This window comes from Stenotrophomonas mexicanensis (assembly GCF_032911605.1).
GTDB classification, from domain to species: Bacteria; Pseudomonadota; Gammaproteobacteria; order Xanthomonadales; family Xanthomonadaceae; genus Stenotrophomonas; species Stenotrophomonas maltophilia_A.
In genome coordinates, this window is the sequence record NZ_JAWJTG010000016.1 from 1 (window position 1) to 55065 (window position 55065).

The following is a 55065-nucleotide window of genomic DNA, read 5'->3' on the forward strand; positions in this document are numbered from 1 at the left end:
GAGGGGATTAAGTCGTTTGTGGCACAAACGACTTAATCCCCTCCGTCCCCTTTTTTTGTCATGAGGTTGCCGGCCAGCGGCCGGCACTACCGTGCAGAAGGCCGGTCACATTCGGCGCGCGGCTCCGTCTTGGGACACAATCCCAGCAGGAGAGCCGCCGCCATGACGACGTTCGCCGCATCGATCGACCAGACACTGGAACGCGAACTGCCTGCCGCCGCCAGCGGTTGCCAGCACGCCTATGGCCGCATCGTGCTGGCCTGCCAGAACACGGTTACCGCCATCGCGCTGGCCATCACCCGCGATCGTCAGGCCAGCGAGGACATCGCCCAGGAGGCATTCGTCAAGGGCTGGCAGCAGCTGCACCAGCTGCGCAGTTCGACCAGCTTCCTGCCGTGGCTGCGGCAGATCACCCGCAACCTGGCCCGCGACTGGCTGCGCGCGCAGCGCGGCCGGCCGCTGACCGGCGAGGCCGCCGAGGTGGCGATGGGCATGGCCGCCGACCCGGCCCCGGACGCGGCCGACCGCCTGCAACGGGTGGAAGAAGAGATCGCCGCCGAGGACATCATTTCCGCGTTGCCGGCCGACAGCCGCGAAGTGCTGCTGCTGTACTACCGCGAAGGGCAGCGCTCGCAGCAGGTGGCCGACCTGCTCGGGCTCAGTGACGCCGCCGTGCGCAAGCGCCTGTCGCGTGCCCGCGCTCTGGTGCGCGACGGCCTGCTGCAACGCTTCGGCGAGTTCGCGCGCAGCAGCGCACCCAGTGCCGCGTTCGCTACGGCGGTGGTTTCGATGGTACTGGTGGCTGCGCCCGGCACGGCCAGTGCTGCGGTGCTGCTCGGCACCGGTGTCGGCATCGGCGGCAGCAAGCTTGGCCTCGGCGGCGCCAGCGTTGCGGGCGGCACCGCGATGGGCTCGCTGACTGCCACGCTGGGCCAGCTGCACGTGCTGCCGGCCGAAAGCTGGGGGGCGGTGATCGGCGGCGTGGTCGGTGGTGCGATCGGCAGCTATCTCGGCGGCCGCTTCCTGATGTCGTACACCGAAACGGCGTCTGAGCGCGCCGACGTGCGCCGCTTCCTCTACCTCAACATCATCACCGGCATGTTCTGGTGCCTGGCGATCCTGCTGGCTGTGATGCTGCAGGCGCCGGTCTGGGCGCAGCTGACGGTGCTGGCGGTAGGCCTGGGCGTGGTCAACTACCAGTGCCTGGTGCCGCTGCAGCGGGTGATGGCGCCGATGATCGCGCGCGATTCGGCGCGGCGCGGACGAACCGGCATCAACTGGAAGTTCGAATCGATGTACGGCCGCACCGGCATCATCGCCATGAACCTGATGGTCATCGCGCTGGTGGTGTACTCACTGATGCGCAGCGGCCGCCTGTAACGGACAACGCCGGCAGTGCGCCGGCGTTGTCGTCATTCACTGCGTTGAACCTCAGCGCTGCGGCTTCGGCGCCGCGCCATCGCGCGGACCGCCGTGGCGCGGGCCACCGTGCATCGGGCCCTTGGCCGCGTCGAACTCGGCCTTGCTCAGCTGGCCATCCTTGTTGGTGTCGGCTGCGGCGAACCAGGCATCACGACGCTGCTTCATGCGCAGCTCGCGGTCGGCCTTGTCCAGGTAACCGTCCTTGTTGAGGTCGAGCTCGTCGAAGCGCGCGGCCAGGCGCGGATCGGCCTTGGCTTCCTCGCGGCTGATGCGGCCGTCCTTGTTGACGTCCAGCCTGGCCCAGCGCTCACCGCCGTGGCCACCACGGCGACCATGCTGCCAGCGCGGCAGCTCATCGCGCGAGAGCTTGCCGTCCTTGTTCTTGTCCAGCTCGTCGAACTTCGCGGCCAGGCGCGGGTTGGCAGCGGCCTCGCTGCGGTCGATGACGCCGTCGCCGTTGGTGTCCAGCTTGGCCGGGCGCTGCGCCGGCGCGGTCGGGGCATCGGCGGCCAGCGCGATACCGGTAGCGGAAGTGCCGAGCAGCAGGGCCAGCAGCAGGGGGGTACGGATCATGGGGTCACTCCTGGGGATGGGGATTGCGTCGGGGTGATCACTTCACCCTCGGGAGACAACAACGCCCGGGTGCGACATCGGTTGACGCCGCTGCCGGTTCCATTCATCCGGCGGACAGTCGCCGCCAATGCGACAGGCTGGGGCTATGCTGTGCCCATGGCGATTCACGGCGACAGAGACGACGAACTGCGGCTTTTCCAGACCGGCGAGCACCCCTGCGGGTACTGGTCGGACCGGGTGGCACGCGACCTGGTGCTGGATCCGCACGACCGTCGTCTCGGCGGCCTGTACCCGCTGGCATTGAGCTGGGGCTTCCGCCGCAGCGGCGACCTGGTCTACCGCCCGCACTGCGCACACTGCCAGGCCTGCGTGGCGGTGCGTATTCCGGTGGCCCGCTTCGCCCCGGACCGCAGCCAGCGCCGCTGTGCCGCCCGCAATGAAGACCTGGAAGTACGCATCACCGCGGCCACCGCCCGCGACGACCTGTTCGCGCTGTATCACCGCTACCTCACCCATCGCCACGCCAATGGCGGCATGGATGACCACGGCCCGCACGAGTTTGAGCAGTTCCTGATCGGCAGCTGGTCACACACCCGCTTCATGGAGATGCGCCTGCCCGGCCACGATGGCCAGCCCAGCCAGCTGCTGGGGGTGGCGGTGACCGACGTCACCGAGCATGGCCTGTCGGCGGTCTACACCTTCTTCGACCCGGACCATGCCGCGCGTGGGCTGGGCACCTTCGCGATCCTGCAGCAGATTGAATGGGCCCGCCGCGAGGGCCTGCCGCACGTATACCTGGGCTACTGGATCCGCGGGCATCAGAAGATGGACTACAAACGGCGCTATCGACCGCTGGAAGCCTACGACGGCCGCCGCTGGCACGATTTCGACGACGAACTGGACGGACGCTGACAAACCACTGACACCGGGCCGGGTGCACAATACGGCGCATGAACCTCCGACCCCAGATCCTCGCCCTGGCCCTGCTCTGCGGCGCCACCGCCCCCGCCTTCGCCACTTCCCCTGCGATGACCGAAAAGCCGTCCGCTGCGCTGCGCCTGGCCACCTACAACACGTCGCTGTACTCCGATGAGACCGGTGGCCTGATCAAGGAACTGGAAGGCGACAGCGAGCACGCGCGCAAGATCGCCGCGGTGCTGCAGCAGGCGCGCCCGGACCTGGTGCTGCTGAACGAATTCGATTTCGACGACGCCCACCGCGCCGCCGACCTGTTCCAGAAACGCTACCTGGAAGTGGCCCAGCCCGGCGGCGGCAAGCCGCTGCACTTCGCCTACCGCTACCTGGCCCCGGTCAACACCGGCGTGCCCAGCGGCCTGGACCTGGACAACAACGACGTGGTCGGCGGCGAAGGCCGCAGCCGCGGCAACGATGCGTGGGGCTACGGCCTGCACCCAGGCCAGTACGGCATGCTGGTGCTGTCGCGCTACCCGATCGATGAAGCCAAGGTGCGCAGCTTCCAGCTGCTGAAGTGGAGCGCGATGCCGGGCGCGATCCGTCCGGTCGACCCGCGCACCGGCAAGAGCTTCTACAACGACCATGTGTGGTCGCAGCTGCGGCTGTCGTCGAAGTCACATTGGGACGTGCCGGTGAAGACCCCGGCCGGCGTGGTCCACGCGCTGGTCTCGCACCCGACCCCGCCAGTGTTCGATGGCCCGGAAAAGCGCAACGCCGCGCGCAACCACGACGAACTGCGCCTGTGGCAGGAATACCTGTCCAAGGGAGACAAGCCGTGGCTGTGCGACGACAAGGGCCAGTGCGGCGGCCTGGCGCAGGACGCGCGCTTCGTGATCCTCGGCGACCTCAACAACGACCCGGTCGACGGCGATGGCCGCCATGAGGCGATCGTCGAACTGATCGAGAACGCCCGCGTGTTGCGCTACCCCACCCCGCGCAGCGTTGGTGGCGAGCAGACCAGCCTGGCCTATGCGGCCAAGGGCATCGAGCGCAAGGGCGCACCGTTCCATGCCACCGGCGATTTCGGCCCGAAGTCCGGCACCATGCGCCTGGACTACGTGCTGCCCTCGACCGGTTTCGAGTACATCGGCAGCGGCGTGTTCTGGCCGGCCAATGAAAGCCCGAAAGCGAAGATCGCCGACGGCAGCGACCACCACCTGGTGTGGGTGGATGTGAAATAACAAAAAGGGGACGGAGGGGATTAAGTCGTCTGTGCCACAAACGACTTAATCCCCTCCGTCCCCTTTTTGCTTTACGGGCGCAGTTCGACGCCGATGGCGTCGGCGGCATCACGCGCGATGACGCGCGCTTCGTCGATGGTTTCCGCGCGCGCCAGGGTCACGCCGACGCGGCGATGGCCATGCACGCTGGGCTTGCCGAACAGGCGCACGGCGGTGTCCGGCACCTGCAGGGCGGCGGCGACGTTGTTGAAGTACGGCACGCCCTCGCCATGCGCCAGCAGCGCGCACGAGGCCGACGGGCCACTCTGGCGGATCACCGGGATCGGCAGGCCGAGGATGGCGCGCGCATGCAGCGCGAACTCGCTCAGTTCCTGCGAAACAAGCGTCACCAGGCCGGTGTCGTGCGGGCGCGGCGACACTTCGCTGAACCACACCTCGTCGCCCTTCACGAACAGCTCGACACCGAACAGGCCCCAGCCACCGAGGTCATCGGTGATCGCGCGCGAAATCTCTTCGGCACGCGCCAGTGCCGCGCTCGACATCGGCTGCGGCTGCCAGCTTTCGCGGTAATCGCCATCCTTCTGCAGATGGCCGATCGGCGCACAGAACGAGGTGCCACCGGCATGGCGCACGGTCAGCAGGGTGATCTCGTAATCGAAATCGATGAAACCTTCGACGATGCAGCGGCCGGCACCGGCACGGCCACCGGTCTGCGCGTAGTCCCAGGCTGGGGCGATGTCCGCCTCGCTGCGCAGCGTGCTCTGGCCCTTGCCCGAGGACGACATCACCGGCTTGACCACGCACGGCAGGCCGATGGCGGCCACAGCGGCGCGGTACTCGGCTTCGGTATCGACGAAGCGGTAGGGCGAGGTCGGCAGGCCCAGGGTTTCGGCTGCCAGGCGGCGGATGCCTTCACGGTCCATGGTCAGGCGGGCGGCGCGCGCGGTCGGGATCACCCGCAGGCCCTGCTCCTGTTCCAGCTGGACCAGGGTTTCGGTGTGGATGGCCTCGATCTCCGGCACCACCAGGTGCGGCTGCTCCTGGGCGATCAGCGCGCGCAGGGCCATCGCATCGAGCATGTCGATCACATGCGAGCGGTGCGCGACCTGCATGGCCGGGGCATCGGCATAGCGGTCGGCGGCGATCACTTCCACGCCCAGCCGCTGCAGCTCGATGGCCACCTCCTTGCCGAGTTCGCCCGAGCCGAGCAGCAGCACGCGGGTGGCGGAGGGGGACAACGGAGTTCCAAGCTTGGCCATGGCGGTTCCAGCAGCGATGTGAAGGCGGGTGGGCATTCTAGCTGGCCGGGCACCCCGGCCATGGCATCCGACGAACGGTAGTCGACAAGTGATATCACTTTGATATCTTCATTCCGAACCCTCAAGGACGTACCGCCATGAAAGAGAAGTCGCTGTCTTCGCTCAACGGCCTCGGCACGCTGGCCGGCGCCCTGCTTGTCGCCCTCGCCGGCGGCGCCCTGTTCGTACTGGGGGTAGCAGCCAAGGCCAGCACCGGCTCGCCCAACCTGCTGCTGATGTTGGCAGGCATCCTGGTGGCGGCGCTGGCGGTCTTCGCCCTGGCCGGCCTGTACACGGTCCAGCCCAACCAGGCGGCGGTGCTGAGCCTGTTCGGCAAATACGTGGGCACCGTGAAGGACAACGGCCTGCGCTGGAACAACCCCTTCTATGCCAAGCGCCGGGTCAGCCAGCGCGTGCGCAACTTCGAGAGCGGCAAGCTGAAGGTCAACGAGCTGGACGGCAGCCCGATCGAGATCGCCGCGGTCATCGTCTGGCAGGTGGTCGATGCCTCCGAGGCGGTCTACAACGTGGACGACTACGAGAGCTTCGTGCACATCCAGTCCGAATCGGCACTGCGCGCGATGGCCACCAGCTACCCCTACGACCAGCATGAGGATGGCCAGCTGGCCCTGCGCAGTCATGCCAGCGAGATTTCCCAGCACCTGAAGAACGAACTGGCCGAGCGCCTGGCCGACGCCGGCGTGCAGGTCATCGACGCACGCATCAGCCACCTCGCCTACGCCGCCGAAATCGCCCAGGCGATGCTGCAGCGGCAGCAGGCCAACGCGGTGATCGCCGCACGCACGCGCATCGTTGCCGGTGCGGTCGGCATGGTCGAGATGGCCCTGGCCGAACTGCAGAAGAACGGCGTGGTGCAGCTGGACGAGGAACGCAAGGCGCACATGGTCAGCAACCTGCTGACCGTGCTGTGCTCGGACCGCGGCACCCAGCCGATCGTCAATGCAGGCTCGCTGTATTGAGCCACACTCGCAACGGGGCGCCCCACTGCCCCGCCAGGAGCCCCCATGAGTGAGAAGAAAGCCTACCCGCTGCGCATCAACGCCGACGTCCTGGCTGCGGCGCAGCGCTGGGCTGATGACGAACTGCGCAGCCTCAACGCTCAGATCGAATACGTGCTGCGCGACGCGCTGCGCAAGGCAGGACGCCTGCCCAAACCCAAGGCATCGCCGGAGGACAAGGAATGAGCAAGCGCTGGAGCTACCAGACGATCGAGGTCAAGACCTCCATGATGGGCGTACTCAAGGCCGAGGATGTCCAGGCCGAGCTGAGCCGGCAGGGCCAGCTGGGCTGGGAACTGGTCAACATCATCATCCCCGCACCGATGCGCCCGGCGATGCTGGTGTTCAAGAAGGAGGCCTGAGCCATGGGCGCCAGCGATCCGAAACAGTACGAGGTGGCCGAGAGCTCGCCGTTGCGCGTGCTGTGGATCGTGCTGCCCCTGCTCGCCGCGTTCGTGGCCTGTCTCTATGCGCAGCTGTACAAGGCACCGGCGACCGCGCCCTGGATCCAAGTAACGCTGTCGCCGCCCTGGTTCCGGATGGGTGGCAGTGCCGCCTGGAGCCTGCTGGTGATCGCAGCGCTCGGCATCGGGCTGGGGGCCGCCTTCTTCCGCCGCCGGGTGGAGTTGGCCGACGACGTACTGGACGTGCGCTCGACGATGTACCGCCGTCGCGTGCCGGTGGCACAGCTGCGGCTGGACCAGGCCGAGGTGGTCGACCTGCAGCGTGACTCCCGCTATGGCATCCGCTTCAAGACCAACGGCTATGCGATGCCGGGTTTCTATTCCGGCCACTTCCGCCTGCAGGGCGGCGGCAAGGGGTTCGTGCTGGTCACCGACCGCACGCGCGTTCTCGCCTTGCCGGTCAGCGATGGCAGCACGCTGCTGCTCAGCCTGGACCTTGCGCAGGTGCTGCTGGACGCACTGCGCAAGGTGGCCGCGCCGGCGCCACGGCAGTAAGCTGAGGCGATGCAACGACGCCCGCCCCTGCTGATCAATACCGAGGCCATCGAGCTGTGGCCCGCCCACCTGTTGCGCGCACGCAGCAACCTGGATGCACGCCTGCTGTCGCAGGCGCAGTGGGTGCTGCAGCGCAAGCGTGATGGCCGCTATCTGGCGGCGGTACTGCCGCACGGCGTGCATTCGATGGTGCCGCGCCTGCCGCGCGAGCCCGGGGTCGAGGAAGCACTGGCGCTGCTGGATGCAGCGGCGTCGCGCCCGTTTGGCGCTGCGCTGGAAGAACACTGGCTTCCGCTGGCCGGGCTGCAGCAGCGGCTACAGCAGCTTGGCCTGGATGTGCAGCGCTATGCCGATGACAGCGGCCTGCCCCTGGAACCCGAACCGTGCCTGCTGCACTTCGCTGGCCGCGACCGCTTCGCCCGCCCGCTATGGCTGCGCCGTGGTGCCGCACAGGGCTGGCGACGGATGCGCCTGCACGCCGCGCGGGATGGCATCGCACTGGATGCAATCTCCGGTTTCCGCAGCCATGCCTACCAGTTGGGCATCTTCGAACGGAAGCTTGCACGCGGGCTGAGCGTGACGGAGATCCTGAAGGTCAATGCCGCGCCGGGTTTCAGCGAACACCACAGCGGCCATGCACTGGACATCGGCACACCGGGCGATGCCCCGGCCGAAGAATCGTTCGAAGCCACAGACGCCTTCGCGTGGCTGCAGACCCATGCCAGCACGCACGGCTTCCATCTGAGCTACCCACGCGACAACCCGCACGGGATCGTCTACGAGCCGTGGCACTGGTGCTGGAGACCGGCCAACGGCTGAGCCCCTCGTGGCGGCTGCACGGGGAAATTCATGGAGCTGTCCGGGCGGATTCCGCGTGCGTCCGCCACGAAATGGGACAAGAAGGCAAAGGCAAAGCTCGAAGCCTCTACAACGGATCAGCGTGCAGCTGTTGGGTCCGCCTTCAAGCGAGCCAAGCACCGCAGGTCCGGCGAGGGCGAAGAGGTGCGGGTGTCTGAGCGCAGCGAGTTCCCGCACCGTCCCTCGACGGGCCGAGGAGCGCAGGGGACCGGTGCGCAGCACCGGCTCGCGGTCGGCGGCGCGTTTCTTTTGGTTACTTTTCTTTTCGCGCGAAAAGAAAAGTAACGCCCATGAACCATCACGATCGCATCGGTATGGATCGGAGCGACAGCCCTGCGACCCTCACCGCCTCAACGCATTGATCGCCAGCAACACCCAGCCGGCCATCATGCTGGTGCCACCGATCGGCGCCATCCGCGTCGGCCACTGCCACAGCGCCCCACCCACCAGGCTGCCGGAAAACAACAACACGCCCAGCAGCAGCACATACAGCGCCAGGTGTGCGATTGCCCCCTGCGCACGCGGGCCAAGCGCCACCAGCACCGCGCCATGCGCGAACGCATACAGCGCCGCCATGTTCAGGTGCTGCTGCGCCAACGGATCGGCCACGCCATGCGATGCATAGGCCGACAGGCCGATAGAGGCGGCGGCCAGCAGCGCCCCCAGGCAGGCCAGCAGTGATGGCTTACGTGCGCGACGTTCGAGATTGAACATGTGGGCTCCTTGCGCAGCGCCCTTGCCGGGCGCCAGATGAAAAAAAACGCGCCGCAATGAGCGGCGCGTTTTCGTGTCCAACACTACATGGGTCAGCCGAGGCTTACTTGACGGCCCAGTAGATGTCGTAGGTCGCTTCCGGGGTGAACGACTTGTCCAGACCGTCCTTCCAGGTTTCGTACGGGCGATCGACCACTTCCGAACCGTTGGTCACAGCCCAGGCACGCAGGCCGTTGCGGGCCACGTCCAGACCCGCCATGTGGCCGGTGTAGGCGGCATGCGCCGAACGGTGCGGGGCCACGTGCACGTACTTGACCGGAGCGCCGCCGTCGATCTTGACGGTCAGCTCTTCAGCGGTGGCACCTTCAGCACCCTTCTTCTTCACCGGCTGGGCGATGTCGAAGGCGTACTTCTCCTGACCGAAATCGGTGGTGATGATGCGGAACGGACCGGCGGCTTCAAGGCCGTTGGCCTCCATCACGCGCTTGATCCACTCCTGGTTGTCCTTGATGGACTTGGTGATCGTGTCCTGACCGCGGTCCACGTTACCGGCGTTGACGACCAGCAGGTCTTCAGCCGGCACATTGACGATGGCCAGATCGGTCAGCGGGGCTTCCGGGGTGCGGTAGTCCACGTTCGGGACGCTGGCCAGCATGTTGGCCATACGCGACAGGCCCATCTTGATGTCGTCGCCGATCTGGCGGCTGACATACAGGCCGGCATAACGACCGAACAGGTCGAAGCCGTACTTCACCGAGTAGTCCTGGGTGATCTTGACGTTGCGGCCACCCTTGCCGGTCGGCTCCAGCGTGAAGGTGGTGATCTTGTCGTGACCCTTGGTGGCGTCATCGATGGCGATCGCAACACGCTTGTTCTCTTCGGCTTCGGTGATCTTCCAGGAACCGGTGCCCAGGTCCTTGGAGGTGAAGTCGAGGGTGGCACCGACGCCGGAGGCCGGGCCGGACAGCTTCAGTTCAACGGCGGGATCGCGCAGTACCAGCGGGTTCCAGTCCTTGAAGCGGCGCAGGCTGCTGACCGTGTCGTACACGATCGTCATCTTGCGGTTGGTCTCGATGCTTTCGGTGATGTGACGCTCGCCCGGCAGACATACGCCAATGATGACGAACAGGCCAGCCACGATCCCCAAGGCGATCAGGAACTCGATAATACGGGTCATTCAGAGAGTCTCCGGGGCCGATCCCACGGCCGGGTTGATTGAAGCGAAGCGCCAATCCTAGCAGGCTTCGCGGGCATTGTTTATCGGGATTGGCGCACCGGTTTCCCTGCCGGCTGCGTATTTGTATGGACAAAGAATTCGAAGGGTACCGCATACCGATACCCGTGAAGTAGGGGGCAACCCCACCCGAGGGCCATGACTGGACCTCAAGTCATTGTCCTGAAAAGGTTTTCCTCAGACCAGCTGGAGTTCGAACGCCTTCAGTACGGCGCGCGTACGGTCGCGCACGCCCAGCTTGGACAGGATGTTGGACACATGGTTCTTGATGGTGCCTTCGGCCACACCCAGCGAGTTGGCGATCTCCTTGTTGGAGAAGCCACTGGCCATCAGGCGCAGGATCTCGGTTTCGCGGTCGGTCAACGGGTCCGGGCGGTCCAGGCTGACGAACTCGTTGCGCATGTGCTCCAGGCCGGACAGCAGGCGCTGGGTCACGGCCGGCTGCACCAGCGAACCGCCGTCGGCCACGGTGCGGATGGCACCGACCAGCTGCGCCAGAGTCACGTCCTTGAGCAGGTAGCCCTTGGCTCCGGCCTTGAGCCCGGCCAGCACCAGCTGGTCGTCGTCGAAGGTGGTGAGGATGATGGTCGGTGGCAGCTGCTCCTGGCGCGACAGCACCTGCAGCGCCTCCAGCCCGGACATCACCGGCATGCGCATGTCCATCAGCACCACGTCGGGGCGCACCTGCGGTATCAGCTCGACCGCCTGCCGGCCATCGCCGGCCTCGGCCACCACCTCGATACCGTCGTCGAGCGCCAGCAGGGAGCGGATTCCCTGCCGCACCAGGGTTTGGTCGTCGACCAGGCAGACGCGAATCATCAACGCACTCCTTCAGGAACCTTGGTAAGGGCGGCCACCAGCACCGTTGCCGGCACCGTCGCCCGCAGCCGGAAGCCTTCACCGGGACGGGTCTCGACCTGCAGCTGGCCACCACATTGTTGCAGGCGCTCGCGCATGCCGCGCAAGCCATTGCCCACATTGACCATATCCGCGCCGACGCCGTCGTCGCGGGCCTCCACCACCACCCGGTCGGGGGCTTCACGGTACACCTTGATCCACAGGTGGCGGGCGCCGGCATGGCGCACCGCGTTGGTGATGATCTCCTGGGTACAGCGCAGCAGCACGTGGGCCCGCTGCGGGTCCTCCACGTTCAGCGGATCCTCGATCTCCAGCTGGATGTCCAGCGAGGGCACGTTCTCGGTCAGCGGGCGCAGCGCCGCCGCCAGATCGATGGCGCCGGTCTCGCGCAGCTGGCTGACCACCTCACGCACATTGCCCAGCAGCAGCTTGGCCAAGGCATGCGAGCGCTTCACATGGTCCAGCGCCTGGCCCTCGGCCAGGTGACCGGCCACTTCGAGGTTCAGGGTCAGTGCGGTCAGCTGATGCCCCAGAAGATCGTGCAGCTCACGCGAAATGCGGGTTCGCTCGTTGACGCGGGCGCTTTCGGCCAGCAGGGCACGAGTGGCACGCAGTTCCGAATTGAGCCTGCGCTGCTCGTCGCGGGCCTGGGTCTGCTGTCTCGCGACAAGGCTGGTCACGAAGATGAACATGGAAAAGCCGCCATACAGCAGCGATTGCATCACGGCTTCGAACAGCGGGAAGTTCAGCAGTATGTAATAGACCGGGGCCACCGCCAGCTGGCTGACCAGCAGCCACAGCACGCACAGACGCGCCGACAGCATCCACGGAATGACGCCGGCAGCCACCATCATCAGGATGCTGCCCAGGCCCGAACCACTGAGGAAACTGACGCCCAGCGCCGAAACCGTCAGCAGCAGCAGCAGGCCGCGGTCCAGCCAGGTGGTGTGACTGTCGCTGTCACTGCGCAGGAGGCGGGTCAGCCAGTAGTACGCGGCGCCGAAGGACAGGTAGGCGACGAACAACAGGATCGCCCAGCTGCCCATATCGCTGCGGCTGTGCAGGTTCTCGAATTGCGAGTACGCCAGTGGCAGGCCGACCATGACCCAGGTAAACAGGCCGGCCAGACGGAGGACGCGGGTATGGCTGAGGACTCCCAACATGCCAGCACTCTACGGGCCCGGCCCGCGTCGCGCACTCCCACGGAAGTCATGCATCCGAGGTCCCCTGTTCATGCCGCAGCCCACCCCGGGCATGCAATAATCGTGCGCAGGGTCCAATTTGACGGACCAACCGCGTTACCCCACGGAGTCACAATGTCGATTGTCATCCGCGACGTGCGCGAGCACGAGCTCGATTCCGTCCTGGCTTTGAACAACAACGCTGGCCTGGCCATCCTTCCCCTGGATGCGGCCCGCCTGCGCCTGTTCTACGAAACCGCTGAGTATTTCCGCGTCGCCGAGCGCGACGGCAACCTGGCCGGCTTCCTGATCGGCTTCGGCAGCGACAGCCAGCACGACAGCAGCAACTTCGCCTGGTTCAAGCAGCAGCTGGACACCCCGTTCTTCTATATCGACCGCATCGTGGTCGCCAGCCGCCGTCGTGGCGGTGGCGTCGGCCGTGCGTTCTATGCCGACGCGCAGAGCTTTGCCGAGCTGCGCTACCCGCAGATGACCTGCGAAGTCTTCCTCGACCATGGCGCCGATGCCGCCCTGCTCTTCCACGGCAGCTTCGGCTTCCGCGAGCTGGGCCAGAACACCATGCCGCAGGTCGACGTGCGCGCCAGCATGCTGGCCAAGGAACTGTGCAGCTACCCGTGGGTCCAGGAGACCTACGGCGGCAAGCTGCCGGATGTGGCATGGACACGTGCCCGGCATCTGCCGGCGCAGGCACAGCGGCCGACGGGGACCTGAGCGTGGCGGTGAATTTCGATTACGAACAGGCCGGTGAACTGAAGATCGGCCAGGTGGGCATCGCCAACCTGCGCATCCGTACCCTTGATGTCGAACGCCTCGTGCAGGAAATGCGCGAACGCGTCACCCGTGCGCCGAAACTGTTCGGCCGCGCCGCGGTGATCCTCGACTTCGGCGGCCTGAGCCAGGTGCCGGACGTGGCCACCGCGCAGGCGCTGGTCGATGGCCTGCGCAGTGCCGGCGTGCTGCCGGTGGCGCTGGCCTATGGCACCAGCGCGGTCGACCTGCTCTCGCAGCAGCTCGGGCTGCCACTGCTGGCCAAGTTCCGCGCCCAGTACGAGCGTGCCGAGGCCGAGCCGGCCCCGCCGCCGCCGCCCGCGCCGGAACCGCGTCGCGCAGCCCGTGCCGAACCGAAGCCGGCACCGGCCACGCCGGTGGCCAAGGTTGCCGACGCCGCCGCACCGCAGCCGGGCCGCATGCAGCTGGGCAACGTGCGTTCGGGCCAGCAGCTGTACGCTGAAAACTGCGACCTGACCGTGATGGCCACCGTCGGCGCCGGCGCCGAGGTCATCGCCGATGGCAGCATCCACATCTACGGCACCCTGCGCGGCCGCGCGCTGGCAGGGGCACAGGGCAACACCGCGGCACGCATCTTCTGCCGTGATTTCCATGCGGAACTGGTCGCCATTGCAGGCCACTACAAGGTACTGGACGATGTCCCGGACTCCCTGCGCGGCAAGGCCGTGCAGGTGTGGCTGGAACAGGACCAGATCAAGATCGCTGCGCTGGACTGACGCAGCACCCAAACAGAATCATCAGGAGAAGTCCTTTGGCTGAAATCATCGTAGTCACCTCCGGCAAGGGCGGCGTCGGCAAGACCACTTCCAGCGCGAGCCTGGCCTGCGGCCTGGCACGGCGCGGCAAGAAGGTGGCGGTGATCGACTTCGACGTCGGCCTGCGCAACCTCGACCTGATCATGGGCTGCGAACGCCGCGTGGTGTACGACTTCGTCAACGTCGTGCACGGCGAAGCGACCCTCAAGCAGGCCCTGATCAAGGACAAGCGCTTCGAGAACCTGTACGTGCTGGCCGCCTCGCAGACCCGCGACAAGGACGCACTGACCCAGGAAGGCGTGGGCAAGGTCCTGAAGGACCTGGCCGCCGACGGCTTCGATTACATCATCTGCGACTCCCCGGCCGGCATCGAGAAGGGTGCCTTCCTGGCGATGTACTTCGCCGACCGTGCGGTGGTGGTGGTGAACCCGGAAGTGTCGTCGGTGCGCGACTCGGACCGCATCATCGGCCTGCTCGACTCGAAGACCCACAAGGCCGAGTCCGGCCAGGACGTGCCGGCCTTCCTGCTGCTGACCCGCTACACCCCGCTGCGCGTGGAAAGCGGCGAGATGCTCAGCATCGCCGACGTCGAGGAAGTGCTCGGCCTGAAGGCGATCGGCGTGATCCCCGAGTCGGGTGACGTGCTCAACGCCTCCAACAAGGGCGAGCCGGTCATCCTGGATGTCGAGTCCGCAGCCGGCCAGGCCTACGACGACGCCGTCGCGCGCATCCTCGGCGAAGAACGCCCGATGCGCTTCACCAACGTCGAGAAGAAGGGCTTCTTCAGCAAGCTGTTCGGAGGGTAAGCATGGGCCTGTTTGATTTCCTCAAAGCGAAGAAGACCACCGCCGAAACCGCCAAGAACCGCCTGCAGATCATCATCGCGCAGGAGCGCAGCAACCGCGGCGGCCCCGATTACCTGCCGCTGCTGCAGCGCGAGCTGCTGGAAGTGATCAAGAAGTACGTGAACATCGACGTCGATGCAGTGAAGGTCGACCTGGTGAAGGATGGCCAGCACGATGTGCTGGACATCTCCGTGGCGCTGCCTGAAGGCCCGGATAAACCCTGAAGCTCTGCCCCGCCCGTGCCTGCACGGGCGGGGCTGCCTGACCCGCATGACCGATACAACAACCGCCGTGGACATCACCTGCGTGGGCGACATCGCCTTCGCTGATGCGCAGTGCCTGCTCGCCGCGCATGGCCTGCAGCTGCACCACGTCGCGGCCGGTGAACCGATTCCCGGCAGCTACTGGGGCGAGCCCGAGGCCGGCATCATCGCCAGCAACGTGTACGTGCGCGATGACACGCCCGTGCACTCGATGCTGCACGAAGCCTGCCATCTGATCGTGCTGCCGCCGGAGCGGCGTGCGCAGGTGCATACCGACGCCACCGACTCGGTGGCCGAGGAAGATGCCACCTGCTACCTGCAGATCGTGCTGGCCGGGCAGCTGCCTGGCGTTGGCAGTGCGCGGTTGATGGCCGACATGGATGCCTGGGGGTATACGTATCGGCTGGGGTCGACACAGGCGTGGTTCGAGCAGGACGCCGAAGACGCGAAGGCGTGGTTGATCGAACGCGGATTGCCGGTGGCGTAACGCATCGGTAGTGCCGGCCGTTGGCCGGCAACCTCATAAACCCGTGCAGCATTACCTGGTTGCCGGCCAGCGGCCGGCACTACCCCATCAGCCCTGCCCTGCCAGCGCGCGCAGGGTAATGCCGACGATGTAGGCCAGGTAGGTGCCGGTGGCGTAGCCCATCGTGCCCAGCAACACGCCCACCGGCGCCACGGCCGGATGGAACGCTGCAGCCACCACCGGCGCCGAAGCCGGGCCACCGATGTTCGACTGCGAACCGATCGCGAAATAGAAGAACGGCACCTTCAGCAGCTTGCCCAGGCACCACAGCAGCGCGATGTGCACAGCAATCCAGATCAGGCCGAGCAGGAACAGCCACGGGCGGTCCAGCAGCGCCAGCAGATCCATCTGCATGCCGATGCAGGCAATCAGGAAGTACAGCAGCAACGAACCCAGCCGCGAGGCGCCCGCACCTTCCAGCGTGCGTGCACGGGTGAAGCTCAGGCTCAGGCCCAGCGTGGTCGACAGCACCACCACCCACACGAACGGCGCATCCAGGCTGAACTGCGAGGCCCAGCTGACATTGGCCTTGAACCATGCTGCCAGCGGCGCACCGATCGCGTGTGACAGACCCACGCCGCCGAAGGCCACTGCCACGATCAGCATCAAGTCGGTGAGGCTGGGAACGCGCTCATGCTCGGCCTGGAAGCGCGCGATGCGCTCCTTCAGCTCATCGATGGCCGACGTGTCGGCACCGCTGCGCGCGTCGATCTTCGCTGCGCGCCCGGCCAGGAAGATCAGCGCGGCCATCCACACGTAACCGACACCGACATCGACCACCGCGAACTGGCCGAACGTGGTGGCGTTGACGTCGAACACTTCGCGCATCGCCAGCATGTTGGCACCGCCACCGATCCAGCTGCCGGCCAGTGCGGCCATGCCGGCCCAGGTGTCACCGGCCACCGTTTCCGGATGCAGCGCGCGCATCACCAGGAAAGCCACCACCGCACCCAGCATGATGCTGGCGGACGCACCCAGGTACATCAGCACCAGCTTCGGGCCGAGCCGTAGGATGCCCTTGATGTCCACCGCCAGGGTCAGCAGGATCAGCGCTGCCGGCAGCAGGATGTCGCGTGCGATCGGGTTGTAGAGCTTGGTGTTCTGGCCGTCGATCAGGCCGACGGTGTTGTAGATGCCGGGAATCAGGTAGCACAGCAGCAGTGCCGGCACGAACGTGTAGAAGCGTTTCCACAGGCCCTGTTCACGCGAGGCGGTCCAGAACACGGCGCCCAGGGTGGCGGCGATCAAACCGAAGACGACAATGTCGTTCTGGATCAGGGCGGTCGAGGGCATGCAGGCGCTCTGGGTAGAGCCGGCCGCTGGCCGGCTGCTGTTGGCGGCAGATCAGGAAGGTGTGCCGACCAACGGTCGGCACCCACCGGTACAGCAGATGGCGAAACAAAAGCGCCGCCCCGAAGGGCGGCGCTGCAGTCATCAGTTGCCGATGTGCTGCTTCAGCCAGGCATTGACGGTGTCATGCCACAGGATGCTGTTGTTCGGCTTCAGCACCCAGTGGTTTTCATCCGGGAAGTACAGGAACTTCGATTCGATGCCCTGGCGCTGGGCGGCGGTGAACGCGGCCAGGCCCTGCTCGACCGGAATACGGAAGTCCTGCTGGCCGTGGATGACCAGGATCGGCTTCTTCCAGTCCGCCACGTGGTTGACCGGGTTGAACTTCTCGTAGTTCGCCGCCTTCTGGTACGGCGTACCGCCCTGCTCCCACTCGGTGAACCACAGTTCTTCGGTGGCGTAGCCCATCATGCGCTGGTCGAACACGCCGTCGTGGTTGACCAGGCACTTGAACGGGCCGTTCCAGTTGCCGGCGATCCAGTTCACCATGAAGCCGCCGTAGCTGGCGCCCAGCGCACAGGCCTTGTCACCGTTGAGGAAGGAATACTTCTTCAGCGCCGCATCCCAGCCCTTCTGCAGGTCTTCCAGCGGGCGGTCGCCCCAATGCTGGCTGATCGCATCGGTGAAGGCCTGGCCATAGCCGGTGGAGCCGTGGAAGTCGATCATCACCACCGCGTAGCCCTGGCCCGCATAGGTCTGCGGATTCCAGCGGTAGCTCCAGCCATTGCCGAAGCTGCCCTGCGGGCCGCCGTGGATCAGGAACGCGACCGGGTACGACTTGCCTTCCTGGTAGTTGTGCGGCTTGACCACATAGCCGTGCACGGTGTCGTTGTTCCAGCCCTTGAACTCGAACTGTTCGTAGTCACCGAAGCTGACGTCCTTGAGCACGTCGCCAGCGGCCGGGGTCAGCGCGCGCAGCTCGCCGATGGCTTCGCCGGCGGCCGGCAGCAGGCCGACCAGCACCTGGTCGTTGCTCTTCAGGCTGTTGCGGGTGATCGCCACGCTGGTGCCGGCCACGTCCACCGAGGTCACGCTGCCGTCGCCGATCAGCTTGGTGGCCTTGCCGCTGGCCACGTCGATCTGGAACAGCGGGTGCTCGCCGAGGTCATCGGCGGTGGTGTAGATGCTGGCGCCGTCGGCGGACAGGGTGATGCCGCCAGCCGAGCGATCCCATTGCGGCGCGATCTCACGGCTCTTGCCGCTGGCCAGGTCCATCGCCATCAGGCCGAAACGGTCGGCCTCGAAGCCCGGGCGCTTCATCGCACGGTAGAACAGGGTCTTGCCGTCGGCACTGAACACCGGGCCGGCATCCCAGGCCGGATTGGAGGCGGTCAGATTGACCGGCGCCTGCTTGCCCGCAGCGTCGAAGCGGTACAGGTCGAAGTTGGTCGACCACGGCTCCTGCTTGCCGGCCACGCGGATGCTGGCCACCACGCTGGCGCCATCCGGCGACCACGCGAAATCGTCATTGCCACCGAACGGCTTGGACGGTGCATCGCCGTCGATGGTCGCGCTCAGCGCCGAGGCGCCCTTGACCGCCCCGGCCTTGCCTGCCGGCAGCGGTGCCACGAACAGGGTGTTGCGGCGGCCGTCGTTCCAGGTATCCCAGTGGCGCACGAACAGCGAATCCCACACCTGGCCGCTGGCCTTGGCGTCCTTCTTTTCCTTCAGCTTCTTCTCGGTGCATGCCAGATCCGAGGCACAGGCCTGGAACACGCCGGCGCTGAACAGCACGCGGTCGTCCTGCGGTGACACGTGGTAGCTGTCCACGTCCACCGGGAAGTCGGTCAGCTGGCGCGGGGTGCCGCCGTTGATCGGCTGCGCGTACAGCTGCTGGCTGCCGTTCTTGGCACTGAGGAAATAAACGGTCTGGCCATCGGCCGACAGCGACGCGGAATTGACGCTCCAGCCAGCCGGGGTGATCTGCTTCGGCGGAGCGGCGTCACGCGTGCGCAGGTTGCGCGCGAACAGCGCGGTGGAGGCCTTCAGGTTGGCGTCCACGCTGCGCTTGGCGAACACCACAGTGCCACCGTCCGTGGTCAGTACCGGCGCGGAGACGCGGTCCATGGCCACCATGTCGCGGACTTCCAGGCCACGGGCAGCGGCAACGCTGGGCAGGGCAGCCAGCAGGCTCAGTGGCAGCAGGGCATGACGCAGTTTCATCGGGGTCTCCGCAGGACGGCAAAAAACCGATGGTAGGCCCGTGCGGCCGGGGCTGCCAAGGCCATCGGTCATGGCTGCGCGCGGGGTTGGCCCCGCCGCCAGAAAAAGCAAACCGCGCCGTAGCGCGGTTTGCGGTAGTGCCGGCCGCTGGCCGGCAACCAGGGGTATCACGGGATTCCGGGATTGCCGGCCAGCGGCCGGCACTACCCGTCCCTTACGCCTTGGTGTACTTGCCGGTGCGGTAAATCAGCCAGCCCACCAGGAACAGCACGGCCAGGCCGATCCACTGCGCGCCCGGCAGGTGGAACGGCACGGCCAGCACGTCGGCGCGGCTGCTGACCACGATCGGAATCGCGATGGCGATGCCCATCAGTGCCTCACCGGTGATCAGGCCCGCAGCGAACAGCACGCCCGGCTTGTGCACGCGGTCGCGGCCTTCTTCGTCATCGGCGCGCACCTTGTGGAAGCGCTCGACCAAGTGGGCGATCAGGCCGCCGAGGAAGATCGGCACCATCAGCTCCAGCGGCAGGTAGATGCCGATGGCGGCGGCCAGCACCGGCACGCGGAAGCGTGCGTTGCGCGACTTCAGCCAGCTGTCGAAGGCAATGATGGCGGCACCGACCACGGCACCGATGCCGATGAAGGTCCACGGCAGTTCGCCACCGAACAGGCCCTTGGCCACCGAGGCCATCAGGTTGGCCTGCGGCGCAGCCAGCGCGTTCGGGTGCAGCTCGGACTTCACGCCGATGCCGTAGGCGGTTGCCAGCAGGTTCAGCACCGGGGCCATGATCAGCGCGCACGAGAAGGCACCGATGCCCAGCATCAGCTGCTGCTTCCACGGGGTGGCACCTACGATATAGCCGGCCTTGAGGTCCTGCAGGTTGTCACCGCCGACCGCTGCGGCGCAGCACACCACCGCGCCGATCATGATCGCCGCCACCGCGCCCAGCGGCGCACCGCCGGCACCGACCGGCTTGAGGCCATCGGCGCCCAGCAGCACCACCAGCACGGCCGAGGCAAACAGGATGGTGGAGATGGTGATGCCCGACACCGGGTTGTTGGACGAACCGATCAAGCCGGCCAGGTAGGCCGAGACCGACACGAACAGGAAGCCGGCAACGATCATGATGATGGTCATCGGGATCGACACGTGCCACTGGCCGACGATGGCCTGGTACAGGGCCAGCAGCGGCAGCACGAAGACCACCAGGGCCACCAGCATCCACTTCATCGGCAGGTCGCGCTCGGTGTGCGCCAGCACCGGGCCACCGCTCTTGCGGGCGGCGGCAAAACCGCTCTTGACGCCGTTGAGCAGCGACTTGCGCAGCGAGATCAGGGTCCAGATGCCGCCAATCAGCATCGCGCCCACACCCAGGTAGCGCATCTTCGCGCCCCAGATGGCGAACGCCGCCTCGGTGGAGGATGCCGTGGCGACCGACGCGGCCAGTGCCGGATCGGTGTTCATGAAGAACGCCTGGTAGATCGGAATGGCGATGTGCCAGGTCAGGATCGAGCCGGACACGACCACGATGCCGACGTTGAGGCCGACGATGTAGCCCACGCCCAGCAGTGCCGGCGACAGGTTGGTACCGATGAAGGCGGTGACCTTGGAGCTGCCGACGTAGGCCGAGGTGGCCCAGGCGTCGGGAATCAGGCGCATGCCGCTTTCCGCGGCCAGCTTGACGAAGGCACCGATGACTGCCGACAGGCCGAGGATCTTCAGGCCCGGGCCCGGGTTCTCACCAGCCTTGAGCACTTCGGCCGCAGCCTTGCCTTCCGGGAACGGGAGCGGGTCTTCAACGATCATCGAGCGCCGCAGCGGCACCGAGAACAGCACGCCCAGCAGGCCGCCGAGGCCGGCGATGCCCAGCACCCACCAGTACTTGAAGTCCGGCCAGTAGCCCATGATCACCAGCGCCGGGATGGTGAAGATCACACCGGCGGCGATCGACGAACCGGCCGAGGCGCCGGTCTGCACGATGTTGTTTTCAAGGATGGAGCCACCGCCCAGCAGGCGCAGCACGCCCATGGAAATCACCGCGGCGGGAATGGCGGTGGCGATGGTCAGGCCTGCGAACAGACCGAGGTAGGCGTTTGCGGCCGACAGCACCACCGCCAGCACGATGGCCAGGGCCACTGCGCGGAAGGTGAGCTGCTTGGGCGCAGCGTCGTGGTTCATGGAAGCCCCTGCTGGCAAAAAATCCCTGCCACGCTAGCGTTCAGGGCAGATCAAGTCCAGCGTGCCAAAGGATGGGGGCGTGTGCTGCAGCGCAATGGGCCAGTACGTGGACCGGCAATCGACCGACCCGGCAAAGTCCGGCTGGGCGCAGAGCAAATGATATGTTATATCTTAATGCTACCTTGCTGTTACTGCATCGCATGCCCCCTTCCCCCTCCCCTCGCCTGGCCTCCATCGACCAGCTGCGCGGCACCGTGATGCTGTTGATGTTGCTGGACCACGTGCGCGAGACCTTCTTCCTGCAGCATCAGGTAAGCGACCCGATGGACGCAGCGACGGTCTCCCCTGCGCTGTTCGCCTGCCGTCTGCTGGCCCACCTGTGCGCACCCGTGTTCGTCCTGTTGACCGGGCTGTCGGCCTGGCTGTACGGCCAGCGCCAGGCGGATCCGCGCCGGGCCACGGCCGCGTTCCTGCTCAAGCGCGGGCTGTTCCTGGTCGTGCTGGAACTGACCCTGGTGAACTTCGCCTGGACCTTCCAGTTGCCGCCGGACACGTTGTACCTGCAGGTGATCTGGGCCATCGGCCTGAGCATGATCGCGCTGGCCGGCCTGCTGTGGCTGCCGCGCCCGGCCCTGCTGGTGCTGGCAGTCGCGGTGGTGGCCGGGCACAACCTGTTGGACGGCGTGCGAGTGGAAGGCCACGGCCTGCTGGCGATGCTGTGGAAAGTACTGCACCAGCGCGACTGGATCGAGGCCGGCGCGCTGCGCCTGCGCACTTCCTACCCGGTGCTGCCGTGGATCGGGGTGATCGCGCTGGGCTACCTGATGGGGCCGTGGTTCGCCCGCGACCGCGACCCGGCGCAACGCCAGCGCTGGCTGCTGTGCGCAGGCGTCGGCGCGCTGGCCCTGTTCGCCCTGCTGCGGTTCGCCAACCAGTACGGGGATGCACCGTGGCAGTACCAGACCAGCACGCTGCGCACCTGGATGAGCGTGTTCAACATCACCAAGTACCCGCCGTCGCTGCAGTTCCTGCTGTTGACGCTGGGCGTGGGACTGTTGCTGCTGCGCCTGTACGAATGGCCGCCACTGGCGCGTGCGCTGCGCCCGCTGGCCGATGTCGGCGCCGCGCCGATGTTCTTCTACCTGCTGCACCTGTATGTGCTGAAGGGGCTGTACCTGGCCGCGCTGGCGATCTGGGGGCCGACACACGGTGATCTGTACGCACTGGATTCGGTGGCCGGCCTGCTGCTGGTGGCCTGTGCGCTGGCGGTGGTGCTGTACCCGCCGACGCGGGCGTTCGCGCGGTTCAAGGCGCGACGGCGCGATCTGGCGTGGTTGCGGTACCTGTGATCGCCCAGGCCAGTCCGGCAATCCACGCATGGCGTGGATCTACTGAAAGCGGATCGGGCCACAGGCCTATAATTCCGCGATGAATTCCACCGCTATCGCTTCCGACGATTTCCTGGGCCATCCCAAGGGCGTCTACGTCTGCTTCTTCACCGAAATGTGGGAGCGCTTCTCCTTCTATGGCATGAAGGCGCTGCTGCTGCTGTACCTGACCAAGTACCACCTGTTCGGCGACAAGGCCGGCCTGGACCTGCTCGGTGCCTATGGCGGCCTGGTGTACTGCATCCCGGTGTTCGGCGGCATGCTGGCCGACCGCTGGCTGGGCATGCGCCGGGCGGTGCTGTTCGGCGGCATCCTGCTGGTGCTCGGCCACCTCGGCATGGCCTTCGAAGGCCACGCCGCGTATCGGGTGAACGGCGAAGTGGTGCGCGACACCTCGGCACTGGCGGTGACCTACCTGTCGCTGGCGCTGATCATCATGGGCGTCGGCTTCCTCAAGCCGAACATCTCCACCATCGTCGGCAAGCTGTACGCCAAGGACGACCCGCGCCGCGATTCGGGCTTCTCGCTGTTCTACGCCGGCATCAACCTCGGCGCGCTGTTCTCTTCGCTGGTGTGCGGCTTCCTCGGCGAGGCCTATGGCTGGAAGTACGGTTTCGGTGCGGCCGGCATCGGCATGCTGGCCGGCCTGGCGATGTTCCTGTGGGGCCAGAAGTACCTGCAGGGCCACGCCGAGCCGCCACAGCCGGCCGCGCTGAAGCAGAAGGTGCTGGGCCTGCCGCGCGAATGGCTCATCTATCTGTGCGCGATGCTCGGTGTATTGCCGGTGGCTTGGCTGATGTGGGCGGCCGGCAACGGCGCGTTCGCGCTGGGCGGTGAAATCAGCCTGGCACTGATGCTGATGCTGGTGGTGCTGGGCGGCGTGCTGGTCTGGTTCGCCTGGTTCACCGGCAGCAAGTGCACGCCGGTGCAGCGCCAGCAGATGGTCGCGCTGATGGTGTTGATCTTCATGGCACTGGTGTTCTTCACGATGTACGAGCAGTCGTATGGCTCCTGGGTGACCTTCACCGACCGCCTGCTGACCAAGGACATCGTGCCCTCGCTGGTGATCACCGGCGGTACCCCGCTGCCGTGGTCGATCATCTCGCTGCTGCTGGCACCGCTGGGCTTCGTGGTCAGCGCGCGGCTGTCCGAGCGCCGTCCGGGCTCATCTGCACCGCGAACGTTCTTCGCCGCCATCGTCGTGCTGATGCTGGTGCTGCTGGTGCGCGACTGCCTGGTGATTCCGCAGACCGCCGGCTCACTGACCTACCTCGGCGGCCTGTTCCTGGTGCTGCTGGCACCGGCCTTCGCCGCGCTGTGGACGTGGATGGACCGCCGCGGCTGGGAACCGGGCAAGCCGGTTAAATCAGCGTGGGGCCTGGTGATCGGCGCGCTGTCGTTCGTGCCGCTGGCATTGGCCGCACAGCAGGTCGGCGCCACCGGCGAGATGGCCAGCGTGTGGTGGCTGGTGCTGGCCTACTTCCTGCTGGCCAGCGGTGAGATGTGCCTGTCGCCGGTCGGCCTGTCGGCGGTGACCCAGCTGGCCGTGCCGCGGGTGATGAGCCTGATGATGGGCACCTGGTTCCTGGCCACCGCGTTCTCGGAAACGCTGGCGGCGCTGTTCGGCAAGCTGGCCGCGATCGAAGTGCCCGAAGGCGAATCGCTGGACATGGTGGCCGCGGCCGGTGCCTATGCGCACCTGTTCTGGCTGCTGATGTGGATCGGCCTGGGCTGTGCGCTGGCCGCCTTCATCGCCGCGCCGCTGCTGAAGAAGATGATGCACGGGGTCAAGTAAGCCCGATGCAGGCGAACTCCGGGGGCGGCGGATCGATCATCCGCCGCCCCCGGCTTGTTCAGGGCGCGCTGCTCTTCTCCGCAGGCGTGGCCTGCCCGGCCACCTGGCCGCCCAGGCTGCGCGAGAGGAAGGCCAGCAACCTGCTGTAGTACGCACGTTGGTTGGCAGGGGAATAGAAACCATGCCCTTCATTCTTGACGTACAGGGTTTCCACCGGCGTGCCGGCCTTCTTCAACGCAGCTTCCATGCGTTCGCTGTGCACGATCGGCGCACGTTGATCCTGGCCACCCGCGGCCAGGAATACCGGCACCCGCACCTGCGCGGCCAGATTCACCGGGGAACGCTCTGCAAGATCCTTGGGCGATCCCAGCCAGTTCCGCAGGTAGGCCAGGCCTGACTCGTCGCTCTGGATGTCTCCGCGGGCGTACATCAACGGCAGGTCGTAGATGCCGACGTAGCCGGCCGCGCACTGGTACAGGCCCGGTTCGCGCACCGCCCCCATCATCGCCGCATAGGCACCGTAACTGGCCCCATAGATGCAGATGCGGTTCTTGTCGGCCACGCCCTGTTCGATCGCCCAGCGCGTGGCATCGGTGACGTCATCCTGCATCGACAGCCCCCATTGCTTTCGCGCGGCCTGCATGTGGGCCCGGCCATAGCCGGAAGAGCCGCGGAAATTCACCTGCAGTACCGCGTAACCTGCCGCCGCCAGCATCTGTGTCTCGGTGTCATAGGCGCCCTGGTCGGCAACACCGATCGGACCTCCGTGCGGCACCACCACCATCGGCAGCGCACGGGCCTCGCGGCCATGCGGGACGGTAAGGAAGCCATGCAGCGGACGCCCATCACGCGCCGTCAGGCTGATCGGACGCACCTCCGCCGCCAGCGCGGGGTCGATCCAGTCGCTGCGGCTGATCAGGTGCCGTGCACTCTTGCCAACCGTGTCATAGAGATAGAAATCGCCCGGATTGCTGCCTGACCAGGTTTCCACCAGCACCGTCTTGCCATCGCGCGTGCTGGAGGTGATGTAGACCGCTCCGCCCAGGCCGGCTTCGAGGCTGCGGTACAGGCGAGCGTCGTCCGAGGCGTCATCGAAGAATGCCGTTCGCGGCGCACTGCCAAGGAACAGGGCCCCGACCGGCACGCGGCTGCCGGGGCGCCGGATGATGCGCGCCGGGTCGGCACTCCCATCGCGCAGCACGGTGCGTCGTTCATTGCTCTGGGGGTCCCAGCTGACAATGGCATCAGGTCCATCTGCCTGCTCGACCTGCAGGTACGCCAGGCGACCATCGGCCGAGAAGCCGAGCGGCGCCTCGATGCGCTTGCTCAGGGATTCATCATTGAGCAGGACCCAGTCGCTGTTGCTGCCCGTGCGGTAGTAGAGCTTCTGCGTGCCATCGGTAACGACAGCGCGTGCGAAACGCACCTCGCCCTGCTCATCGGTCGTGAAGTCCGCATCGGGAATGGGAGCGCGCGCCACGGCGTTGCGGCGACCGGTGATCACGTCCATGCGCTCGACCTGCGCATGCGAACTGCCGACCAGCGGGATCACCGTCACCAGCGCGTTGCGGTCATCGTCCTTGAGCTCATCACTGAGGTAGGCGGCCACCAGGCCTGCCGGCTTGACCTTGATGTTGGTGCCCAGGCTCTGGTCGGCAACCCGGTACCCCACCAGCAGCTCGCCGCCCTTGCCGTTGGCATTGATACCGAACAGTTCACCGGTCGGCGTCGGCCGGTCCAGCACGCCCAACTTCTGTGCCATGCCCACCAGCAGCCGCTCGTTGCTGACCCAGTCGAAGGTGTGGGCGTGATCGTTGCGGGGCGGGCGAAAGCTGCCGACCATCTTCATGTCGGCAATGCGGTAGATCGCCAATGCGGTTCCCGCCTCCAGCGGAACCGTCGCGGCGATGTACTCGCCCCCTGGTGAAATCTTGATGTCGGTAAACGACTCCTGCCGCAGATAGCGATCCAGGTCCAGCGTTGCGGCCGATGCCCCACCCACAACCGCGCCCAACAGTACAGCCAGCACAATCCTGCGCATCCTTCCCCCATGGAAAACCGGACACCCTGTCCGGATGCACGATTCTAGGCACGTGACCGTTTGCCGCGCCACATCGGCAGAAAAAACGACGGCACCGTTGCCGGTGCCGTCGTTACCACTACCTTGGAGAGAGAGTCAGGACGTGGGTTCGGGGGGCGTGCGCCGGGTCAGTGGACCCCGCGCACCGCCAACGTAAGGGCCAGGATGCTGAGGATCACGGCGATGGTGCCGTCGAGCACGCGCCAGGTACTGGGCTTGGTGAACAGCGGCGCCAGCAGGCGTGCGCCCAGGCCCTGCGCGGTCAGCCACAGGCAGCTGGCAGTCACCACACCGGCGGCGAAGGCCATGCGGGCGTTGCCGAAGTTCTCGGCGATCGAGCCGATAACCATCATGTCCAGCCAGAAGTGCGGGTTGATCAGCGAGAAGCCGACCGCGGCCATCAGCACCGCGCGGCGGCTGCCGTCGTCGCTGTCAGCCTCGCCCATGCCGCCGCCACCGGCAATCGCACGGCGTGCCGACTTCATGGCGTACCAGGCCAGGAACGCCACGCCCGTCCACAGCACGGCGGTGGTCAGCCACGGCAGCGCCGAAGTGAGCGTGCGCAGGCCAGCCACGCTGGCAAAGATGAAGATCGCATCGATGGCCGCACAGGTGGCAACCACCGGCACGATGTGCTTGCGCAGGATGCCCTGGCGCAGAATGAAGGCGCTCTGGGCCCCGACCACGGCGAACAGGCCGATGCCGGTAGCTGCACCAGAGAACCAGGCACCGAGGCCGGTGCTGGCGGAGATGACCGAGAACATGGGATTCACTGCCTTTGCTTGCTTGGGGGGACGGTGCCTCGCGAAGGCGGACAGCACCGGAACGGGCGCCATTGTCGCGCCGCAACATGAAAAAGACGAGCTAAACTTCCTAAACCAACATTAGCGGAACTTAATTCGATGCGTATCGACCATGCCCAGCTGCGCGCCCTCGCCGCAGTGATCCGCGAAGGCAGCTTCGACCGCGCCGCGCAGTCGCTGAATGTCACGCCCTCGGCCATCTCGCAGCGGGTCAAGGCACTGGAGGATCGGGTCGGTCGCCTGCTGGTCAAGCGCGGCACCCCGGCCACCGCCACCGCCGAGGGCCAGGTGCTGGTGCAGCTGGCCGAGCAGACCGCCCTGCTCGAGCACGACGCCCTGCACCGGATGGGCCTGGCTGACGAAGACCTGCCGCAGGCCAGCATCCCGGTGGCGGTGAACCACGATAGCCTGGAAACCTGGTTCCCGCAGGCCGCCTCGCAGTTCGCACAGCGCACCGGCACCACCCTGGACCTGCGCGTGGAGGACCAGGACCACACCGTCGAACTGCTGCGCCAGGGCACGGTGCTGGGTGCGGTGACCACGCTGGACGAGCCGGTGCAGGGCTGCCAGATCCACGCGCTGGGCAGCATCCGTTACGCCGCCACCTGTACCCCCGAATTCCGCGAACGCCATTTTGCCAAGGGCGTGACCGCGCAGGCGCTGGCGCAGGCGCCGGTGCTGGTGTTCAACCGCAAGGACGAAATGCAGTCGCGCTTTGCCCGGCGCATGGCCGGCGACGACCTGCCCAGCACCGCACCGACCTGGTGGATTCCCTCCACCCGCGCCTTTGTGCAGGCCAACCTGGGCGGCATGGGCTGGACCATGAACCCGCTGCCCCTGGTCAAGCGGCACCTGGACGCCGGCCGCCTGGTCTACGTACGCCAGCGCGCGTGGGAAGACGTGCCGCTGTACTGGCAGCACTGGAAGGGTGACGTCCAGACCATGGCCCTGCTGACCCGCGCGGTGCTGGACGCCTCCTCAGCGCTGGTGCGGCGCAAGCGCTGAGGCAGCCCTGCAAAAAAGGGGACGGAGGGGATTAAGTCGTTTAAGGCCCATACGACATTCTGGGCAAAGACGACTTAATCCCCTCCGTCCCCTTTTTGCTCCATCCAATCTCCACGAAGTCTCCACACCGGGTCCATGCGTGATGCGGATACTGGTCGGCCGATCACTGCAAGGATGCCCTGCATGCCTGTATTCGTCCGCGATGCGCGCCCCGAAGATGCCGCCGCCTGCATCGACCTGCGCGGGCGCACCCGCGAGAACGCCTTCAGTGCCGCGCAGTTGGCGGAGCTGGGCATCACGCCGGAAAGCTGGGCGGCCGGCATCGCCCAGGGCGATTCGATCGGCCGCGTTGCCTGGGAAGGCGAACGCATGGCCGGCTACTGCTTCGCCGACCGCGACAGCGGCGAGGTGCTGGTGCTGGCCCTGCTGCCGGAGTACGAGGGCCGTGGCATCGGCCGCCAGCTGCTGCAGGAGGTGGTGAGCCTGACCCGCGATGTTGGCCATACCCGGCTGTTCCTGGCCTGCTCGGCCTACCCGCGTTCGCGCTCGCATGGCTTCTACCGGCGCCTGGGCTGGCGCCCGACCGGTGAGATCGATGAGGCCGGTGACGAGATTCTGGAGCTGGTCTGATTGAAGGCGTCGCCAGGCATGGCCTGGCGCTACTGGGGCTACGATCGCCAGGCTGGGCCCGCCGCTCACGTGACGGGGCCGCGAAACGTCGGATGCTGCGTTGCATCAAAAACGGACCGGATCCGGTTAGAATCGCGGATGGATGGCGCAAGGCGTTGTTTCTTCACGCCCTTTCCCTGCCCCACGCGCATCCTGACCCCTTCCCCTCCGCCAACGATCCCGCCCCCATGAAGAAATTTGGCAAGGCCCTGCTCGCCCTGCTCGTGCTGCTGTTGCTGGCCGCCGCGCTGTTCCTGTACTGGCCGCTGACCCAGCGCTCGGTGCCCGCCGCCAGCAACGACAAGCCCGTCGACGTGGTACTGGTCGGCGCCGGCATCATGAGCATCACCCTGGCCACCTACCTGCAGGAACTGCAGCCGGACTGGAACATCCAGGTCTACGAACGCCTCGACGGCGTCGCCGGTGAAAGCTCCGACGGCTGGAACAACGCCGGCACGGGCCACTCGGCCTTCGCCGAACTGAACTACACCCCCGAACTGCCCGACGGCAGCATCGAGACCAAGCGCGCGGTCGGCATCGCCGAATCGTTCGAGGTCTCGCGCCAGTTCTGGTCGCACCAGGTGAAGGAAGGCCGCCTGAGCCAGCCCAGCGACTTCATCAACCCGACCCCGCACATGAGCTTCGTCTGGGGCGATGACAACATCGCCTACCTGCACAAGCGCCAGCAGGCCCTGGTGAAGAATCCGCTGTTCTACGGCATGCAGTACTCCGAGGATCCGGCACAGATCAAGCAGTGGGCACCGCTGCTGATGGAAGGCCGTGACCCGAAGCAGAAGGTCGCCGCGACCTGGATGCCGCTGGGCACCGACGTCAACTTCGGTGTGATCACCCGCCAGCTGACCACCGGCCTGCAGCGCAGCCCGAACTTCAGCCTGCACCTGAATCACGAAGTGAGCGCGCTGCGGCAGAACGCTGACAAGAGCTGGAACGTGACGGTGAAGGACCTCAAGGCCGGAACCGAGTCCACCACCCACGCCCGCTTCGTGTTCATCGGTGCCGGTGGCGCCGCGCTGAAGCTGCTGCAGATGTCCGGCATTCCGGAATCGAAGGACTACGCCGGCTTCCCGGTCGGTGGCCAGTTCCTCGCCTTCCAGGGCCAGGACGTGACCTCGCGCCACGGTGTGAAGGCCTACGGCATGGCCGAAACCGGTTCGCCGCCGATGTCGGTGCCGCACCTGGATGCGCGCAAGCTGGACGGCAAGCCGGTGGTCCTGTTCGGGCCGTTCGCGCTGTACAGCACCAAGTTCCTCAAGCACGGCTCGTGGTGGGACCTGTACTCCTCGGTCACCCACAACAACGTTGGCCCGATGCTGGAAGTGGGCAAGGACAACCTGGACCTGGTGCAGTACCTGATGGCCCAGGCACGCCTGAACGATGCCGATCGCCAAGCCGAACTGGTCAAGTACTTCCCCAATGCCAAGCCGGGCGACTGGAAGCTGGTCACTGCCGGCCAGCGCGTGCAGATCATCAAGCGTGATCCGCTGAAGGGCCCGGTGCTGCAGTTCGGTACCGAGATCGTGACCGACAAGGACCACACCATCGCCGCCCTGCTCGGTGCCTCGCCGGGTGCATCGACCTCGCCGCCGATCATGCTGGACCTGATGGCCAAGGCCTTCCCGGACCAGATGAAGGCCGGCTGGGAAACCCGCCTGCGCGAGATCGTGCCGTCGTACGGGCGCAAGCTCAACGACAACGCCGCGCTGGTCAACGAGATCCGCACGCTGACCAGTCAGACCCTGCGCCTGCCGTACCTGGAGGTGCCGTTGGACTCCAATGCGGCGGCTCCGGCCCCGGCGGTAGTGCCGGCAGCCGTTCCGACACCAGCCAAGGAAAAGCGCAACGCCAACGAGGAACTGCAGGCGCTGTAAGCCTGGCAGATTCCCTGCAGCAGACACGGACGGCCACCTTCGGGTGGCCGTTCGCGTTTGGGCCGCTCCCTGCTGCAGAAAGCGATGCCCGGCGCCGGGAATCCTATGCACAATGACGCGAATTGTAATGTTATTAAGAATTACTTACATTTGCGCCCTGCGCAGTGACCGCGCCCCTCCCAGATGGACCTGATGTGCCCGAAGCCGCCGCCCCGGGTGCTGGACGACTGTTGCCGCCCCCTTCCCGTCTCCGAGCTTCGAACCCACCATGTCCCTGACGTTCCGTAACCGCCTGCCCCGCCGTGCGCTGCTGCCGGCTGCCCTGCTCTCTTCGCTCGCGCTGGTCGCGTCTCCGGCGTTCGCCGAGGCCGCCGTCGATGCATCCGATGCCAAGACCCTGGACCGGGTCAGCGTCCGTGCCGAGCAGTCCGCTCCGCCATCCAGCACCACCCGCCTGCCGATCACCCTGCAGGAAACCCCGCAGTCGGCCACCGCGATCAGCCTGAAGCGCCTGCAGGACGAATCGCTGTTCAGCATCAACGATGTGATGCGCAACGTCACCGGCGTCAGCGTCTCCTTCTATGACACCCAGCGCCCGCTGTACTACGCGCGCGGTTTCGCCATCACCGATTTCCAGGTCGATGGCATTCCCACCTACAGCGGTTCCACCAACCAGGAATACGACACCGCTTTCTACGACCGCATCGAAGTGATCCGCGGTGCCAACGGCCTGCTCAGCGGCGCCGGCGTGCCGTCGGCCACCGTCAACCTGCTGCGCAAGCGGCCGGGCAAGGAGTTCGATGCCTCGTTCGCGATCAGCGCCGGCAGCTGGGACTATCGACGCATGGAGGCGGACCTGACCGCACCGTTGACCGCCGACGGCCGCTTCCGCAGCCGCGTGGTCGCCGCCTATACCGATCGTGGCCTGTACTACGACCGCTACGATGAGAACAAGATGGCCGGCATGGCGGTGCTGGAAGGCGACGTCACCGACAGCACCACGATCACCCTCGGTTACCAGAGCCAGGACAACAATCCGACCGGCTCGACCTGGGGCACCGTGCCGTTCTTCGACAACCAGGGCAATTTCGCGCACCTGCCGCGCTCTACCAACCTGTCGCCGAAGTGGAGCTACTGGAAGCGCGAGAGCAACACTGCCTTCGCCAACCTGGAACAGCGCTTCGGCGACAACTGGCTGCTGAAGATCAACACCGCCTACACCCGCGGCAACGTGCAGAATTTGCGCCTGTACGGCACTGGCGAGCCGGACCCGGTGACCGGCTCGGGCATCTTCCTGCGTGCGGCCGCCGGTGATTCGAAGGACACCCGGCGCAACGTCGATGCCTACCTGACCGGAAGCTTCGACCTGTTCGGCCATGAGCACGACCTCACTGTGGGGGCCCAGTGGTCGGACCTGGAAGGCACGACGAATACCCTGGCACTGAACTTCCCGGCCGACTGGGCAACGTGTGTCAGCGCCACGGGTGCACGCGAACGCTGCTACTACATTCCCAACGTGTACAGCTGGAACGGCGATATCTCCGAGGTCACCTACCGCCGTACCGGCGCGCGCCGCGTGGCCAAGACCACGCAGAGTGGCATCTACCTGGCCACCCGCCTGCGCCTGGCCGATCCGCTGTCGCTGATTGCCGGCGCACGCCTGAGCCGCTGGGAAACCCTCAGCCGCTCCTACAACGCCGCAGGCGCCTACACCGGCACCAGCGGCGCATACAAGGTGAGTGATGAAGTCACCCCGTACGTGGGCCTGGTCTACGACATCACGCCGAACGTCTCGGCGTACGCCAGCTACACCGAGATCTTCAACCCGCAGAACTTCAAGGACCGCAACGAGAACCTGCTGGCGCCAGTACAGGGCTCGAACCTGGAAGCGGGCATCAAGACGCAGTGGTTCGATGGCCGCCTGACCGCCAATGCCGCCGTGTTCGAAGCCAAGCAGGACAACTACGCGGTGCGTGACATGGGCGTGCCGGAGGGTTCGCTGAGCGATGGCACCTCCGCCTACATCGGCGTCAACGGCACCAAGGCGCGCGGTTGGGAGATGGACGTCAATGGCGAGATCCTGCCGGGCTGGACGGTCAATGCCGGCTATACCCACGTCAAGGTCACCCGCGCCGCCACCGATCTGCTGTACGCCAATCCGCCGGAGGATCTGTTGCAGCTCAACACCCAGCTGCAGCTGCGCGGTGCGCTGGAACGCCTGAGCGTTGGCGGTGGCGTGCAGTGGCAGAGCAAGGTGCAGGGCTACAACATCGCCTACCCGCTGGGCGGCACGGTGACGGTGAACCAGCCGGCCTACATGCTGGTCCAGTTCAACGCCAACTACCGCATCAGCGACAACTGGACGGCAACCCTGAGCGTGCGCAACGCACTGGACAAGACCTACTGGGCGAATCTGGACTACAACAACTACGGCGAACCGCGCTTCGTGTCGGCCAGCCTGCGCTGGAAGTTCTGAGCCACCAGAAACGGTAGTGCCGGCCGCTGGCCGGCTCCAAGCGATGCATCGATGACGCGGAGCCGGCCAGCGGCCGGCACTACCCCGATCGATGCGGTCATCCTCCATTTCAATCTGAATGGGCCCGCCTCTGTGCGGGCCCTTTCATTTGCTGCACCGCGGGTTGCACGCCCATCATAATTATGCCGTAATTACATCGACACCAATCGGAAGCCGGTCGATGAACCCGAGCTGGGATACGTTGGAACGCAGCCGCCAGGCCCGCCTGGAACGTGCCGCGCCGTGGGCCCGGGGACGTGAGGTCGCCGCCACCGACGTGGGCGAGCTGCTGCACGCACTGCTGGAGCCGGGCGACAAGGTCTGCCTGGAAGGCAACAACCAGAAGCAGGCCGACTTCCTCGCCCAGTGCCTGGCTGACCTCGATCCCGCGCGGGTGCATGACCTGCACATGGTGCAGTCGGTGCTGTCGCTGCCCTCGCACCTGGATGTGTTCGAACGCGGCATCGCCTCGAAGCTGGACTTCTCGTTCTCCGGCCCGCAATCGGTGCGGCTGGCCAATCTGGTGGCCGAAGGGCGCATCCAGATCGGTGCCATCCACACCTACCTCGAACTGTTCGGCCGCTACTTCATCGACCTGACCCCACGCGTGGCGCTGGTCGCCGCGCAGGCCGCCGATCGCCACGGCAATCTCTACACCGGCCCGAACACCGAAGACACCCCGGTCATCGTCGAGGCCACCGCGTTCGGTGGCGGCATCGTCATCGCCCAGGTCAACGAGATCGTCGACACCCTCCCCCGCGTCGACATCCCTGCTGACTGGGTCAACTTCGTGGTGCAGGCGCCGAAGCCGAACCACATCGAGCCGCTGTTCACCCGCGACCCGGCGCAGATCTCCGAGATCCAGGTGCTGATGGCGATGATGGCGATCAAGGGCATCTACGCCGAGTACGGCGTGAACCGCCTCAACCATGGCATCGGCTTCGACACCGCGGCCATCGAGCTGCTGCTGCCGACCTACGCCGAATCGCTCGGGCTGAAGGGAAAGATCTGCCAGCACTGGGCGCTCAATCCACACCCCGCACTGATTCCGGCGATCGAATCGGGCTTCGTCAAATCGGTGCATTCGTTCGGTTCCGAACTGGGCATGGAGAAGTACATCGCCGCACGCAGCGATGTGTTCTTCACCGGCGCTGATGGCTCGATGCGCTCCAACCGCGCGTTCTCGCAGACCGCCGGCCTGTATGCCTGCGACATGTTCATCGGTTCCACCCTGCAGATCGACCTGCAGGGCAACAGCTCCACCGCCACGCGCGACCGCATCGCCGGCTTCGGTGGCGCACCGAACATGGGCTCCGATGCACGTGGCCGCCGCCATGCCAGCGAGGCCTGGGTCAAGGCCGGCCAGCAGGCCGCACGCCCCGGTGAGATGCCGCGTGGCCGCAAGTTGGTGGTGCAGATGGTGGAAACCTTCCGCGAACACATGGCACCGGCCTTCGTCGATCGGCTGGACGCCTGGGAGCTGGCCGAGCGCGCGGACATGCCGCTGCCACCGGTGATGATCTATGGCGACGACGTCAGCCATGTACTGACCGAAGAAGGCATCGCCAACCTGCTGCTGTGCCGCACCCCTGAAGAGCGCGAACAGGCGATCCGCGGCGTGTCCGGCTATACCGCCGTGGGCATGGGGCGCGACCGCGCGATGGTGGAGAACCTGCGCGACCGCGGCGTGATCCGCCGTCCCGATGACCTCGGCATCTCCGTGCGCGATGCCAGCCGTGACCTGCTTGCGGCGCGTTCGGTGAAGGACCTGGTGCGCTGGTCCGGCGGCCTGTACGACCCGCCCAAGCGCTTCCGCAACTGGTAAGGGGCTGAGCATGGAAACCCTCGACTATCGATTCGAAGGACACACGGCGGTGCAGTTTCCGCGCGATGCAGTGCTGGTCGGCGTACTGGCCTCGGGCAACCTGGAAATCCTGCTGGAACCGGCCGCACTGGACGGCGCGATGACGGTGCGCATCATCACCGCCGCGCAGGGCTTTGGCCGCGTCTGGGAGGCGGTGATCGGTGATTTCGCACAGCGCCATCCGCTGCGCGATGTACGCGTCTCGATCAACGATGCCGGTGCGACCCCGGCGGTGGTCAGCCTGCGCCTGGACCAGGCAGTGGAAACCCTGCTCGCTGGAGATGCACGATGAGCCGGACGCAGCGCCACAGTTACTACGAAGCCGATGCACGCGAGCGCATCGCCGGCCTGGCCGACGCCGGCTCGTTCCGTGAATTCCTCGGCCCGGCGCGGCGGATGATGAGCCCGCACCTGGCACAGCTCGACCAGCCCGCGGCGTTCGACGACGGCATCGTTGTCGGCGAAGCCACACTGCGCGGCCGACGCGTGCTGCTGGCTGCACAGCAGGGTGAATTCATGGGCGGCGGCGTGGGCGAGGTGCACGGCGCCAAGTTGACCGGGCTGCTGCACCGTGCAGCGGAAACCCGACCTGACGGTGTGCTGCTGCTGCTCGATACCGGCGGCGTGCGCCTGCACGAAGCCAACGCGGGGTTGATCGCCATTTCCGAGATCATGCGCGCCACCCTGGACGCGCTTGCCGTGGGCGTGCCGGTGATCGCGCTGATCGGCAGCGGCAACGGTGCATTCGGCGGCATGGGCATCGTCGCCCGCTGCTGCAGCACCGTGATCATGTCCGAGGAGGGCCGGCTGTCGCTGTCTGGGCCGGAGGTAATCGAGACCGTGCGTGGTGTGGAAGAGTTCGATTCCCGCGATCGCGCGCTGGTCTGGCGCGTAACGGGAGGCAAGCACCGCTACCTGATCGACCAGGCACAGGTGCTGGTGCCCGATGCCATCGAGGCGTTCGCGCAGGCTGCCAGCAATGCGCTGCAGCCCGATACCAGCAGCACCGATCCAGATACTGCACTGGCCGCGCTGCAGGAACGCCATGCGGCACTGAAGGCGCGCGTGCAGGCCTGGGGCGATTGCCGCGATGGCCTGGAGATCTGGGCGCGGCTGGGTATCACTGCCCCCGAGCGACTGCCGCTGCTCGACACCGATGCGTTCCTTATCGCCACCGCCGACCGGAGCCTGCCATGAGCATGCCGCTGCAGACCCTGCTCGATGCCCTGTTCCCGCATGGGCATGCCATTGCGGTGAACGATTCGGTGCTGACCGGTAGCGCCACCACCGAGGATGGCGAGGTGACCGTGATCGGTACCGCCGACAAACTCGAAGTCGGCGTGGACCACGCATTGGCACTGGCCGAAACCGTGCTTGCCAGCACCGCCGCGCTTCCACAGCGACCGATCGTGATGCTGGTGGACACCGCTGGCCAGCGCCTGGCGCGGCGCGACGAACTGCTTGGCATCAACGGCTGTTTCGCGCATCTGGCACAGACGCTGGATCTCGCGCGTCGACGTGGCGCGCGGCTTGTCACGCTGGTCTATGGTGAATCCGTCAGTGGCGGCTTCCTCTCATTCGGCCTGATGGCCGACCACATCCACGCCCTGCCCGATGCACAGGTGCGGGTGATGGACCTGCGCGCGATGGCACGGGTGACCAAACAACCGCTGGAGAAACTGCAGGCACTCAGCCAGAGCTCGCCGGTGTTCGCGCCGGGCGTGGAGAACTACGTGGCGATGGGTGCGGTGGAATCGCTGTGGGAGGGGGATCTTGCCCAGCACTTGCTGCAGGCGCTGCGCACGCCCGCCGAAGGCGACCTGCGTGCCGCACGCGGCGCACAGCGCGGCGGTCGTGCCCTGGCGGCAGGGGTTTCATCTGCGGTGGCCCACGGCGATGCCTGAGCGGCCCGCCCGCCACACGCTGGCCTGGCTGTCGGCCGATGCCGACTGGCGGGCTGACGTGACTGCACAGGAACCACGCCTGGCAGCGTGGTTCGCGCAGGGCCTGCCGGCCATGGTGGCGCGCTGTGCGGCGGACGACCCCGACCCTCGGCTGCGCCTGGGGGTACCGCTACCGCCAAGCGAAGGCAAGCAACGGCTGGCGCTGCGCGTGGCCCTGCAGGACGTCCAGCAGCTGCAGCCTCCCCCTGCCTTGGATCACGTTCTCGCCGGCGGCGTTCCGGCGGATTGGCAGGCGGCGTTGCAGGCAATGCTGCGGCTTGCACCAGCCCGCGTATTCGGCGCCTTCGCATGGCAGCACCTCACCGGACTGCCCTATGTGCACCCGCGCTCGGACATCGACCTGCTGTGGCAGGTGGATGACGCGCGCCAGGCCGACCTGCTGGTCGAACGCCTGCAGCACTGGGAAAGCGCCTATGGGCATCGCGTGGATGGCGAACTGTGCCTGGTGGATGGTGGCGCGGTGAACTGGCGCGAATACGCCGGTCGCAGCCGCGAAGTACTGGTCAAACGCATTGATGGTGCCGCTCTGGAACTGCGCGAGGCCTTGTTCAACGCCACTGGAGTTGTCGCATGAACGCTGTCGTGAAGCGCGTCGCCCGGTCCACCCCGGCGGTGGACAGCGCGCGCCTGGGGCGCCTTGCCATCGCCAGCCTGCACGCCGAACTGGCCCTTGCCCCCAAACCGGGACTGGTTACACCGTTCGATCGCGGCAGCCACCACGACATGGATGCCGGCACCTTCCTGCGCAGCCTGTTCGCGTTGCGCCACTATTTCATCGCCGTGGCCGACGCCGGTGCCGGCGCGGCGCCGTTCCAGACGCTGCGCCGGCATGGCATCGCCGCCGAGATATCGATGCTGCACGCCACTGCGGGCATCAACACCCATCGCGGTGCGATCTTCAGCCTTGGCCTGCTGGTGGCCGCGTCCGCTGCCTGCTGGGGCCGCGCGGGCCGTGTCGCCGCAGCCGAGCAGGTCTGCCAGGAAGTGCGCCGTTGGGCGCCCGAGCTCGCCGACGCGCCTCTGGATGCGAATAGCCCTGGCCAGCGCGCGCGTGCACGGCACGGCGTGCAAGGTGTGCGCGAACAAGCGGCCGCCGGCTACCCGCTGCTGCGCGAAGTGGCACTGCCTGCCCTGCGCCACGCACTGGCCAGCGGCCTGCCGCGCGAGGCCGCGATGTGCCAGACCCTGATGCAGCTGATCGCGTGCGTGGATGACCTCAACCTGCTGCACCGTGGCGGCGCCGACGGCCTGCGCTGGGCCCAGCGGCAGGCACGCACCTTCCTGGACGCCGGCGGCACCTTCGCGCCGGACTGGCAGGTACATCTGCGTCGCATCGGTGACGGCTTCGTCATGCGCCGGCTGAGCCCGGGCGGCAGCGCAGACCTGTTGGCCTGCAGCCTGTTCCTGCTGCAGCAGGAGCAGGCATGAGCCTGGCCCTGCTCTGCCCCGGCCAAGGCGCGCAGCACGCGGCGATGTTCGATCGCGTGCGCGATCTTCCGGCCGCACGCCACACCCTCGATGTGGCCAGCACGGTGCTCGGCCGCGATGTATTCGCCGCTGCGGCGGCCGACGACCGCTTCGACAATGTGCGGGCGCAACCACTGCTGTGCGCAGCAAGCCTGGCGCATTGGCAGGGCCTGCGCGAGGTATTGCCAACGCCGACGGTGATCGCGGGTTACAGCATCGGCGAGCTGGCCGCACATGCCATCGCCGGCGGCGTCGATGCGGCCACCTGCCTTGCCCTGGCTGCGCAGCGCGCGCTGTTGATGGACAGTGCCAGCCCCGCCGATGCAGGCCTGCAGGCAGTGCTTGGCCTGGAACGCCATGTACTGCAGCCGCTGTGCGATCTGCACGGAGCGCACGTGGCCATCGCCAACGGGCAGGACCATTTCATCGTGGGCGGCACGCACGCCTCATTGCAGCGGCTGGCCGATGCCGCGCGGCCGCAGGGTGCGGACATCCGTCCACTGCCGGTGCACGTGCCTGCACACACACCGTTGCTGGCAGCGGCGGTCGCACCGTTCGCTGCCGCACTCGACGCCTCGCCACTGCAGGCCCCACGCCTGCCGCTGCTGGCCGGCATCGATGCGCGACCGGTGCGGGATCGCGCAACGGCAGTCCACACGCTGTCGGCGCAGCTCGCGCAGACCATCGAATGGACGCAGGTGATGCGCCAGGCCTTCGAGCGTGGCGCGCGGGTATTCCTGCAGCTGGGCCCGGGCAACGCATTGGCGCGCATGGTCGCGCCGGCCTATCCGTGCTGCGAGGTGCGCGCGGTGGAAGAGTTCCAGAGCCTTGAAGGCGCCGCGGCCTGGGTCCGCAGCGCGCTGGAGCGGCTGCAGTAACGGGTTCAAGCAGTACGTATCACGCAACACGCAGTACGTCGCCTTACCCCGGGATGGCGGGTCTCCATCCGCGCTGTACGTGAGTCACGTGTCTGGGAGGGCGCATGAGTCCACAAATCGCAACGATCATCGGTCTGGTGATCATGTTCATCGTCGCCACCGCGATGCCGATCAACATGGGTGCCGTCGCCTTCGCGCTGGCCTTCATCATCGGCGGACTGTGGGTCGACATGGGCGGCAAGGAGGTCCTGGCCGGCTTTCCCGGCGATCTGTTCCTGACCCTGGTCGGCATTACCTATCTGTTCGCCATCGCGCAGAAGAACGGCACCATCGACCTGCTGGTGCACTGGGCAGTGAAAGCCGTGCGCGGCCATATCGTGGCCATTCCGTGGGTGATGTTCGTGATCACCGCGGTCCTCACTGCGTTCGGTGCACTGGGCCCGGCGGCGGTCGCGATCATCGGCCCGGTCGCGCTGCGCTTTGCCAAGCAGTACAACATCAATCCACTGATGATGGGCCTGCTGGTCATCCATGGTGCGCAGGCGGGCGGCTTCTCACCGATCAGCGTGTACGGCAGCATCACCAATGGCGTGGTGCAGAAAGCCGGGCTGGAAGTGACCGAGATGGCGGTGTTCCTGACCAGTCTGGGCTTCAACTTCATGATGGCGACGATCTGCTTCTTCGCCTTTGGTGGCATCGCCCTGCTGCGCCGTGGCTCGATCACCGCAGCAGGAACGCTCGGCACTGCCGAGCTGGCGATGGCCGGTGGCCCGCAGGCGTCGTCGCGCCAGTTCGCGATCGAAGGTCATGGCGCGCTGGTCGCGGCAGGCGGCGGCACGCTCAGCAATGATCCGGTGGCACTGGATGCGGTGAACCTGACCCGCGAGCGGTTGTTCACCCTGATCGGCCTGCTCGGCCTGGGCGTGGCCGCGCTGATCTACAACCTCAACGTCGGCTTGGTCTCGATCACCGTGGCGGTGGCGCTGGCGCTGTTGTCGCCACAGAGCCAGAAGGGTGCGGTCGATGGCATCAGCTGGTCCACCGTGCTGCTGATCTGCGGCGTGGTGACCTACATCGGCGTGCTGGAACATGCCGGCGCGGTGGACTTCATCGGCAACGGTGTTTCCGACATCGGCATCCCACTGCTCGGAGCGCTGCTGGTCTGCTATGTCGGCGGCATCGTCTCCGCATTCGCTTCGTCGGCAGCGGTACTCGGCGCGACGATTCCATTGGCGGTGCCGTTCCTGATGCAGGGCCACCTCAGCGCCGCCGGCGTGATCTGCGCGCTGGCGGTGTCATCCACCATCGTCGATGTCAGCCCGTTCTCGACCAATGGCGCACTGGTGGTGGCCTCGGCAGCGAAGGAAGAGCGCGAGACCCTGTTCCGCCGCTTCCTGGTGTACAGCGGCCTGGTGGTGGCCCTGGGGCCGTTGCTGGCCTGGCTGGTGTTCGTGGTGCCAGGCTGGATGTAACTACCCAACGTTAGTGCCGGCCGCTGGCCGGCACTCTCATGAAGCCATCCAGCAATCATGGGTTGCCGGCCAGCGGCCGGCACTACCTGGCGGTACACTTCCACCATGGCCATTGCCCCTGCCCCGCGGTCACCGAAGAAGCGCGCACCTCTGTACGAAGAGGTGGCCGAACACGTGCGCGAGCGCATCTACGATTACCGGCTGCCGCCGGGAGAATGGATCGACGAGCCCGCGCTGTGCGAAGAACTGGGCATCAGCCGCACGCCGCTGCGCGAGGCGCTGAAGCTGCTGGCCGCCGAAGGCCTGGTGCAGATCGATGCGGGTCGTGGCAGCCGGGTCACGCGACTGACGCTGGAAGACCTCAACCAGCTGTTCCCGGTGATGGCGATGCTGGAAGGCCGCTGCGCGCATGAGGCGGTGAAGCACATCGACGATGCCGGCGTGCAGCAGCTCGAAGACCTGCATGCAGCGATGGAAGCGGCTGCGGCCGAGGGCAACATCGCCGAGTACTACCGCAACAACTACCTGATCCACGAAACCGTGCAGCATTACGCGGGCAACCCCTGGCTGATCCGCATCACCCACGACCTGCACCGCATCCTGAAGATGCATCGTGGCCGTCAGCTGCTGACCCCGGGTCGCACCGCGCAGTCGCTGGCCGAACACCGCGAGCTGATGGAATGCTTCCGCCGCCGCGACGCGCAGGCTGCCGAACGCACCATGGAACGCCATCTGCTGAGCCAGGGCCAGGCACTGGCCGCCTATGTGGCGGCGGGCGGGCTGCTGAACGTACCGGCGCCGTTGCCGACCGAAGGCGGCGGCTGAGCGCACAGGGTTGCCGGCCAGCGGCCGGCACTACCGGCCGCAGCCAACCGCTGTTCTGTAGAGTCGAGCCATGCTCGACTGCCTTTCGATCAGGCACCGCGGCGTTAAAGCGAAGTGCAGTCGAGCATGGCTCGACTCTACAGAGACCTCAATCGCTGCAGCTGCCACCACCACCGTCACTGCTGCCGCCGTCGCTTCCACAGTCGGAGCTGCTGTAGCTGTGATGACTGTGGCTGTCCCCGGAATAGCCGCCGGAGAAATCGGCGGGCCCACCGCCACTGCCGTCGCTCCGCGCGGGTGAGCCATCGGCCGTGGCCACTGCCATGCACAGGATCGCGCCGACCAGCGGCAGCAGCCAGACCAGCAGCAGCTGCACCGTCCGGCCGCCCGCCGACAGGCCGTCGCGCTGCGCGATCACCACGGTGGCCACCACGTTCAGGCCCAGCACCAGCAGGACCAGCAGAAGGGTAACGATCAGCATTCGGCGACTCCGTGCCTGGACTGGGGGCATTATGGCCTGCCACCCCGGCAATGGCCCTGCCTGTCATGAAGATGGGACAATGTAGGGCGCGCCGGCCTGCCCCGTGGCCGCCGGCGCCCCCCGCACCACACGGAAGAAGAAGAACAACAACATGCTGAAAGTCATTTTCGATACCGACCCGGGCGTCGACGACGCCCTGGCCCTGCTGTACCTGCACAAGCACACCCAGATCGACCTGATCGGCGTCACCACCACCTTCGGCAACGCCTCGGTGGAGTCGACCACGCACAATGCGCTGTACCTGAAGCAGGCCTGGGGCTTTGCCGCTCCGGTCGCGCGCGGTGCCGGTGGCCCGCTGCAGCCGGAAGCCACCCCGGAAGCCTGGCCGGTGCACATCCACGGCCACAACGGGCTGGGCAATCACCCGGTGCCGGCCAGCCTGGACGTGGCCGCCGATGCGCGCCCGGCCCATCAGCTGATCATCGACCTGGTCCGCGCCCATCCGGGCGAGGTGACCCTGGTCGCGGTCGGCCGCATGACCAACCTGGCCCTGGCCCTGCAGCAGGCCCCGGACATCGCCGGCCTGGTGCGCGGCGTGGTGATCATGGGTGGCGCTTTCCACGTCAACGGCAACATCACCCCGGCCGCCGAGGCCAACATCTGGGGCGATGCCGAAGCCGCCGACGTGGTGTTCACCGCCAGCTGGCCGGTTACTGCGATCGGTCTGGACGTGACCACCCGCGTGGAAATGGATCGTGACGGCCTGGACAAGCTGGCTGCCATCGGCGGTGCCGACGCCGAGCTGGTGCGTGCGCTGTCGCAGGACTACGTGGACTTCTACCTGCAGGCCGGCCACAAGGGCATGGTCGTGCACGACTGCTGCGCGTGCATCGCGCTGACCCGCCCGGAGCTGTTCCAGTTCGAGCGCGCCAGCGTGCGCGTGGCCACCGACGGTGTCGCCCGCGGCATGACCATTCCCAAGCCGGAAGGCCTGGCGTTCGGTCCCAGCGTGTGGGATGGCCACGTGGTGCAGTCGATTGCCATCGGCGTGGATGCGGCCGCGGTACTGGCCGACATCGAGCAGACCCTGAAGGTCTGACCCGCTAGCGCCTGGCCCTGCCCGGGACCGTCTCGGGCAGGGTCCACAGCACCGGCAGCACCAGCACCGCCACCAGCGCGATCATCGCGCCCGGCGCCGCTGCCCAGCCGCTGCGCTCCACCCACCATTGCGCCAGCCATGGCGTTGCACCGCCGAAGAAGGCGGTGGCCATGGTCACCCCCAGTGCCAGCCCGCTGACCCGGCCCTCGCCCGGGAATTGTTCGGCCGTGGCCGGGGCCGCCACCGCGCTTACACCACCGGCCACGCAGGCCAGCAGCACCGCGGCCAGCACGATGCCCAGCGCCGTCGCCTGCGCCATCCACGCAAACAGGGACAGTGGCAACAACGCTGCCAGCACGGTCAGGCCCAGCAACACCGGCCGTCGTCCAACGCGGTCGGACAATGCGCCACACAACGGCGTGATCGCGATCACTGCCACCGCCGCAATCGTCGACAGCCACAGTGCGTCGCCCTCGTCATGACCCCGCGCGTGCAGGAACGCAGGCACATAGGTGATGCCCACGTAGTAGGTGATCGATCCCAGCGCCGAGATCGCGAAGGTGCGCGCCACCGCCAGCGGATGGTTGCGCAGTACGTGGCGAAGCGGCGTAGCCGGAATACTGCCCTCGCGACGCTGGCGTTCGAACTCCGGCGATTCGTGCATGCCCGAGCGCGCAACCAGGATCACCAGTGCCAGCGCGGCACCGAAGAAGAACGGAATGCGCCAGCCCCAGCTGTCCAGCTGCGCGGTAGGCAGCAGCGCAACCGTAAGCGCCGAGATCGCCACCGCCAGCAGCGCGCCCACCTCGCTGGCCGCCGATGCCAGCGAGGTCACCAGGCCGCGTCGGCGTGCTGGTGCGCTTTCCAGCAGGTACGCCACCACGCCGGTGTACTCACCGCCCACCGAAAATGCCATCACGCAGCGCAGTACCAACAGTAGCACGCCCGCCGTAGTGCCCGCCGTGGCCGCTGTCGGCAGCAGCGCGGTGGCCAGCATCGCCGCTGCCATCAAGGCCATCGATGCCAGCAGCATCCAGCGCCGGCCCAGCCGGTCCCCCAGGTGGCCGAAGCACAGTGCGCCCAGCGGGCGCATCAGGTAGGACACCGCAAAGCCGGCCAGGGTGACCAGCAGCGCCTGCTCGCCACCACCGAAGAACACCCGCGACAACACCGTGGCGAAGTACAGGTACAGGGTGAAGTCGTACCACTCCACCACCGTGGACAGGCCGGCCACCCACATCGAGCGCTGCCGCTCGGCAGTCATTGCGTGTTCGCCTTCAACAGCCTCGATCCCGGTTGCGCAGGTTCGGGGAGGATGTCACGGCCGGGGTGAAATACCGGTCATCGGCTGTCCGTCGCCTGCATGTACTGGGTTTCATGGCCGGTGAATCGCTCACCGTCAAAGCCGAAGCAGAAGCGTCCTTCCTTGAACACGCGGTAGACCAGCAACGCACCATTGAGGCAGAACTGCTGCTGGTCCACGCCCGTTTCCAGTGTCCCGTAGCCGGCGGCGTCTCCGCCCTTCCCCGCCGGGCCGGTGAAGGCATCGATCGGCAATGGCGTGGCGCGTCCGGTGCGGGTGTCGACCAGCACCAGCGTGCGCTGGAAGTACTCGGGACGATCATCGACCTGTACCAGCAGATAGTGCTGGTTGAAATTGGGCTTCTGATGCTGGAGCGCTTCTTCAATGGCGGCCCGGTGCCGCGCATCGCAGAAGTCGACCGGGCTGTAGCGGTAGCCGCAACCGTCGTGGTCGTAGGGCAGGTTCATGCCGGAATAGCTGACGCTGCCCTTGCTCCCCGCATCGTCCCCCGGTTCGGGCGTGCTGCACAGCAGCCACGAACGCTGCGCATCCTCCGGGTCGGCCAACAGCTTCGGCTCACGGCCCGCTTCGTAAGCCGCGCCACCCGGGAAGTCCTGCCCCAGGTGCTGGCGGGCGATTGAACGCGCCTTCTCCAACGGCAAGGCAATCCTGGCCCCACGGAACGAGACGAACGTCATCGTCGGCAGGATCACCTCTTCCACCGGCAATCCTTTCCATTGCCCACCCGTGCAGAACGTGGCGATCTCATTCTCTTCGTCCACCTTGCAGGGTTTCGGCACATTCGCGGCCAGCCAGGGATGGGCCGGGCGATCGGTCTGAACGTCGATGTACCAGCCGTCCAGCGCGCAGGTCGGCAGGGCATCGAGCAGAGGCGAGATGTCTGTTGTTGTGGTCGGCGCGGCAAGTGGCGTGTCGGCAGAGGGCGCGTCGGCCGGTTCGTCTGGTGTGCGCGGGCAGGCCGCCAGCAGCAGTGCGGCGATCAGCAGTGCAGCGTGACGTGGGCGCCGGATTGAATGATGCGTTCCCTGCATTGCGTGGTGCTCCCTGGTTTCAACACTCGCTGCGGATGATCGCCGATCCCGGGGTGGTGCAGGAATGCCGTAGATCCACGCCATGTGTGGATGCTCTCGCGTCGGGGTCAGATCCCTTTGCTGCGGCAAACGGATCTGACTCCGCCGGTTACCCCGGCAGCTGCAGCTCCGCTCGCAGGCCGCCGCCCTCGCGGTTGTGCAGCCGCAGTGAGCCGCCCAGCGACTGTGCCAGCTGCACCGCGATGGCCAGGCCCAGGCCGGTGCCGCCGGTATCGCGGTTGCGCGAGCTTTCCAGCCGATGGAACGGTGCCAGCACCGCCTGCAGCTGGTTCTCGGGAATTCCCGGGCCATGGTCGGAAATGCTGATCCATACCCTGCCAGCCTCATCGCGGCCCGCCCCGATCTCGGCGGCGCCGGCGTAGCGCACTGCGTTGTCGACCAGATTGCCGACCACCCGTCGCAGCGGCTGCGGCCAGGTCTGCACGATCAGTCCAGCGGGTGCACCGCCACTGACCGGCTTGCCCATGTCCTCGTAGTCGCCGACCACGCTGGCCAGGAACGCCCCCAGGTCCATCGACACTGGCGCACCACTGGCGACGTGGCTGCTGCGCGCATAGGCCACGCCTTCACGCACCAGTTGCCCAAGGTGGTCGAGGTCGGCCAGCAGTCGCTGCTGGGTGCTGTCTTCAGGCAGGGTCTCCACCCGAAGCTTCATGCGCGTGATGGGGGTCTGCAGATCGTGCGAGATCGCTGCGAGAATCTGCAGGCGCTCGCTGACATGGCCACGAATGCGTGCCTGCAGCGCGTTGAGTGCGGCCGCCGCACCGCCTACTTCCGCGGGGCCATCTTCAGGCAGTGCCGGCCCGTCCTTGCCCGGCTGCAGCTGTTCCACCGCATGCGACAGCTGCTGCAGCGGGCGCATGGCCAAGCGCACCGCCAGCCATGCGCATACCAGCAACAGCGCCAACTGCACCAGCAGCACGGCGGGCAGCCAACGCGCCAGCGGCAGACCCGACGGGGTGACTTCAATGGTCAAGGGTGTGCCATCGTGCAGTCGCAGTTCCACCTCGAACCGCTCCGGCAGGCGAGCCACCTGGCGCGCCTGCAACGGATAGCGATGCTGCAGGCTGTCGTCAATGATCGCGGTGACCTGGCGTGCACGATCGGTCTGCAGTCCCGGCCCAGCCGCAGCCGGGCGCAGCAGGTAACGGTAGGTGCGCCGCTCCAGCCGCGGCACCCAGGCATCGCGCTGGTCCGCGGGCAGGTGCTCCAGCAGCGCGACACTCACGGCCACGTCTTCATCGAGGTTGCGCAGCATCATGCTGCGGGTGGACTGATAGCGTTCGAAAAACAACAAGCCGAAGGACAGCGCGTGGGCCAGCGCCAGTCCGCCCAGCAGCACCAGCAGCAGCCGCGCAGACAGCGTGCGCGGCCAGCGTAGACGGTGTGCGCCGGTGTTCATTCGTCCGGCCCCAGCAACTGCACCGGCACGCTGAACACGTAGCCTTCGCTGCGCACGGTCTTGATGTAGGTCGGCTCGCGTGCGTCGTCACCCAGCCGTTGGCGTACGCGGCTGACCAGCAGGTCGATCGAGCGGTCGAACAGTTCGGCATCGCGGCCCTGGGTGAGGCTGAGCAGCTGGTCACGGCTGAGCACCCGATTGGCGTGATCGAGGAACACGCGCAACAGGCGGAACTCGGCACCACTGAGCGGATACGCGGTGTCCTGCGCATCCAGCAGATGGCGTGCGGTGGTATCCAGGCGCCAGGCACCGAAGGCCAGTTGGCGACCGGCTTCGCTCACCTGCAGGTTTGGCGGCAGCATCCGGGTGCGACGGATCACCGCATTGATGCGTGCCAGCAGTTCGCGGGAAGAGAACGGCTTGGTCACGTAGTCGTCGGCGCCCATTTCCAGACCGATGATGCGGTCGGTCTCGTCGTCGCGTGCGGTCAGCAGCACCACCGGCACCGCACGATGCTTGCCGGCACGCAGGTTGCGGCACAGGCTCAGGCCGTCCTCGCCTGGCATCATCACGTCCAGCACCACCAGGTCCACCGCATGGGTATCCATCAGTGCACGCATGGCCCGGCCACCGTCGGCCTGGCTCACGCGCAGGCCGTTGCGTTGCAGGTAGTCGGCCAGCATCTGGCGGATCTCACTGTCATCGTCGACGACAAGGATGTGCGGTACAGGGTTCATTGTGTTCTCGATGAAGGCAGGGGGACAGCACCGCGCGGTGCAGCCATGGTAGCGCGGCTCAGGGGCTGGCCAGCTGGCGCTGGATCTCGCTTTCGGTACGTGCGTAGTCGCCCTCGCCGTAATGGCGGTAGACCACCCGCCCCTGCCGGTCGAGCAGGTACAGCGCGGGCCAGAAGCGGTTGCCCCAGGCGTTCCAGATCCGGTACTGGTTGTCCTGCACCACCGGCCAGGTGATATCCAACCGTGCGATGGCCCTGCGCACGTTGCCGGGCAGCCCTTCATAGGCGAACTCCGGCGTATGCACGCCGATCACCTTCAGGCCCTGCGACGCGTACCGTGCATGCCACTGGTGGACATACGGCGCCACGTTGAGGCAGTTGCTGCAGGTGTAGGTCCAGAACTCGACCAGCACCACCTGCCCCCGCAACTGCTTCAGTGTGAGCGGGGAGCTGTTGTGCCATGGCCCGCCACCGTCGAACCCCGCCACCGGTGCTGCGTCGAGCGACTGCGCGCCAGCATCCGCGCCGGGCCATGCCAGCAACAACGCAGCTCCACCCAGCAGGCCCAGCAGCAGGGGCAGTGCATACCCTCGCAGTGTGGCCATCGCTCAGCCCCCCTGCTCGGCCAGCGGCAGTTCGGCGGGCTTCACGCCTGCAGCTTCCAGGATGCTGTCGGCCACCTGCGCAGGATGCGAAAGCAACGACACATGGCTGCTGCCGATCGATTGCAGCTGCGCGCCAATGCGCTTTGCGGTGGCGGCCTGCAGCTGCGGCGACAGCATGCGATCGTCACGGCTGAGCACGTACCAACTCGGCTTGCTGCGCCACGCCGCAATGTTCACCACCTCGCCCAGCGCGCTGGCCTTCAGCGGGACCTGGGTGCTGTACAGCAGCGCAGCCGACTTCTTCATCACGTCCGGCGCGAAGTCCTGCGCGATGGCATCGGCCGGCAATGTCAGGTAGCCATCCCTCTCCTGCAGGCGGGCCAGGCCCGGACCGACCGGGAAACCTTCGCCTTGCTGCGCCGAAGACTGCCCTGCATCCGGTGCGAAGGCCGCCACGTACACCAGCGCCTGCACCTTCGGGTCATTGCCCGCCTCGGTGATGACCGTACCGCCCCAGCTGTGGCCGACCAGCACGACCTTGCCGGGTGCAGCGGCAATCGCACGACGGGTGGCGGCAACATCGTCGGCCAGCGAGGTGAGCGGATTCTGTACGGCCACCGCAGGCAGCTTCCAGTCATGCAACGTGCTGATGACCTTGCTCCAGCTGGAGCCATCGGCGAACGCGCCGTGCACCAGGATGACGGTGGGCGGTGCAGCGGTACCGGCCTGGGCAGCGAAGGCGGGGGCTGCGGCGCCGGCAAGGGCGAGAGCGGCAGCAAGCAACGAGGTACGGATCATGGGTGGCACTCCGGTGTTGGGAGTGGCCATTTCCCCCTGCCGGTGTATCGGCGCTGTTTCTCCGCGGCACGGAGTTGTACCGGACTGTAGGGCGCAGGCGGGTTTCTACAGTGGGATACATTCGGCCGCCGGGCCCGACCAGGCGCTACCGGGTGGATATCGCTGCCCGCACGCGGGCGCGCAACGCCCCGATGTGCCCCGACACATCGTCTTTGTATCTGACTGTACGAAACCCCGGCCGCGGCCACAGTCGCTGACAAAACCCCGGGCAACGGCACACGTTGCCGATACCTGCGCCGCCTGAAATGGCCTCCATCGACCACTGGCCCGCAGGACACCACCATGATCAGCACCGCCTCTTCCGTGTATACCCCCCGCCTGGACGCCGTCGGCCGCTGGCTCTCGCCATTGGCGCTGCGCACCCTGCTGGCCTGGGAGTTCTTTGAATCCGGCCGCGAAAAACTGGGCGGCCAGAACTGGTTCGCCGACCTGGAAGGTCGCTTCCCGTTCCCGTTCTCCGCCCTGCCCGCATCACTGAACTGGCAGCTGGCCACCTGGCTGGAACTGGTGGGTGCAGTGATGCTGCTGCTCGGCCTGGCCACGCGCTCGGTGGCTTATGTGTTCTGGGTGCTGACCGTGGTCGCCATCGCCGCCGTGCACTGGCCCGACCAATGGAACGGCCTGGGCGAACTCTGGCAGGGCTATGCAATCACCGACCAAGGCTACGGCAACTTCAAGCTGCCGCTGCTGTTCCTGGCCATGCTGCTGCCACTGATCCTCAACGGCGGTGGCGCACTCAGCGTCGACCGTCTGCTGGCCGGCTCGCAGCACGCCCCCGTTGGCAATGACGGCCTGGGTTGGGGCGTCAGCCTCATCGCCCTGCTGCTGCCGGTTGCCGCGCTGCTCCCCGGCATCGGCTTCGGCGGCGCCCTGCTCGGCGGTGTGCTGCTGGTGGGTTACGTACTGCGCCGTCGCCGCAACGCCTGATCCGCTTCGCCCCTTCACCGCGCTTCTTCCCTTCGTTTCCGTCGCCTTCAAGCGGCGTCCATCCCGCACGCCCCGCGTGCTTTCCCAAGGAGTCACCACCATGTCCGTCTCGACCAAGAACACCCTCTCCTCCCGCCTGCCGCGCATCGGTGCCGTCGGCATCGCCCTGGCCGGTGGCCTGCTGCTGGCCGGCCAGGCTGCGGCGATCCAGCCACTGGCGATCAGTGCCGTGGCCATGAGCGCTGCCGCCGAAGGCAAGTGCGGTGAAGGCAAGTGCGGGGCCAACAAGACCGCCACCGGCAAGCCCCCCGGCAAGGCCAAGGTGGCCGAGGGCCAGTGTGGCGAAGGCAAGTGCGGCGACGCCTCGTTTGCCCGCACCGACCGCGACCACGATGGCCGGGTCTCGCGTGCCGAGTTCAACGCCGTGGCCGCCAAGCGTGCCGCCGAGTTCGACCGCATCGACACCGACCACGACGGCTACATCAGCGAGCAGGAAGCGCACGACTACCTGCGCAGCGTCTACACCGCCAACGGCAAGCCGATGCCGAAGGGCCTGTTCTCCCGCGTCGCCGATTGATCGACGTTCAACCGGCGCCGCCTCCGAGGCGGCGCCCTCTCCCTGGAGCAACCGTCATGACCCTGCCCCTGCCTTCCAATGCCGCCGGTCTTGGCCTGCGTCGTGGCCTGATCGACGAACTGCTGGCCATGCCGGCCGGTGCCATCGACTTCCTCGAAGTTTCGCCCGACAACTGGATCGGCGTCGGCGGTGCACACGGTGCAGCGCTGCGCAGGTTGAGCGAACGCCACCCCCTGACCTGCCACGGCCTGTCGCTTTCTTTGGGCGGTCCTGATCCGCTGGACCGCACCCTGCTGGCCCAGACGCGTGCCTTCCTCGACCTGCACCAGGTGCAGCTGTACAGCGAACACCTGAGCTACTGCGCTGCCGGTGGCCACGTCTACGACCTGCTGCCGCTGCCGTTCACCGCCGAGGCCGTGCATCACGTCGCCGGCCGCATCGCCCAGGTGCAGGACATGCTGGGCCGACGCATCGCCGTGGAGAACATTTCCTACTACGCCGTTGCCGGCGCCGACATGAGCGAGGTCGACTTCATCAATGCCGTACTCGCCGAGGCGGACTGCGACCTCCTGCTGGACGTCAACAACGTCTTCGTCAATGCCTGCAACAACGGCTACGACGCGTTCGAATTCCTGGCCCGCGTGCCGGCCCAGCGGGTCGCCTCGCTGCATGTGGCGGGCCACTTCGATGAAGACGATGGCTTCAAGATCGATACCCACGGTGCGCCGGTGAAAGGCGTGGTCTGGGCGCTGTTGCGCGAGGCCTATGCGCGGGTGGGCGTGCGTCCCACCCTGCTCGAACGCGACTTCAACTTCCCGCCACTGGCCGAGTTGCTGGCCGAGGTCGCGCAGATCCGCCAGGCACAGGCCGAGGCACATTGGCCCGAGGTGGCCCATGGCTGAGTCGCTGGCCACCCTGCAACGGCGTTGGGCCGACCATGTGCGCGACCCATCAATGCCCGCGCCCGATGGCGTCGAGGCGCGCCGGCTGGCGGTGTACCGCCGCCTGTGCATCGACAGCCTGGACACCCTGCTGGCTGGCAGCCTGCCACGCCTGCAACACCAGTTGGGCATGCCGCGCTGGCGCGAGACCGTGGAGCACTACTACGCCAGCCATACCTGTCGCACCCCGTTGTTCCCACGGATCGCCGGCGAGTTCGCGGCCTGGCTGGCGATGCAGGACGCGCTGGCACTGCCGGCCTGGGTAGCGGAACTGGCGCACTACGAGAGCACGCAACAGTCGCTGCACATTGAAGCGCGCGCCGCCGGGCGGCCGCTGCAGCGCGTTCCGGTGGACAGTGATGTGCTGGCGGTTTCGCCGCTGGTGCGGGTGCTTGGCTACCAGTGGCCGGTACATGTGGACGAGGACCTGGAGCGGGTGTTGAGCACGGCTCCAACGCTGCTGGTGATCCAGCGCCTCGCCGATTTCAGCCTGCAGGTCGAGGAACTGTCACCGCTGGCCCACGCGCTGCTATCGGTCTTCGGTGACGACGGCGCGCCTGTGGATGAGGCACTGCAGCTGCTGTCCGAAACACATGGCGTGGCAACGGACGCATTGCGCGTGGTCTGCCTGCGCGTTCTGAGCGAGCTGCTCATGGCAGGCGTGCTGGTCGCATTGCCTGCTTTCTGAGATTGCCGGCCAGCGGCCGGCACTACCGCACCCTACTCTGAGGTCTCATCATGGCTCCTTCCAACACTTTCTTCCTGCACGGCTGGCGCCTGTTCGTGGCCATCGCGGCGGTACTGATCGCCTTCGCGCTGGGCGCGTTCGCCCTGCATGCCGATGTGGCCGAGGGCAGCCGAGCAGCGATCCGAGTCACTGCACGCACATCGTTCCTGTTGTTCCTGGCAGCGTTCACGGCATCGTCGTTCGCCAGCCTGCTGCCCAGCCCGTTCACCCGGTTCCTGCTGCGCGAACGGCGCATCATCGGCCTGTCCTTCGCGTTCTCGCACCTGCTGCATGCCATCGCCATCACCAGTTTCGGCATCCTCAACCCGGCATTCTGGCCAGCACGCTCAGCGCTGGCCAACCTCCCGGGCACGGTGGGCTACATCGCCATCCTGGCGCTGGCCATCACCTCGCATCGGGGGCTCGCCCGGCGCATGGGACCCACGGCCTGGCGTCGCCTGCACGTCACCGGCATGTGGATCATCGCGGCGGTTTTCACCTACTCGTACTTCAAGCGCGTGCCGGGCAACTTCTGGTATGCGGTGCCGTCGGCGCTGCTGTTCACCGCCTTGGTGGTGCGCTGGATCGCCAAGCGGGCGCAAGCGCTGCGTCGAAGTGCGCATGCGCGGCCGCCGCTGCGAGCGGCCTGACGGGCCGGGGTCAGATCCCTTTGCCAAAGGCGAAGGGATCTGACCCCATCATGCCGTCCCCATCAGCCGTCACGTGTGGCGCGATAGGCAGCGTAGGCATCGAGGATCTTCTGCATCCGGGCCTGCTGCTTCACACCCATCGGTGCCCGTTGCACACGCTTCAGCAGCGTCTTCCACATATATCCGGAACGGAAGAAGTACGGGCGCACCTCAAGGAAGGTCAGCGCGACATCCACCGTATCTGGATCGCGTTCGGCAAGTTGCTTCAGCGCGTTGGCGTAGCCCCCCGGGAAAGCAAGCTGTTCATAGCGCTGGTTGTATTCCGCGCAGGCTGCCGCGTGCCGCTGCATTTCTTCCGGGCCACGCCAGCGCGCGCCAGCGGCTTCGCGGATGGCTTGGCGCAGCCGATTGATCTCGTCCGCATTGGCGCGGATCAGACGTTCCATGGGTGCGCGGGGATGGGACATGGTTCCTTCCATGTGGTTTGTCAGGGGTCACGGGGCGCGGCGCAGGGTGATCAGGGTGATCTCCGAAGGAACGCCGATGCGTGCCGGGAAACCGGCCCACAGGCCAGCACCATTGCTCACGTACAGTGTCATGCCATCCACCTCGTAACGCCCGGACACATAACCGCCATTGGCGCGCTTCACCAGCTGGTCCATGCCGATGATCTGGCCGCCATGTGTATGCCCGGACAGCTGCAGCTTCACCCCACGCGCGGCAGCCTCGCGTGCGTTGCGCGGGCGATGGTCGAGCAGGATCACCGGCGCGCCCGGATCGGCGCCAGCCAGCGCGGCCTCCAGGTCCGGCAGCGGCAGACCATAGCGTGCGGCCACCGGGTCGGTGACGCCGGCAATGGTCAGCGCCGCATCGCCGCGCCGCACCTGCAGGTAGCTGTTCTCCAGCACCTGCGTGTGCAGTGCGCGGAACGCCTGCATCCACTCCTGGTACTGCGCGTAGTACTCGTGGTTGCCGGTGATGGCGATGACGCCGTCCGGTGCATGCAGATCAGCCAACGGGCGCGCGTCCTCGCGACGCGCCTCGACGCTGCCGTCGATCAGATCGCCGGTAATCACGATCAGGTCCGGCTTCAGTGCGTTGCTGTCGTCCACCACCCTGCGCACCCACTCACCGGTCAGCAGGCGGCTGGCATGGATGTCGGTCAACTGCAGCACGCGATAGCCATCGAACGCGGCCGGCAAGCCGGCGATGCTCACCTCGATCTGCCGGGGCTTGGGGACGGCCATGCCCTGGCTGACGCCATAGCCACTGACCAGCAGCGCCAGCACACCCGCCGCCGGGCGCAGCTTCGGCGCGCGCAACGCCGATACAGCACGTGGCCTGCGCAGGATGCGCGACACCAACAGGCCCGCGTCCAGCACCAGCAGGAACAGCGCCAGCAGCAGTACGGCAGTCGAACCCGTGGCCAACGAGGCGATGGCCAGCTTCGGGATTTCCGGCGAGGCCATCGTGCCCCAGAACATGGCGACGATGCGCAGCTGCACGGCAACGCTCACCAGCAGCAGCGACAGCACGACCTTCATCCAGATGGGCATGCGCAGTGGCCAGAACAGGCGCCAGGCCACGTACAGGCCCATCAACAAACCGATCGTACTCAGCACTGCAACCATCCTGGAAAGAAAGCGGGCCCGCCATGGTGACGGTTGCCGGCAGTGTTGTGTAGAGCCGGGCCCGTACCCGGCTGCTCAGGAAGCAGTCGAGCATGGCTCGACTCTACAGAGGGCCAGTCGGTCATGGCTCGACTCTACAGAGGGCCAGTCGAGCTTGGCTCGACTCTACGAAAGCCCGATGCGTTCCACCCGCAGGCGGGCGATGCGACGCCTCTCCATTGCCAGTACGGTGATGCGTA

General features: G+C 66.8%; 56 protein-coding genes (1 of these 56 only partly in view). 35 read left to right on the top strand and 21 right to left on the bottom strand.

The annotated features are described in order from the left end of the window. Positions 1 to 162 precede the first annotated feature (162 nt). Positions 163 to 1380, top strand: a complete 1218-nt coding sequence (locus R1L06_RS08880; RefSeq protein WP_317217489.1) for an RNA polymerase sigma factor — start codon at positions 163 to 165, stop codon at positions 1378 to 1380. Positions 1381 to 1431: 51 nt separating this feature from the next. On the opposite strand, the gene R1L06_RS08885 is transcribed toward R1L06_RS08880, so the two are convergent. Further along, positions 1432 to 1995 (bottom strand): EF-hand domain-containing protein, encoded by a 564-nt coding sequence (locus R1L06_RS08885; RefSeq protein ID WP_317217490.1) that lies wholly within the window; start codon positions 1993 to 1995, stop codon positions 1432 to 1434. A gap of 156 nt (positions 1996 to 2151) precedes the next feature. On the opposite strand from R1L06_RS08885, the gene R1L06_RS08890 reads away from it, so the two are divergent. Both R1L06_RS08890 and R1L06_RS08895 read left to right on the top strand, forming a co-directional pair. Further along, positions 2152 to 2907: an arginyltransferase gene (locus R1L06_RS08890; protein WP_012510405.1), complete on the top strand. Its 756-nt coding sequence runs from the start codon at positions 2152 to 2154 to the stop codon at positions 2905 to 2907. Positions 2908 to 2945: 38 nt separating this feature from the next. Continuing rightward, a complete protein-coding gene (locus R1L06_RS08895; RefSeq protein ID WP_317217491.1) occupies positions 2946 to 4151 on the top strand; it encodes an endonuclease/exonuclease/phosphatase family protein in 1206 nt (401 codons plus the stop codon). Between the two features lie 71 nt (positions 4152 to 4222). Here the strand turns inward: R1L06_RS08895 and purT are convergent, their stop codons facing one another. Next, positions 4223 to 5410 (bottom strand): formate-dependent phosphoribosylglycinamide formyltransferase, encoded by a 1188-nt coding sequence (purT, locus tag R1L06_RS08900; RefSeq protein WP_317217492.1) that lies wholly within the window; start codon positions 5408 to 5410, stop codon positions 4223 to 4225. A gap of 137 nt (positions 5411 to 5547) precedes the next feature. Between purT and R1L06_RS08905 the strand changes: the two genes are divergently transcribed. From R1L06_RS08905 to R1L06_RS08930, 6 genes are read left to right on the top strand one after another with little or no spacing between them, the layout of a single operon-like run. Beyond that, positions 5548 to 6429, top strand: coding sequence for an SPFH domain-containing protein (locus R1L06_RS08905; protein ID WP_071227753.1), 882 nt, complete (start codon positions 5548 to 5550; stop codon positions 6427 to 6429). Between the two features lie 45 nt (positions 6430 to 6474). Next, entirely contained in the window at positions 6475 to 6654 is a 180-nt protein-coding gene (locus R1L06_RS08910) for a type II toxin-antitoxin system antitoxin (protein WP_049398902.1), read from the top strand. Continuing rightward, a complete protein-coding gene (locus R1L06_RS08915; protein WP_032127598.1) occupies positions 6651 to 6830 on the top strand; it encodes a DUF4177 domain-containing protein in 180 nt (59 codons plus the stop codon). The genes R1L06_RS08910 and R1L06_RS08915 overlap by 4 nt, the downstream gene beginning before the upstream one ends. A gap of 3 nt (positions 6831 to 6833) precedes the next feature. Beyond that, complete coding sequence (locus tag R1L06_RS08920) at positions 6834 to 7427, top strand: PH domain-containing protein (protein ID WP_317217493.1); 594 nt, start codon at positions 6834 to 6836, stop codon at positions 7425 to 7427. Between the two features lie 9 nt (positions 7428 to 7436). Beyond that, positions 7437 to 8246 (top strand): M15 family metallopeptidase, encoded by an 810-nt coding sequence (locus R1L06_RS08925; protein WP_317217494.1) that lies wholly within the window; start codon positions 7437 to 7439, stop codon positions 8244 to 8246. A 30-nt stretch (positions 8247 to 8276) separates the two neighbouring features. Continuing rightward, entirely contained in the window at positions 8277 to 8570 is a 294-nt protein-coding gene (locus R1L06_RS08930) for a hypothetical protein (protein WP_317217495.1), read from the top strand. Between the two features lie 57 nt (positions 8571 to 8627). Here the strand turns inward: R1L06_RS08930 and R1L06_RS08935 are convergent, their stop codons facing one another. The 4 genes from R1L06_RS08935 to R1L06_RS08950 all read right to left on the bottom strand — a co-directional run bounded on the left by R1L06_RS08935 (position 8628) and on the right by R1L06_RS08950 (position 12254). Then, entirely contained in the window at positions 8628 to 8999 is a 372-nt protein-coding gene (locus tag R1L06_RS08935) for a DUF423 domain-containing protein (RefSeq protein WP_019659313.1), read from the bottom strand. Between the two features lie 103 nt (positions 9000 to 9102). Further along, positions 9103 to 10176: a polyketide cyclase gene (locus R1L06_RS08940; protein ID WP_032127602.1), complete on the bottom strand. Its 1074-nt coding sequence runs from the start codon at positions 10174 to 10176 to the stop codon at positions 9103 to 9105. A gap of 234 nt (positions 10177 to 10410) precedes the next feature. After that, positions 10411 to 11052, bottom strand: coding sequence for a response regulator (locus R1L06_RS08945; RefSeq protein WP_006424175.1), 642 nt, complete (start codon positions 11050 to 11052; stop codon positions 10411 to 10413). After that, a complete protein-coding gene (locus tag R1L06_RS08950) occupies positions 11052 to 12254 on the bottom strand; it encodes a sensor histidine kinase (RefSeq protein WP_049461775.1) in 1203 nt (400 codons plus the stop codon). Before R1L06_RS08950 ends, R1L06_RS08945 begins: the two co-directional genes overlap by 1 nt. 153 nt (positions 12255 to 12407) lie before the next feature. Here R1L06_RS08950 and R1L06_RS08955 point away from each other — a divergent pair, with 153 nt between their 5' ends. Genes R1L06_RS08955 through R1L06_RS08975 form a run of 5 tightly spaced genes read left to right on the top strand, consistent with a single transcriptional unit; the run spans position 12408 to position 15432 of the window. After that, positions 12408 to 13004: a GNAT family N-acetyltransferase gene (locus tag R1L06_RS08955; RefSeq protein WP_032127604.1), complete on the top strand. Its 597-nt coding sequence runs from the start codon at positions 12408 to 12410 to the stop codon at positions 13002 to 13004. Further along, complete coding sequence (gene minC, locus R1L06_RS08960; protein WP_050509775.1) at positions 12950 to 13798, top strand: septum site-determining protein MinC; 849 nt, start codon at positions 12950 to 12952, stop codon at positions 13796 to 13798. Before R1L06_RS08955 ends, minC begins: the two co-directional genes overlap by 55 nt. 35 nt (positions 13799 to 13833) lie before the next feature. Next, positions 13834 to 14643, top strand: a complete 810-nt coding sequence (gene minD, locus R1L06_RS08965) for a septum site-determining protein MinD (RefSeq protein ID WP_010483375.1) — start codon at positions 13834 to 13836, stop codon at positions 14641 to 14643. 2 nt (positions 14644 to 14645) lie between these two features. Next, complete coding sequence (minE, locus tag R1L06_RS08970; RefSeq protein WP_004148073.1) at positions 14646 to 14906, top strand: cell division topological specificity factor MinE; 261 nt, start codon at positions 14646 to 14648, stop codon at positions 14904 to 14906. A gap of 46 nt (positions 14907 to 14952) precedes the next feature. Beyond that, positions 14953 to 15432 (top strand): hypothetical protein, encoded by a 480-nt coding sequence (locus R1L06_RS08975; RefSeq protein WP_049422782.1) that lies wholly within the window; start codon positions 14953 to 14955, stop codon positions 15430 to 15432. Between the two features lie 87 nt (positions 15433 to 15519). On the opposite strand, the gene R1L06_RS08980 is transcribed toward R1L06_RS08975, so the two are convergent. From R1L06_RS08980 to R1L06_RS08990, 3 genes are all read right to left on the bottom strand, one after another. Beyond that, a complete protein-coding gene (locus R1L06_RS08980) occupies positions 15520 to 16764 on the bottom strand; it encodes a DUF819 family protein (RefSeq protein ID WP_317217496.1) in 1245 nt (414 codons plus the stop codon). Between the two features lie 141 nt (positions 16765 to 16905). Next, a complete protein-coding gene (locus tag R1L06_RS08985) occupies positions 16906 to 18984 on the bottom strand; it encodes a prolyl oligopeptidase family serine peptidase (RefSeq protein ID WP_121503927.1) in 2079 nt (692 codons plus the stop codon). Positions 18985 to 19198: 214 nt separating this feature from the next. Further along, positions 19199 to 21163, bottom strand: coding sequence for an OPT family oligopeptide transporter (locus R1L06_RS08990; protein WP_032127608.1), 1965 nt, complete (start codon positions 21161 to 21163; stop codon positions 19199 to 19201). A 200-nt stretch (positions 21164 to 21363) separates the two neighbouring features. On the opposite strand from R1L06_RS08990, the gene R1L06_RS08995 reads away from it, so the two are divergent. Together R1L06_RS08995 and R1L06_RS09000 are read left to right on the top strand one after the other, a co-directional pair. Then, positions 21364 to 22512 carry an acetyltransferase domain-containing protein gene (locus R1L06_RS08995; protein ID WP_317217497.1) on the top strand — a complete coding sequence of 383 codons (1149 nt, stop codon included), beginning with the start codon at positions 21364 to 21366 and terminating at the stop codon, positions 22510 to 22512. Positions 22513 to 22591: 79 nt separating this feature from the next. Continuing rightward, positions 22592 to 24346 (top strand): peptide MFS transporter, encoded by a 1755-nt coding sequence (locus tag R1L06_RS09000; RefSeq protein WP_032127610.1) that lies wholly within the window; start codon positions 22592 to 22594, stop codon positions 24344 to 24346. Positions 24347 to 24404: 58 nt separating this feature from the next. Here the strand turns inward: R1L06_RS09000 and R1L06_RS09005 are convergent, their stop codons facing one another. Then, the gene (locus R1L06_RS09005) at positions 24405 to 26387 is read right to left on the bottom strand and encodes an alpha/beta hydrolase family protein (protein ID WP_317217498.1); all 1983 of its coding nucleotides are present in this window, start codon (positions 26385 to 26387) and stop codon (positions 24405 to 24407) included. Between the two features lie 167 nt (positions 26388 to 26554). Continuing rightward, a complete protein-coding gene (locus R1L06_RS09010) occupies positions 26555 to 27190 on the bottom strand; it encodes a LysE/ArgO family amino acid transporter (RefSeq protein ID WP_005408523.1) in 636 nt (211 codons plus the stop codon). 138 nt (positions 27191 to 27328) lie between these two features. Between R1L06_RS09010 and R1L06_RS09015 the strand changes: the two genes are divergently transcribed. The 13 genes from R1L06_RS09015 (at position 27329) to R1L06_RS09075 (ending at position 41777) form a co-directional block, all read left to right on the top strand. Continuing rightward, positions 27329 to 28234, top strand: coding sequence for a LysR family transcriptional regulator ArgP (locus R1L06_RS09015; RefSeq protein WP_121503930.1), 906 nt, complete (start codon positions 27329 to 27331; stop codon positions 28232 to 28234). A gap of 183 nt (positions 28235 to 28417) precedes the next feature. Beyond that, the gene (locus tag R1L06_RS09020) at positions 28418 to 28864 is read left to right on the top strand and encodes a GNAT family N-acetyltransferase (protein WP_317217499.1); all 447 of its coding nucleotides are present in this window, start codon (positions 28418 to 28420) and stop codon (positions 28862 to 28864) included. Between the two features lie 227 nt (positions 28865 to 29091). Further along, on the top strand, positions 29092 to 30792 hold the full coding sequence (mqo, locus tag R1L06_RS09025) for a malate dehydrogenase (quinone) (RefSeq protein WP_317217500.1): 1701 nt from the start codon (positions 29092 to 29094) through the stop codon (positions 30790 to 30792). Between the two features lie 268 nt (positions 30793 to 31060). Continuing rightward, on the top strand, positions 31061 to 33268 hold the full coding sequence (locus tag R1L06_RS09030) for a TonB-dependent siderophore receptor (RefSeq protein ID WP_317217501.1): 2208 nt from the start codon (positions 31061 to 31063) through the stop codon (positions 33266 to 33268). A gap of 220 nt (positions 33269 to 33488) precedes the next feature. Continuing rightward, entirely contained in the window at positions 33489 to 35132 is a 1644-nt protein-coding gene (gene mdcA, locus R1L06_RS09035; protein WP_032127615.1) for a malonate decarboxylase subunit alpha, read from the top strand. A 10-nt stretch (positions 35133 to 35142) separates the two neighbouring features. After that, on the top strand, positions 35143 to 35463 hold the full coding sequence (gene mdcC, locus R1L06_RS09040; protein WP_317217502.1) for a malonate decarboxylase acyl carrier protein: 321 nt from the start codon (positions 35143 to 35145) through the stop codon (positions 35461 to 35463). Next, positions 35460 to 36368 carry a biotin-independent malonate decarboxylase subunit beta gene (locus R1L06_RS09045; RefSeq protein ID WP_317217503.1) on the top strand — a complete coding sequence of 303 codons (909 nt, stop codon included), beginning with the start codon at positions 35460 to 35462 and terminating at the stop codon, positions 36366 to 36368. Before mdcC ends, R1L06_RS09045 begins: the two co-directional genes overlap by 4 nt. Positions 36369 to 36370: 2 nt before the next feature. Further along, positions 36371 to 37075, top strand: a complete 705-nt coding sequence (gene mdcE, locus R1L06_RS09050) for a biotin-independent malonate decarboxylase subunit gamma (RefSeq protein ID WP_180837939.1) — start codon at positions 36371 to 36373, stop codon at positions 37073 to 37075. Then, entirely contained in the window at positions 37068 to 37709 is a 642-nt protein-coding gene (mdcG, locus tag R1L06_RS09055; protein WP_032127618.1) for a malonate decarboxylase holo-[acyl-carrier-protein] synthase, read from the top strand. The genes mdcE and mdcG overlap by 8 nt, the downstream gene beginning before the upstream one ends. Next, the gene (gene mdcB / locus R1L06_RS09060) at positions 37706 to 38563 is read left to right on the top strand and encodes a triphosphoribosyl-dephospho-CoA synthase MdcB (RefSeq protein WP_317217504.1); all 858 of its coding nucleotides are present in this window, start codon (positions 37706 to 37708) and stop codon (positions 38561 to 38563) included. Before mdcG ends, mdcB begins: the two co-directional genes overlap by 4 nt. Then, positions 38560 to 39480 carry a malonate decarboxylase subunit epsilon gene (gene mdcH / locus R1L06_RS09065; RefSeq protein WP_317217505.1) on the top strand — a complete coding sequence of 307 codons (921 nt, stop codon included), beginning with the start codon at positions 38560 to 38562 and terminating at the stop codon, positions 39478 to 39480. The genes mdcB and mdcH overlap by 4 nt, the downstream gene beginning before the upstream one ends. Before the next feature lie 104 nt (positions 39481 to 39584). Next, positions 39585 to 40952, top strand: coding sequence for an SLC13 family permease (locus R1L06_RS09070; protein ID WP_107433622.1), 1368 nt, complete (start codon positions 39585 to 39587; stop codon positions 40950 to 40952). Between the two features lie 105 nt (positions 40953 to 41057). Continuing rightward, entirely contained in the window at positions 41058 to 41777 is a 720-nt protein-coding gene (locus tag R1L06_RS09075) for a GntR family transcriptional regulator (RefSeq protein WP_012510388.1), read from the top strand. 148 nt (positions 41778 to 41925) lie between these two features. On the opposite strand, the gene R1L06_RS09080 is transcribed toward R1L06_RS09075, so the two are convergent. Next, positions 41926 to 42258 carry a hypothetical protein gene (locus R1L06_RS09080; RefSeq protein WP_107433624.1) on the bottom strand — a complete coding sequence of 111 codons (333 nt, stop codon included), beginning with the start codon at positions 42256 to 42258 and terminating at the stop codon, positions 41926 to 41928. 151 nt (positions 42259 to 42409) lie between these two features. Here R1L06_RS09080 and R1L06_RS09085 point away from each other — a divergent pair, with 151 nt between their 5' ends. Beyond that, the gene (locus R1L06_RS09085; protein WP_071227804.1) at positions 42410 to 43357 is read left to right on the top strand and encodes a nucleoside hydrolase; all 948 of its coding nucleotides are present in this window, start codon (positions 42410 to 42412) and stop codon (positions 43355 to 43357) included. A gap of 4 nt (positions 43358 to 43361) precedes the next feature. Here R1L06_RS09085 and R1L06_RS09090 read toward each other — a convergent pair whose 3' ends face one another. The 6 genes from R1L06_RS09090 to R1L06_RS09115 form a co-directional block, all read right to left on the bottom strand. Continuing rightward, positions 43362 to 44621, bottom strand: coding sequence for an MFS transporter (locus tag R1L06_RS09090; protein ID WP_317217506.1), 1260 nt, complete (start codon positions 44619 to 44621; stop codon positions 43362 to 43364). Between the two features lie 77 nt (positions 44622 to 44698). Beyond that, a complete protein-coding gene (locus R1L06_RS09095) occupies positions 44699 to 45712 on the bottom strand; it encodes a hypothetical protein (protein ID WP_317217507.1) in 1014 nt (337 codons plus the stop codon). Between the two features lie 148 nt (positions 45713 to 45860). Next, on the bottom strand, positions 45861 to 47174 hold the full coding sequence (locus R1L06_RS09100; protein ID WP_317217508.1) for a sensor histidine kinase: 1314 nt from the start codon (positions 47172 to 47174) through the stop codon (positions 45861 to 45863). Further along, positions 47171 to 47911, bottom strand: coding sequence for a response regulator (locus R1L06_RS09105; RefSeq protein WP_049443785.1), 741 nt, complete (start codon positions 47909 to 47911; stop codon positions 47171 to 47173). Before R1L06_RS09105 ends, R1L06_RS09100 begins: the two co-directional genes overlap by 4 nt. 58 nt (positions 47912 to 47969) lie before the next feature. After that, positions 47970 to 48515, bottom strand: a complete 546-nt coding sequence (locus R1L06_RS09110) for a redoxin family protein (RefSeq protein ID WP_317217509.1) — start codon at positions 48513 to 48515, stop codon at positions 47970 to 47972. A gap of 3 nt (positions 48516 to 48518) precedes the next feature. Further along, positions 48519 to 49313, bottom strand: coding sequence for an alpha/beta fold hydrolase (locus R1L06_RS09115; protein WP_317217510.1), 795 nt, complete (start codon positions 49311 to 49313; stop codon positions 48519 to 48521). A gap of 342 nt (positions 49314 to 49655) precedes the next feature. Between R1L06_RS09115 and R1L06_RS09120 the strand changes: the two genes are divergently transcribed. The 5 genes from R1L06_RS09120 to R1L06_RS09140 all read left to right on the top strand — a co-directional run bounded on the left by R1L06_RS09120 (position 49656) and on the right by R1L06_RS09140 (position 53195). Next, entirely contained in the window at positions 49656 to 50300 is a 645-nt protein-coding gene (locus tag R1L06_RS09120) for an HvfX family Cu-binding RiPP maturation protein (protein WP_088025044.1), read from the top strand. Positions 50301 to 50400: 100 nt separating this feature from the next. Continuing rightward, the gene (locus tag R1L06_RS09125; protein WP_317217511.1) at positions 50401 to 50877 is read left to right on the top strand and encodes an HvfA family oxazolone/thioamide-modified RiPP metallophore; all 477 of its coding nucleotides are present in this window, start codon (positions 50401 to 50403) and stop codon (positions 50875 to 50877) included. A 56-nt stretch (positions 50878 to 50933) separates the two neighbouring features. Then, positions 50934 to 51779 (top strand): HvfB family MNIO-type RiPP peptide maturase, encoded by an 846-nt coding sequence (locus R1L06_RS09130; protein ID WP_317217512.1) that lies wholly within the window; start codon positions 50934 to 50936, stop codon positions 51777 to 51779. Beyond that, a complete protein-coding gene (locus R1L06_RS09135; RefSeq protein WP_317217513.1) occupies positions 51772 to 52506 on the top strand; it encodes an HvfC family RiPP maturation protein in 735 nt (244 codons plus the stop codon). Before R1L06_RS09130 ends, R1L06_RS09135 begins: the two co-directional genes overlap by 8 nt. 50 nt (positions 52507 to 52556) lie before the next feature. Next, a complete protein-coding gene (locus tag R1L06_RS09140) occupies positions 52557 to 53195 on the top strand; it encodes a ferric reductase-like transmembrane domain-containing protein (RefSeq protein WP_317217514.1) in 639 nt (212 codons plus the stop codon). Positions 53196 to 53257: 62 nt separating this feature from the next. On the opposite strand, the gene R1L06_RS09145 is transcribed toward R1L06_RS09140, so the two are convergent. The 3 genes from R1L06_RS09145 to R1L06_RS09155 form a co-directional block, all read right to left on the bottom strand. Then, positions 53258 to 53674: a hypothetical protein gene (locus R1L06_RS09145; RefSeq protein ID WP_317217515.1), complete on the bottom strand. Its 417-nt coding sequence runs from the start codon at positions 53672 to 53674 to the stop codon at positions 53258 to 53260. Positions 53675 to 53689: 15 nt separating this feature from the next. Continuing rightward, complete coding sequence (locus R1L06_RS09150; protein ID WP_317217516.1) at positions 53690 to 54826, bottom strand: metallophosphoesterase; 1137 nt, start codon at positions 54824 to 54826, stop codon at positions 53690 to 53692. 165 nt (positions 54827 to 54991) lie between these two features. Then, positions 54992 to 55065, bottom strand: the final stretch of a protein-coding gene (locus R1L06_RS09155; protein ID WP_317217517.1) for a TerC family protein. 1465 nt of this gene lie beyond the right edge of the window; the window shows 74 of its 1539 coding nt (coding positions 1466-1539); its start codon lies off the right edge, out of view — the gene reads right to left on this strand; the stop codon is at positions 54992 to 54994.

Bases quoted from the DNA above. Each gene is read 5' to 3' on its own strand.
- R1L06_RS09150 (WP_317217516.1), bottom strand. From the start codon at position 54,826: ATGGTTGCAGTGCTGAGTACGATCGGTTTGTTGATGGGCCTGTACGTG.
- mdcB (WP_317217504.1), top strand. From the start codon at position 37,706: ATGAACGCTGTCGTGAAGCGCGTCGCCCGGTCCACCCCGGCGGTGGAC.
- minE (WP_004148073.1), top strand. From the start codon at position 14,646: ATGGGCCTGTTTGATTTCCTCAAAGCGAAGAAGACCACCGCCGAAACC.
- mdcH (WP_317217505.1), top strand. From the start codon at position 38,560: ATGAGCCTGGCCCTGCTCTGCCCCGGCCAAGGCGCGCAGCACGCGGCG.
- R1L06_RS09045 (WP_317217503.1), top strand. From the start codon at position 35,460: ATGAGCCGGACGCAGCGCCACAGTTACTACGAAGCCGATGCACGCGAG.
- R1L06_RS08885 (WP_317217490.1), bottom strand. From the start codon at position 1,995: ATGATCCGTACCCCCCTGCTGCTGGCCCTGCTGCTCGGCACTTCCGCT.
- R1L06_RS08910 (WP_049398902.1), top strand. From the start codon at position 6,475: ATGAGTGAGAAGAAAGCCTACCCGCTGCGCATCAACGCCGACGTCCTG.
- R1L06_RS08890 (WP_012510405.1), top strand. From the start codon at position 2,152: ATGGCGATTCACGGCGACAGAGACGACGAACTGCGGCTTTTCCAGACC.
- R1L06_RS09075 (WP_012510388.1), top strand. From the start codon at position 41,058: ATGGCCATTGCCCCTGCCCCGCGGTCACCGAAGAAGCGCGCACCTCTG.
- minC (WP_050509775.1), top strand. From the start codon at position 12,950: ATGGACACGTGCCCGGCATCTGCCGGCGCAGGCACAGCGGCCGACGGG.
- R1L06_RS09070 (WP_107433622.1), top strand. From the start codon at position 39,585: ATGAGTCCACAAATCGCAACGATCATCGGTCTGGTGATCATGTTCATC.
- mqo (WP_317217500.1), top strand. From the start codon at position 29,092: ATGAAGAAATTTGGCAAGGCCCTGCTCGCCCTGCTCGTGCTGCTGTTG.
- R1L06_RS09015 (WP_121503930.1), top strand. From the start codon at position 27,329: ATGCGTATCGACCATGCCCAGCTGCGCGCCCTCGCCGCAGTGATCCGC.
- R1L06_RS09135 (WP_317217513.1), top strand. From the start codon at position 51,772: ATGGCTGAGTCGCTGGCCACCCTGCAACGGCGTTGGGCCGACCATGTG.
- R1L06_RS08895 (WP_317217491.1), top strand. From the start codon at position 2,946: ATGAACCTCCGACCCCAGATCCTCGCCCTGGCCCTGCTCTGCGGCGCC.
- R1L06_RS09085 (WP_071227804.1), top strand. From the start codon at position 42,410: ATGCTGAAAGTCATTTTCGATACCGACCCGGGCGTCGACGACGCCCTG.
- R1L06_RS09130 (WP_317217512.1), top strand. From the start codon at position 50,934: ATGACCCTGCCCCTGCCTTCCAATGCCGCCGGTCTTGGCCTGCGTCGT.
- R1L06_RS08920 (WP_317217493.1), top strand. From the start codon at position 6,834: ATGGGCGCCAGCGATCCGAAACAGTACGAGGTGGCCGAGAGCTCGCCG.
- mdcE (WP_180837939.1), top strand. From the start codon at position 36,371: ATGCCGCTGCAGACCCTGCTCGATGCCCTGTTCCCGCATGGGCATGCC.
- R1L06_RS09005 (WP_317217498.1), bottom strand. From the start codon at position 26,387: ATGCGCAGGATTGTGCTGGCTGTACTGTTGGGCGCGGTTGTGGGTGGG.
- R1L06_RS09090 (WP_317217506.1), bottom strand. From the start codon at position 44,621: ATGACTGCCGAGCGGCAGCGCTCGATGTGGGTGGCCGGCCTGTCCACG.
- R1L06_RS09140 (WP_317217514.1), top strand. From the start codon at position 52,557: ATGGCTCCTTCCAACACTTTCTTCCTGCACGGCTGGCGCCTGTTCGTG.
- R1L06_RS09115 (WP_317217510.1), bottom strand. From the start codon at position 49,313: ATGATCCGTACCTCGTTGCTTGCTGCCGCTCTCGCCCTTGCCGGCGCC.
- R1L06_RS08980 (WP_317217496.1), bottom strand. From the start codon at position 16,764: ATGCCCTCGACCGCCCTGATCCAGAACGACATTGTCGTCTTCGGTTTG.
- R1L06_RS08935 (WP_019659313.1), bottom strand. From the start codon at position 8,999: ATGTTCAATCTCGAACGTCGCGCACGTAAGCCATCACTGCTGGCCTGC.
- R1L06_RS09010 (WP_005408523.1), bottom strand. From the start codon at position 27,190: ATGTTCTCGGTCATCTCCGCCAGCACCGGCCTCGGTGCCTGGTTCTCT.
- R1L06_RS08880 (WP_317217489.1), top strand. From the start codon at position 163: ATGACGACGTTCGCCGCATCGATCGACCAGACACTGGAACGCGAACTG.
- R1L06_RS09030 (WP_317217501.1), top strand. From the start codon at position 31,061: ATGTCCCTGACGTTCCGTAACCGCCTGCCCCGCCGTGCGCTGCTGCCG.
- R1L06_RS09020 (WP_317217499.1), top strand. From the start codon at position 28,418: ATGCCTGTATTCGTCCGCGATGCGCGCCCCGAAGATGCCGCCGCCTGC.
- mdcA (WP_032127615.1), top strand. From the start codon at position 33,489: ATGAACCCGAGCTGGGATACGTTGGAACGCAGCCGCCAGGCCCGCCTG.
- R1L06_RS08915 (WP_032127598.1), top strand. From the start codon at position 6,651: ATGAGCAAGCGCTGGAGCTACCAGACGATCGAGGTCAAGACCTCCATG.
- R1L06_RS08925 (WP_317217494.1), top strand. From the start codon at position 7,437: ATGCAACGACGCCCGCCCCTGCTGATCAATACCGAGGCCATCGAGCTG.
- R1L06_RS08905 (WP_071227753.1), top strand. From the start codon at position 5,548: ATGAAAGAGAAGTCGCTGTCTTCGCTCAACGGCCTCGGCACGCTGGCC.
- mdcC (WP_317217502.1), top strand. From the start codon at position 35,143: ATGGAAACCCTCGACTATCGATTCGAAGGACACACGGCGGTGCAGTTT.
- R1L06_RS08990 (WP_032127608.1), bottom strand. From the start codon at position 21,163: ATGAACCACGACGCTGCGCCCAAGCAGCTCACCTTCCGCGCAGTGGCC.
- R1L06_RS08955 (WP_032127604.1), top strand. From the start codon at position 12,408: ATGTCGATTGTCATCCGCGACGTGCGCGAGCACGAGCTCGATTCCGTC.
- mdcG (WP_032127618.1), top strand. From the start codon at position 37,068: ATGCCTGAGCGGCCCGCCCGCCACACGCTGGCCTGGCTGTCGGCCGAT.
- R1L06_RS09000 (WP_032127610.1), top strand. From the start codon at position 22,592: ATGAATTCCACCGCTATCGCTTCCGACGATTTCCTGGGCCATCCCAAG.
- R1L06_RS08975 (WP_049422782.1), top strand. From the start codon at position 14,953: ATGACCGATACAACAACCGCCGTGGACATCACCTGCGTGGGCGACATC.
- R1L06_RS09080 (WP_107433624.1), bottom strand. From the start codon at position 42,258: ATGCTGATCGTTACCCTTCTGCTGGTCCTGCTGGTGCTGGGCCTGAAC.
- R1L06_RS08995 (WP_317217497.1), top strand. From the start codon at position 21,364: ATGCCCCCTTCCCCCTCCCCTCGCCTGGCCTCCATCGACCAGCTGCGC.
- R1L06_RS09145 (WP_317217515.1), bottom strand. From the start codon at position 53,674: ATGGAAGGAACCATGTCCCATCCCCGCGCACCCATGGAACGTCTGATC.
- R1L06_RS09095 (WP_317217507.1), bottom strand. From the start codon at position 45,712: ATGCAGGGAACGCATCATTCAATCCGGCGCCCACGTCACGCTGCACTG.
- R1L06_RS08930 (WP_317217495.1), top strand. From the start codon at position 8,277: ATGGAGCTGTCCGGGCGGATTCCGCGTGCGTCCGCCACGAAATGGGAC.
- R1L06_RS09125 (WP_317217511.1), top strand. From the start codon at position 50,401: ATGTCCGTCTCGACCAAGAACACCCTCTCCTCCCGCCTGCCGCGCATC.
- R1L06_RS08950 (WP_049461775.1), bottom strand. From the start codon at position 12,254: ATGTTGGGAGTCCTCAGCCATACCCGCGTCCTCCGTCTGGCCGGCCTG.
- R1L06_RS08985 (WP_121503927.1), bottom strand. From the start codon at position 18,984: ATGAAACTGCGTCATGCCCTGCTGCCACTGAGCCTGCTGGCTGCCCTG.
- R1L06_RS08945 (WP_006424175.1), bottom strand. From the start codon at position 11,052: ATGATTCGCGTCTGCCTGGTCGACGACCAAACCCTGGTGCGGCAGGGA.
- R1L06_RS09110 (WP_317217509.1), bottom strand. From the start codon at position 48,515: ATGGCCACACTGCGAGGGTATGCACTGCCCCTGCTGCTGGGCCTGCTG.
- R1L06_RS08940 (WP_032127602.1), bottom strand. From the start codon at position 10,176: ATGACCCGTATTATCGAGTTCCTGATCGCCTTGGGGATCGTGGCTGGC.
- R1L06_RS09105 (WP_049443785.1), bottom strand. From the start codon at position 47,911: ATGAACCCTGTACCGCACATCCTTGTCGTCGACGATGACAGTGAGATC.
- purT (WP_317217492.1), bottom strand. From the start codon at position 5,410: ATGGCCAAGCTTGGAACTCCGTTGTCCCCCTCCGCCACCCGCGTGCTG.
- R1L06_RS09100 (WP_317217508.1), bottom strand. From the start codon at position 47,174: ATGAACACCGGCGCACACCGTCTACGCTGGCCGCGCACGCTGTCTGCG.
- R1L06_RS09120 (WP_088025044.1), top strand. From the start codon at position 49,656: ATGATCAGCACCGCCTCTTCCGTGTATACCCCCCGCCTGGACGCCGTC.